The organism is Streptomyces sp. NPDC051051 (assembly GCF_040682975.1).
Classification (GTDB): domain Bacteria; phylum Actinomycetota; class Actinomycetes; order Streptomycetales; family Streptomycetaceae; genus Streptomyces.
In genome coordinates, this window is record NZ_JBFBCB010000001.1 from 1 (window position 1) to 56,035 (window position 56,035).

A 56,035-nucleotide genomic window follows, 5' to 3' on the forward strand; every position below is an offset into this window, starting at 1 on the left:
CGAGGAGACCTTCCAGGCCGGCAAGGGCCTCGTCGGCCTGGATGAGCACCAGGTCCGCCGCCACACCCCCTGGCTGCGCTGGGTGCGGGCCCGGCATGATCCCGACGAAACACCCTAGGGCAGCTCCGGCAGGTCCTCCGCGTACAGCAGGGTCAGGTCGTCCGTGCTCGGGTCCGGGAGGTGGGCGACGCGGCTCGCGTGGCGTTCCACCATCGCCTCGAAGGTCTGGCGGGCCGTGCGGCCGTTGCCGAAGGCGGCGCCCTTGGGGATCTCCGTGAAGTACTTCAGGAGCGCCTCCGGGGCGCCCGGCGCGAGCCGGTACTCGTGCTCCTCGGCCTGCTGCTCGACGATCCTCAGCAGTTCGTCGGGGCCGTAGTCGCCGAAGGTGATGGTCCGCGAGAAACGCGATGCCACACCGGGGTTGACCGACAGGAACCGCTCCATCTCGGCCGTGTACCCGGCGACGATCACCACCACGGCGTCCCGGTGGTCCTCCATCAGCTTCACGAGCGTGTCGATGGCCTCCTTGCCGAAATCACGCCCGGCGTCCTCCGGGGAGAGCGCGTACGCCTCGTCGATGAACAGCACACCGCCGCGCGCCCGTTCGAAGGCCTCCTGGGTGCGGATCGCGGTCGAGCCGATGTGCTCGCCGACCAGGTCGACGCGCGACACCTCGACCAGATGGCCCTTCTCCAGGACGTGCAGCGCGGCGAGGATCTCGCCGTAGAGACGCGCGACCGTCGTCTTGCCGGTGCCGGGGGAGCCGGTGAAGACCAGGTGCCGCTTGACCGAGGCCGCTTTCAGACCGGCCTGCTGCCGGCGCCGGCCCACCTCGATCATGTCGGTCAGCGCCCGCACCTCGCGCTTGACGCTCTCCAGACCCACCAGGGCGTCGAGTTCGCCCATCACGTCCGTGGAGGCCCGCACCTGCCGCTCCGGCTCGGCCACGACCGGTCGTGCCTCGGGCACGGTGGCACGCTGCTCGGGGAGCGCGCCGAGCAGCCCCGGCGAGGAGGGCGCCGCTTCCACGGCGGTCTCCCGCGTGCCCGGCGTGGGGACGCCGGCGCTCTCGTCGCTCGTGCAGTCCTCGACCACGGGACCGGAGCCGGCCGTGGCGTCCGGGCCGGCGTCCGCGAACTCGTACCCCCGTCGCGCGCAGCGCTCGGTCCGGCACTTGCGCAGCGCCGTACGGCAGCCGTCTATCACGTGGAAGCCGTAGCCGCCGCTGTTGGTGACCCGGCAGTTCAGGAAGCTGCCGCGACCGCCCGCCGACACGTAGAAGCCGGCCTCGGCGGGGGAGTCGACGGTGCAGCGCTCCACCGTGGGGTCGGCGCCCTTGGTGACGATCACGCCGGTCTGGGTGGCGTCCACGGTGCAGTTGTTGAGCGTGCCGCCGCTGCCGTGGTCGCGGAACCAGGCGCCGGTCGCCGCGTCCCGGATCCGGCAGTCGTCGAGCTGGGCGGTCGCCCCGTCGCTGACCGACACGGCCGTGTTGCGCACCTGGAAGAGGTCGCTGTCGACGACGTCCGCGCGCGAACCGCGGTCGAGGACGAACAGGGCGTCCGGTACGTCGTGCACCCGGCAGGAGTCGAGGACCACGGTGGCGCCGTCGCTGACCCAGACGGCCGGGTAGTCGCCGGTGCTGTCGAAGATCTCGCACTGGTTGGCGTCGACCCGGGTGCCCGGGTCCCACACCGACAGGCCGTTGCGCCCGAACTGACGCACCGTCGTGCGCGTCAGCGTCAGTACGGAGCGCGAGCGCAGATCGACCGCGTTCTCCGGGATGTCGTGGATCCGGCAGTCGGCCAGGGTCAGCACGGCGTCCGTGTCGAGCGTGACCCCGTCGGCGGTGGTGCGGTGCACATCGCAGTCGGTGAGGTGCGCGGTGGCACGGGCGGTGATCTGCACACCACTGCCCCGGACCTCGTAGACCTCGCAACCCACCGCCTCCAGGGCGGAGTTGTCGCCGGTCGCGCTCAGACCGGCCCCGGAGGTGTGGTGCACCCGGCAGCGCTCCAGCCGGGGATGACCGCCCCCGCGCACGGCGACGCCGGCCTGTCCTGCCGCGACGACCTCGCACTCCTCGAAGACACCGCCGCCGCCGTCGACCACGGCGATGCCGATGCCGGCCGGGTTGTCGACGGTGCACCGCCGGACCGTCGGACGCGCGCCGCCGCGCACCTCGACGCCGGCCGCGGACCGCGTGACGATCCGCAGGTCCAGCAGCTCGGGAGTGCCCTCCTCGACGAGCACCGCGGGCGCCGTCGCGTCCTGGCCCTCCACGTGCAGGTCCTGCACCACGGCCGAGGCCCGCACGGTCAACGGCACGCCGTCCACGGGCGCGATGCGGACGGAGCCGGGGGAGCCCTCGGGGCCGCGCAGGGTCACCGCACGCTGCACGACGAGGTTCTCCCGGTAGGTGCCGGGAGCGATGGTGAGCACGTCACCCTCGGCCGCGGCCTCCAGAGCGGCGGCGAGCGACGCGTACTCACCCGTGCGGCGCCGCCACCTCGATGTGCCGGTGTGCGTCACCTGGACCGTGCCCTGTGCCATGGCGTTGCTGTGCCCCCACCTCGGTCTTGCTGATCACTCGGTCGTTCGCGGGGTGCGCCGGCCGTGCCGCACCCCTGCGGCTCCCTCGCGCGCGGGTCGATGCCGAATGCTCGGCCGGTCCACCGTAGCGTGCGCGCGGGCGGTGGGTTGACCAGAGACGGAAGGCTGTCAGCTGCCGGCTCCGGTACGGCCCCAGTCCGGGCCCGCCCGGCTCCATGCCTGGTCCCAGCGGGCGTACCGGCGGCGGACCATGTGCCGGACGGCGAGTCTTCGGAGCCCCTCGACGACGCCCGCGGTGAGCAGGGCCGCGCCGAATCCGGCGAGGACGGCGTGGGTGGTCGCGGTGGCGGGGTCCAGAGGGCGGCCCACCGGACGGCCGTGCGTGTCGGTCCACAGCGGGAAGTGGTCGCCCCGGTGAAGGGACTTGAGGCCGGCGAGGACGGTGCCGTGGTGCGGGGTGCCGTCGGGAGCGGTCCAGTCGGCGACCACGCGGGCGCGGCCGTCTCGCCCGGAGAGGCTCTCGGGATCCGCCTCCGGCAGCGAGCCCCCGAGCTCGCGCACCACGGTTGCCGGGACCTGGTGGCGGGAGAGGCGTTGGTCGCGGACGGTGTGCTGCAGGGTGTCCTGCGCGACGGCGCCGACGAGGGAGCCGACGACGGGTGCCACGAACAGGATCAGGAGCAGGGCCGTCAGCGCCACCCAGGCCTCGACCAGATCCGTCGTACGGCGCAACGGATTGTGCCGCCAGCGCCGGATTCCACCGATCGCCCGCACCACCGCACCCCCTTCCCGCTCCGTGACAGTCCCCCGTGGAGCCGTTCACGCGCGGGTCCGGGCGAAGAGAGAGCCACATCACCCGCAGTCGGGACCTCTCATGAACGTCTCACGAAAAACACAACGGCCGGAGGGCGGGCCGAGGTTCCCAGGACTGCCGCACCCCGGTCCCCGCCCGGAGACACCGACCCGCGCCGCGCTCGTCAGCCCACGACGGTGACCGGGTCGCCCACCCGGACGGTGCCGCGGGAGAGGGGCACCAGATTCTGTCCGAAGACCAGCTTTCCGCCCAGCCGCCGATGCCGTCCCAGCGTGTGGAGGGGCTCCTTGCCGCGCTCCGCGGTGGTCTGGTCGTTCGTGGTCACCGCGCACCGGCCGCACGGTTTGGCGACCCGGAAAGCGACCTCGCCGATGGTCAGACGCGACCAGCCGTCCTCGGCCCACGGTTCCGTACCCGTCACGACCACGTTCGGCCGGAAGCGGTTCATCGGCAGCGGCCCCTCCGCGGCGTGCTCGCCCCCCGCGATCAGCGAGTTGAGGGCGTCGAGCGAGGCGACGGTGGTGACCAGCAGCGGATACCCGTCGGCGAACGCGACCGTCTCGCCGGGGAGCCCGTACTCGGGGTCGACGGCGCGGCGCTTCGCGGGGTCGTCCATGTGCACCAGACGCACGTCGGCGCCGAGATGGGCGCTGCACCAGGCGTGCGCGGCCTCGTCGGCGAGGACCCCCTCCACCTTGTCGCGGAAGATCTCCAACGGGACCGTTCCGATCGGCCGCGGCACGGAGACGGTCAGCGGCGCCAGACCGGGCGCGGACAGACGGACACCGCCGCCGGGCAGGAGCTCGGCGGCGGCTTGTGCGAGGCGCGGCTGCTGACGCTGGGTGACGACCTTTCCCCCGTGGTCGATCAGTGCCCAGCGTCGGTCTCCGGCCAGCCCCCAGGGCTCCACTTCGGCCTCCCGGGGCGCCTGGCCCCGGAACGCCTTGACCGGATGGACGTGGATCGACAGCAGCTCGGCATTCCCCATGGCCTCATCCTGCCAGGTGGCGGCGACTGTCCCCGGGGCGGCTCAGTAACCTCGGTACTGCTGGTTGTTGTACGGGTCCTGGTACTGGGGCGCGGCGGGCCGGGGAGCCGCGGAGCGCATCGCGTCGTACCCCGTGCCGGGTCCGGCGGGGCGCGGCGGCTGCTGCATCTGCGGGCCCGGATAGCCGCGCGGCGCGGTGGCCTGCGGCGGGATGTAGGCGGCCGGCGCCTGCTGCAGCGGAGCGGGCTGCTGCGCCTGCGGGTAGCCGTAGCCGTACGGGGACGGGGCCGCCGGGAGGGCGGGCAGTGCCGACGGCAACGCGGGCAGGCTGCTGCCCGTGTCGTAGGCGGCGGGGACCCGGATCGGGGCGATCTGCGGGGTGCCCCGCTCGGCCACGAGCGAGTCGTAGATCGGAGTGTCCGGGAAGGAGGCGGAGTAGTAGCCGCCGCCATAGGTGGAGCGGGGGGAGGTCATGGCACATAAGTTAAGCCCACGATGTGCTGGTTGGGGAGACCGATAAGAGGGTTGTTTTCCGTGTCGGCGATGACTTCGGATACCCAATGCGAGCGAACTTGGCAAAAAGGGGCGGCAATCGTGGTCCAGATCGTGTAAAAGCCGAGTTCCCGGTGGGTTACCGGCGGTTGGCCAGGGATCTTGTGGCCCTGCGGATGGGCGTTCCCGGTCCGGGCGAATAGGTTGACGAGCAGACGACCCGAAGGGTGCCGGAGCGTGCGGTCCGGCCGGCGAAAGTGAGGGGGGCGGACATGTCCATGCCGAAAGGATCGAATGTTCCGGTGCCGACGACGGCGCTGCGGATCGAGGTGGGCCGCCGGTCGGGACCGGGCGTCCCCGACGCGGACGCCTCGGCCCTGTTGCTGGTCGCCGGGAAGGTCCGTTCGGACGCCGACTTCGTCTTCTACAACCAGCCGGCCCACTCCTCCGGCGCGGTCCGGCACGAGGGCAAGCGGGACCTGGGCGGCAGGGTGACCGACACGCTGCTCGTCGACCTCGCGCGCGTGGAGCCCGCCATCGAGACCGTCGTCCTGGCCGCCTCGGCGGACGGCGGCACCTTCGGGCAGGTGCCCGACCTCGCCGTCGAGGTACGGGACGCGGCACGGAACACGGTGGTGGCCCGGTACGACGCCACCGGCGCGACCGTCGAGACGGCGTTCGTGCTCGGCGAGTTCTACCGCCGCCAGGGAGCCTGGAAGTTCCGCGCCGTCGGCCAGGGCTACGACAGCGGCCTGGAAGGCCTGGCCACGGACTACGGGATCACCGTCGACGAACCGCAGCACGCCGCGCCGCAGCCCACCGCACCGCGACCGGCCACCGCCCCGACGCCCCCGCCCGCGCCGCCGACCGCGCCGGCCTTCCCGGTCACCGTGCCCCCGCCCGTCCACGCCGCCCCGCCCCCGCCGCCGGCTCCGCCCGCCGCCCCGGTCCGCCTCACCAAGGTGACGCTCACCAAGGCCGCTCCGTCGGTGTCGCTGACCAAGCAGGGCGGCACCTCGGGCGTCATGCGGGTGAACCTCAACTGGGAGGTGCGCAAGCAGTTCTCCAAGTGGGGCAGCAAACGCGGCCGGGCGGTCGCGCTCCACAACGACCTCGACCTCGACCTGTGCGCGCTGTTCGAGCTGGCCGACGGACGCAAGGGGGTCGTACAGGCCCTCGGCAACGCCTTCGGCGCCCTGCACCAGCCGCCCTACATCCTCCTCGACGGTGACGACCGCACGGGCGCCGTGGCCTCCGGGGAGAACCTCACGATCAACCTCGACCACAAGGACGCCTTCCGGCGCGTCCTCGTCTTCGTGACCGTCTACGAGGGCGCCCGCTCCTTCGCCGACCTGCACGCCACGGTGACGTTGCAGCCTCAGTTCGGTGCCGCGATCGACTTCTCCCTGGACGAGTGCACCGTCCCCTCGACCGTGTGCGCGCTCGCGCTGATCACCCGAACCGGCGACGACCTCGTCGTCCAGCGCGAGGCCCGCTACCTGGTGCCCGAGCGCGGGGTGAGCCCGCAGCGGACCGTGGACCACGCCTACGGCTGGGGCATGAACTGGACGCCCGGTCGCAAATAGGCAGTGGGTGCGGGCTCAGCCCTCGTCGGCCACCGTGTCCGGACGGGCGTAGGTGCGGCCCTTCCAGGCCGCCCCCCGCCCCCGGTAGTGCTGAACCGCGGAATCCACCGTCATCAGGAGATAGAGGAGGGCGGTGAACGGCAGCAGCGGGGCGAGCCACAGCGGCTGACGGTAGTAGCGGAGCATCGGGAGATACGTCCTCGTCATCACCAGCCACGCGAGGCCGCCCGGTACCGCGGCGGCCGGGACGGCGAGGGCGAGCCCACCGAGCAGCGCGAGCGGCGGCACCAGGTAGACCAGGGCGAGGCCCAGCACCGTGCCGAGCAGCAGCAGCGGGTTGTGCCGCAGCTGCGCGTAGGCGCTGCGCGAGACCATCCGCCACAGGTCGTGCAGCCTCGGGTACGGGCGCACGCTGTCGACCCGGTCGGCCAGCCCCAGCCAGACGCGGCCCCCCGCCCCCTTCACCGCACGCGCAAGGGCCACGTCGTCGATGACGGCGTGCCGGATGGCCTCCGGGATCCGGGCCCGCCCGGCCGCCTCCGTGCGCAGCAGGACGCAGCCGCCCGCCGCGGCCGCCGTCCGCGTCCCGGGCCGGCCGATCCTGCGGAACGGGTACAGCTGCGCGAAGAAGTAGACGAACGCCGGCACGACCAGCCGCTCCCACACGCTCTCCACCCGCAGCCGTGCCATCTGGGAGACGAGGTCGAAGCCGCCGGTGCGCGCCGCGGCGACCAGCTCCCGCAGGCTGTCGGGCGCGTGCGCGATGTCGGCGTCCGTCAGGAGCAGGTACTCGGGTCCACGCGCGCGTGCCAGGGCGATGCCGTGCCGCACCGCCCACAGCTTCCCCGTCCAGCCGGGCGGTGGCTCGCCCGGCGAGCCCACGCTCAGCGTCAGCCCGCCGTGCCGCCGGGCCAGCTCGCGCGCCAGCTCCCCGGTGCCGTCGGAACTGCCGTCGTCGACGAGGAAGACCTCCGCCCGCCCCGGATAGTCCTGCGCGAGCAGCGACGGCAGACTAGCCGGGAGCACCGCCGCCTCGTCACGTGCGGGGACGACCACGCAGACCGACGGCCACTCCCCGGGCCCCCCGGGCTCCGCGCGCGGGGGCAGCCGGACGTCCGTGCGCCAGAAGAAGCCCTGGCAGAGCAGCAGCCACAGCCAGGCGGCGAGAGAAACGGCGGAGATCCACACGACGGCGCTCACGCGCGCAGTCTGCCCCACGGGGGCGGGCCCCGGGAGCACATCGTCTATCGTGGCCGGGTGAAGATCGCGCTCATGGACTCCGGAATCGGGCTGCTGGCGGCCACCGCCGCGGTACGGCGCCTGCGACCCGACGCGGATCTGGTGCTCTCCCTGGACCCCGACGGCATGCCCTGGGGCCCGCGCACACCCGAGGACCTCACCGCGCGCGCGGTCGCGGTCGCGGAGGCCGCCGCCGCCCACCGGCCCGACGCCCTGATCATCGGCTGCAACACGGCGACCGTGCACGCGCTGCCCACCCTGCGGGCCCGCCTCGAACCGGGCATCCCGGTGATCGGGACCGTGCCCGCGATCAAGCCCGCCGCGGCCGGTGGCGGCCCCGTCGCCATCTGGGCCACCCCCGCCACCACCGGCAGTCCCTACCAGCGCGGCCTCATCGACGACTTCGCCGACGGCGTCACGGTGACCGAGGTGCCCTGCTGGGGGCTGGCCGAGGCAGTGGAGCACGCCGACGAGACGGCGATCGACGCGGCGGTCGCCGCGGCCGCCGCGCTGACCCCCGACGAGGTGACCACCGTCGTCCTGGGCTGCACCCATTACGAACTGGTCGCCGAGCGCATCCGCGCCGCCGTCCAGGGCGCCGGCCGCCCGCCGCTGGTCCTGCACGGATCGGCCGGTGCCGTGGCCGCCCAGGCACTGCGCCGCATCGGCTCCCGCCCCGAGCCCGCGGCCCGGGCCCTCGGCGCGGTGACGGTTCTCCTCAGCGGCCGCGAGGGCGCGCTGCCGGTGCCCGCGCTCTCCTACGCGGAAGGCCGACTCCTCCAGGAGGCCAGCCCCGCCCGGTGACCGCGGCCCATGGGCGGACGCGCGCGGTCCGCCGATGGTCCGGCCGGCCCAGTCACCCTCCGCGACACGGTACCGGCGGAGCGAAACCTGAGTAACCTCGTCAATATGAGGGACCAGCCCCACGAGGAGACCGCCCGGCACCCCGATGTGTGGCACGGGCGGGCCACCAACCGGTTCCAGTGGCTGCTCGCGCTCGGCGGGGCGGCCTGCATGGCGCTCGGTATCGAACTGGCGGTCCAGTCCGCCTGGACGTCCTCCATCGCGCCGCTCGCCATGGCCGTGATCGGCTGCATCGCCGCGGGAATGCTGGTCCTCTTCGGCACCCTCGCCTTCGTCCACGTCGACCTGAAGCTCGACAAGGAGTCCCTCGAAGTGCGCTGCGGGCACATCGGCGTGCCGCGCCGCCGCATCCCGCTGTCCCACGTCGCCGGGGCCGACTTCGAGCCGCATGTCACTCCGCGCCACTGGGGCGGCTGGGGCTACCGCTGGCGCCCCGAGAAGGGCACCGCCGTCGTCGTACGGCGCGGGGAGGGCGTGGTCCTGCGGCTCTGGGACGGGCACACGTTCACGATCACCGTGGACGACGCGGAGTCCGCCGTACGGGTCATCCGGGCGCGCCTGCGGCAGGGTACGCCGGACGCGACGCACTGACTCAGACGGCCGGACGGCCGTCGCGGGAACGCAGGTCCCGTCCCGAACGGGCCGGGACCGCGCCCGACGCCGGCCCGACGGCGAGCGGGCGGGCCGTGGCCAGACCCGCCAGCAGACCCGCGCCGACCGAGACCGTGGTGAAGCTCAGCGCGTTGCCGACCGAGGCCACGGCCGCCACGCCCGTCAGCGCGGCACCCGCACTCAGCACGACCGGCGTCGGACGGGCCGCGTGCCACAGGGCGAACAGCACCCAGCCGAAGGCCGCGGCCAGCAGCAGCACCCCGACCACCCCCTGTTCCGCCGCCATCTGGAACGGTGCCGAGTGCGGTTTGCCGTCCGACAGGGTGGTCCGCGCCGCCGTCGCGCTCAGTTCGCCGAAGCGTCCCGGCCCCACCCCGAGGCCGGCGTCGTGCCGCGCCAGGTCGAGGGCGTCGCGCCACAGGTCGACCCGGCGGGGCGTGAGCGGGTCCTCCAGCGACGCGGCGAGCCCACCGGGCAGCGCGGCGCCGGCGGCCGCCCAGGTCAGGCCCGTGGCCGCGGCGGCGGCCAGTGCCAGCCCCGCCAGGCCGCGCCCCCGGTGGGGCATGCGCCCGGCGGCCAGGGAGCACAGCACGACGGCGGCGCAGCTCACCGTCGCGGTGGGCGAACCCAGCGCGGCTCCGGCCGCCGCCGTGCCGCAGGCCAGCAGACGCAGCACGAGCCGCAGTGCGGGCACGGGAGTCGCCCAGGCCGCGCAACAGGCGGCTCCCGCCGACAGGGTGAGCACCGCCGCGGTGGCACCGGCGTGGCCCAGCGGTGTGACGGTCTCGGGTACCGGGACGAGCCGTGGCAGGGCCGCCGCCAGGGCGAGCCCGGCCAGGGCCGCGGCGCAGGGCGCCGCGACGGGCAGCAGCACGCCGGATATCCGCCCCGCCGCGTAACCGGCGGCCACGGCCAGCACCGCGAGCAGGACGCCCTCGGGACGGCCGCCCTGCACGGCGGCGGTCACCAGGGACCAGGTGGCACAGCTCCCGAGGACCACCACGCCCACGGCGTCGGAAACGATGCGTCTTTCCCCGTCCGCGTCCTCGTCGTCCGCGGACGTCATCCCCCTCGACCCCACGCCCCACCCCCGTACCCGGCCGCCCCAGGACCGTGAAAACCTCCCCGGCCACCCCGCGCGACAGGAGCACTGCCTCACCGTAACGGCTACCGGGCGGTTTGGGCACGCGTCGTGCGGGCGGCACCCGCGGACCGTGCTGTCTGCCGAAAGACGACCCGCCGTACACTCCCGGAGTGACCGTCACCGCTACTTCCGTGGACCGGCCGGACCAGCTGGAGCCCCCGACCGCGCCGTCGCGCGGCGCACGGCTCCTGCGCCTGGTCCCGGCAGCCACCGCGGCGCTCTCCGGAGTGCTCCTGTACGTCAGCTTCCCGCCGCGCACCCTGTGGTGGCTGGCCCTGCCCGCCTTCGCCCTCCTCGGCCGGCTGCTGCGCGGCCGGGGCTGGAAGGCGGGATTCGGCCTCGGATACCTCTTCGGTCTCGGCTTCCTGCTGCCGCTGCTGGTGTGGACGGGCGTCGAGGTGGGCCCCGGCCCCTGGATCGCGCTGGTGCTCATCGAGGCGGTCTTCGTCGCGCTGGTCGGCGCGGGGGTCGCCGTGGTCTCGAAGCTGCCGGCCTGGCCGGTGTGGGCGGCGGCGATCTGGATCGCCGGAGAGGCGGCACGCGCGCGCGTGCCCTTCCGCGGCTTTCCGTGGGGCAAGATCGCGTTCGGCCAGGCGGACGGCGTCTTCCTGCCGGTGGCCGCGCTGGGCGGCACTCCGGTCCTCGGTTTCGCGGTCGTCCTGTGCGGTTTCGGCCTCTGTGAGGCCGTACGGACGGGTCTCGAGTGGCGCCGTACGCGCGAGGTGCGGCGGTCGGCCGCCGCCGTCGCCCTGATCAGCATGGCCGTCCCGGTCCTGGCCGCCGTGGCCGCCCGCCCGCTGGTCAGCGACGAGGCGGAGAACGGCACCGCGACGGTGGCGGTCATCCAGGGCAACGTGCCCCGTCTCGGACTGGACTTCAACTCCCAGCGCCGGGCCGTCCTCGACTACCACGCGCGCGAGACGGAGCGGCTGGCCGCCGAGGTCAGGGCCGGCAAGGTGGACCAGCCCGACTTCGTGCTGTGGCCCGAGAACTCCTCCGACATCGACCCCTTCGCCAACCCGGACGCCGCCGCCGTCATCGAGCAGGCGGCCGAGGCGATCGACGCGCCCGTCTCCGTCGGCGGCGTCGTCGAACGCGACGGCAAGCTGTACAACGAGCAGATCCTGTGGGACCCCGACAAGGGCGCCACCCAGACCTACGACAAGCGGCAGGTCCAGCCCTTCGGCGAGTACCTCCCGCTGCGCTCCCTCATCGGCGCCGTCAACGACGAGTGGACCTCGATGGTCCACCAGGACTTCAGCCGGGGCACCGAACCCGGCGTGTTCGACTTCGGCGACGCCCGGGTCGGCCTCGCCACCTGCTACGAGGCGGCCTTCGACTGGGCCGTGCGCGACACCGTCACCCACGGCGCGCAGCTCATCTCCGTGCCCAGCAACAACGCCACCTTCGACCGCAGCGAGATGACCTACCAGCAGCTCGCCATGTCACGCGTGCGTGCCGTCGAGCACAGCCGGACCGTCACCGTGCCGGTGACCAGCGGGGTCAGCGCGATCATCATGCCCGACGGCAGGATCAGTCAGAAGACCGGCATGTTCGTCGCGGACTCCCTGGTCCAGGAGGTCCCGCTGCGCTCCTCGGAGACCCCCGCGACGAAGCTCGGCATCCTGCCCGAGATCGCCCTCCTGCTCGTCGCCGCCGGCGGGCTCGGGTGGGCGATAGGGGCCGGGGTGCGCGGGCGGCGCGCCGGTGGCGTGTAACCGTACGCCCGGCGAGCGCGTCCCTCACGCGCGCGGTGTCGTCGGAGCGCCTCGTTAGGGTCGGGGCCATGCCTACTCCTGACTTCATCCGCGAGATCCGGGCCGTCGCGGGCCACCAGTTGCTGTGGCTGCCCGGAGTCACCGCCCTCGTCTTCGACGACGCGGGCCGCGTGCTGCTCGGCCGTCGCTCGGACACGGGCAAGTGGGCGGTGATCGGCGGCATCCCCGACCCCGGGGAGCAGCCCGCCGTCTGCGCCGTGCGGGAGGTCTTCGAGGAGACCGCGGTGCGGTGCGTGGTCGAACGGGTCCTCCTCGTCCAGGCGCTGGAGCCGGTCGCGTACGACAATGGCGACGTCTGCCAGTACATGGACATCACCTTCCGCTGCCGTGCCGTGGGCGGCGAGGCCCGCGTCAACGACGACGAGTCACTGGAGGTGGGGTGGTTCGCGGTGGACTCCCTGCCCGACCTGAACGAGTTCGCGCTGTTCCGGATCAAGCAGGCGCTGTCGGACGAGCCCACATGGTTCGACTCCATGAGTTCCAGCTGAAGTGTGGGGGCGGACCACATGGGGTGAGGCGGCGGCGCTGCCTAAGGTCACAGGCATGACCACGCCCCCCGCCGCTCCTGGTCCCTTCGCCCCCTCCCTCGACCTCCACGGTCGCACCGCCCTCGTCACCGGCGCCGCCGGCGGTATCGGCCGCGCATGCGTGCTGCGGCTGGCGGCCGCAGGGGCCAAGGTGCGCGCGGTCGACCGGGACGCCACGGGCCTGGAGACACTCGCCGAGAGCGCCGCGGGCCTGCCGGGCGTCGTCGAGCCGCACGTCCTGGACCTCACGGACCTCGACGCCGCCGAACTCGCGGCCGCCGGCACCGACGTCCTGGTCAACAACGCCGGCCTGCAACTGGTACGCCCCCTGGAGGAGTTCCCGCCGGACGTCTTCCACACGGTCCTCACGGTGATGCTGGAAGCACCGTTCCGGCTCATCCGCGGCGCCCTGCCCCACATGTACGGGCAGGGCTGGGGCCGCATCGTCAACGTCTCCTCCGTGCACGGACTGCGCGCCTCGCCCTACAAGTCGGCGTACGTGGCCGCCAAGCACGGGCTCGAGGGACTGTCCAAGACGGCCGCCCTCGAAGGCGCGCCGCACGGTGTCACCTCCAACTGCGTGAACCCCGCCTATGTGCGCACCCCGCTGGTCGAGAAGCAGCTCGCCGACCAGGCACAGGCGCACGACCTGCCGCAGGAGCGCGTCCTGGCCGAGGTGCTCCTGCGGGACAGCGCGCTCAAGCGGCTCATCGAACCGGAGGAGGTCGCCGACGCCGTCGCCTATCTGTGCGGCCCCGGGGCGTCCTTCGTGACCGGAACCTCTCTGGTCATGGACGGCGGCTGGACGGCGCACTGACCTGCCCGGTGAGCGGCGGGCCCGGAGTTTTCCACAGGCCTGACGGGCCGGCCCGGTCATGAGGAATCCTGTGAGCATGTCCCGCGATCACGTGGAGCCGGTCGAGCGCTCCGTCAGCGATGCCGAGGCGGCCGCGCACGGTGCCGAGGCGGGCCCCGGCGTGCCCGCTGCGGCGGGTGTGCCCGACGGTCCCGGCGATGCCGAGACGCCCTTCCTGGAGCTGCTCGCCCGCGGCGCGTCCGCCGAGGCCTATGACCGGCCGGTGCTGCTCGCGCGCGCCGAAGGACTGCCGCCCGAGCGGATCGCCGTGCTCGAACACGCCAAGCGGCTCGCCCTGCGGGTGCGCTCCGAACTGGAGGGCCGCCGTCGGCGGGAGGCCGAACTGTCGGCACTCTTCGAGACGGCCCACGACCTGGCCGGCCTGCGCGACGTGGACGCCGTCCTCCAGGCGATCGTGCAGCGGGCCCGCTCCCTCCTCGGCACCGACGTGGCCTACCTCAGCCTGAACGACCCGGTCAGGGGCGACACCTACATGCGGGTCACCGAGGGCTCGGTCGCCGCCCGCTTCCAGCAGTTGCGCCTCGGCATGGGGGAGGGCCTCGGCGGCCTGGTCGCCCAGACGGCCCGCCCGTACGTCACCGACGACTACTTCCGCGACGACCGCTTCCGGCACACCACGACCATCGACGCGGGCGTGAGCGACGAGGGCCTGGTCGCCATCCTCGGCGTCCCGCTGATGCTGGGGGCCAACGTCATCGGGGTGCTGTTCGCCGCCGACCGGCGCGCCCGGGTCTTCGAGCGCGAGCAGATCGCCCTGCTCGGCTCCTTCGCCGCCCTGGCCGCGGCCGCCATCGACGCCGCCAACCTGCTCACCGAGACCCGCTCGGCACTGGCGGGCCTGGAGCGCGCCCACGAGATCATCCAGGACCGCAGCGCCGTCATCGAGCGTGCCTCCGACGTCCACGACCGGCTCGCCGAACTGGTCCTGCGCGGCGGCGGGGTCCACGACGTGGCGGCGGCCGTCTCCCAGGTCCTGGCGGGCACGGTCGACTTCACCGAGGCCGGCGCGGCCCCGGCCGCAGCACTGGAGACGTCCCGTGCGGAAGGCCACGCCGTGCGGCACCAGGACGACTGGATCGCCGCCGTGACCGCGGGCGGCGAACTGCTCGGCGCCCTCGTCCTGCGCGGCCACCCCGGCCTCGACCCCGTCGACCAGCGCACGCTGGAGCGGGCCGCGATGGTCACCTCCCTGCTGCTGCTCGCCAGGCGCTCCGCCGCCGAGGCCGAACAACGCGTCCGCGGTGAGCTGCTGGACGACCTCCTCGACGCCCGCGACCGCGATCCGCGCGTGCTGCGCGAGCGTGCCTCCCGGCTGCGTGCAGACCTCGACGCCACCCATGTCGTCCTCGCCGCGCGGCTCGAGGCGGACGCGGCCGACGCCGACCAGGAGGCGGACGCGCGGCGGCGGCTGTGGTCCGCCGCCTCCCACCTCGCGGCGACCCGGCACGGCCTGGCCGCCGCCCGGGACGGCGGCACCGTCCTGCTGCTGCCGCTGGCACCGGGCGACACCGCCACGGAGCTGGCCCACCGCACCGCCCGCCATCTGGGCACCGCCGTCCACGAGGCGGTCACCGTGGGCGCCTCCGCGCCCGTCCAGGGCCCCGCCGCCCACCCCGACGCGGTGGTCGCCGCGTACGAGGAGGGCCGCCGGTGTGTCGAGGCACTGCGGCTGCTCGGCCGCTGCGGTGACGGGGCGGCCGCCGACGACTTCGGCTTCCTGGGACTGCTGCTCGCCGGCGCCCGGGACGTGGCGGGCTTCGTGGAGCGCACCATCGGCGAGGTCGTCGCCTACGACGAGCGACGCGGCACCGATCTGGTGCGCACCCTCGACGCGTACTTCGCGTGCGGCATGAGCCCGGCCCGCACCAAGGACGACCTCCACGTCCACGTCAACACCGTGGCCCAGCGCCTGGAGCGCGTCGCCCGCCTCCTGGGCGAGGACTGGCAGAGTCCCGCCCGTGCCCTGGAGATCCAACTCGCTCTGCGATTGCACCGGTTGGCGGCCCGAATACCGAACTGACCCCCGTACTCCCTCAGGAGGCACGGGGGTCGGGTCGGGCACGGACCCGGGATCAGAGGACGCGGGCGTCCTGTGTCCGGGCCGTCGTGTCCCGCACCTCGGGGGCGGCGTCCAGGGCGCCCAGGTCGCGGTGGCGGGTCTCCTTGGCCACGCCCACGGCGACGACCGTCAGCAGGGACGCGGCGATCACGTACAGGGCGATCGGGGTGGAGCTGTCGTAGTCGGCCAGCAGCGCGGTGGCGATGAGCGGGGCCGGGGCACCGGCCGCGACCGAGGCGAACTGGGCGCCGATGGAAGCACCGGAGTAGCGCATCCGGGTCGCGAACATCTCGGAGAAGAAGGCGGCCTGGGGTGCGTACATCGCGCCGTGCAGGACCAGTCCGACGGTCACGGCGAGGATGAGGTTGCCGAAGCCGCCCGTGTCGATGAGCGAGAAGAAGGGGAACATCCACAACCCGATGCCGACCGCGCCCAGCAGGTAGACGGGACGCCGGCCCACCCGGTCGGAGAGCGCGCCCCAGGCCGGGATCACCGCGAAGTGCACGGCGGAGGCGATGAGCACGGCGTTGAGGGCGGTCTGGCGGGAGACACCGGCCGAGGTCGTCGCGTACACGAGGATGAACGCGGTGATGACGTAGTAGGAGATGTTCTCCGCCATGCGCGCGCCCATCGCGACGAGCACCTCACGCCAGTGGTGCCGCAGCACGGCGACGAGCGGAAGCTTCTCGGCGGCTGCCGCCTCCGTCGCCTTCCGGGCCTCGGCGTGCGCCAACGCCTCCTTGAACACCGGCGATTCGTCGACAGAGAGACGAATCCACAGACCGACGATCACCAGCAGGCCGGAGAGCAGGAACGGTATCCGCCAGCCCCAGCTGCCGAAGGCGGCGTCCGACAGGACGGCGGTGAGGAAGGAGAGCACGCCGGTCGCGAGCAGTTGCCCCGCCGGCGCCCCGGTCTGCGGCCACGAGGCCCAGAACCCGCGCCGCCGCGCGTCCCCGTGCTCGGACACCAGCAGGACGGCCCCGCCCCACTCGCCGCCGAGCGCGAAGCCCTGCACCAGACGCAGCACGGTCAGCAGCACCGGAGCGGCGGTCCCGATGGTCGCGTGCGTGGGCAGCAGTCCGATCGCGAAGGTCGCCCCGCCCATCATCACCAGACTGAGCACCAGCAGCTTCTTGCGCCCGAGCCGGTCCCCGTAGTGCCCGAAGACCAGCGCCCCGAGCGGACGCGCCGCGAATCCCACCGCGTACGTCAGGAAGGACAGGAGCGTGCCGACGAGAGGATCGGAGCCCGGGAAGAACAGCTTGTTGAAGACGAGCGCGGCGGCGGAGCCGTACAGGAAGAAGTCGTACCACTCGATGGTGGTGCCGATGAGGGACGCGGCGACGATGCGCTTGAGGCTGGCGGGGGCTGGTGGAGCGGCTGCGGGCGACGACATCGGCACCACTTCCTGGGGTGTGACGGGGACGTTTGCGTATCGCCACACCGTAGGAATCCGCAGGTCAGGCGCACATGTGGTGGGGCAACATAGTTCGAGGGTCAGCTATGCGTGCGGCCACCATGCCGACTCGCGGAAAGGCGGTTCAGGGGAGCGATGGTGGCCGAAACGAGTGCCGTCCGAGACGCGTAGTTCAGGGTGATTTGACGGTGCGGTGCTGACTCCCGTGCTGGTTCGGTGCTGACTAAAAGCCCACGTCATCACCCGTCCTCGCCTGTCCCGTGCTGATTTGGTGCTGACTACGCTCCGTTGAACTCGGGCATCTGGGATTGATCGACTCGGAGTCGTTGCATGGCAGGTGACCGGACTGAGAGACCGAGTCCGGCCTTGCCGCTCAGCCGCCGTCGGCACGGGCAAGGCGCTGTGTCTGGGCGCGGTGCATCCTGGTCCCAGGAGGTTCTTCGTCTGCTGGTGGTACACGGCTCAGATGCAGCTTGACCAGCTAAAACAGCTCCGATCGCCACAAGCTGCGGACGGCTGGTCCGGGTATGGTCCGGATCTTGGTTCGAAGGTTCGTGGTGATGAGCGCTGCTCGCATGTTGCGCTTGTACGAAGATGACGGCCTCGGCACTGCTTCGAGAGGCGACGAGGGGCCGCAGAAGACTGTCCTGACCGGGCTGCACCAAGGCTGGATCCGGCGCTGGCGGAGGCCAGCGGCGGTTTCTTCGGCCTAGGGTCTGTTGCGAAAGTGGATCTTGTTCGTTGATGATCATGTCCTGTGGGACGTGGGGATCTGACGAACAGCGAGTGGGCCCGGCTTGAGCCGTTGCTGCCGCGGGGCATCAAGCCGGGTCGGCCGCAGGTGTGGACGCGGCGGCAGCTCATAGACGGCATACGGTGGCGGACCCGGACCGGGGCTCCCTGGCGTGACGTGCCGGAACGCTATGGGCCGTGGGACCGGGTCTATGACCTGTTCCGGCGCTGGCAGCGGGACGGCAGCTGGGCGAGGATTCTCACCCAGCTGCAGGCCGAGGCGGACGCCGAGGGCTTGATCACCTGGGACGTGAACGTCGACTCCACCGTCTGCCGGGCCCACCAGCACGCCGCCGGAGCGGCGAAAAGGGGGACCTCCAGAAGGAACCGCCCGGCGGCGTCTTCGTCGGGCCGGCCGATCACGGCCTCGGACGTTCCCGCGGCGGGCTGACCAGCAAAATCCATCTCGCGGTCGAGCAGGGGCAGAAGCCCTTGTCGGTGGTGATCACGGCCGGGCAGCGGGGCGATTCCCCGCAGTTCGAAGCGATCCTGGAAGCGATCCGGGTTCCCCGGCCGGGGGTCGGCAGGCCGCGCAAGCGGCCGGACCGGGTACGGGCCGACAAGGCGTACGACTCCCGCAGCAACCGCTCCTACCTGCGCAGACGCGGAATCAAGGCAACGATCCCGGTCCCGGCGGACCGGGTCCGCAACCGGCTCAAGCTCGGATCGCGTGGCGGGCGGCCGCCGACGTTCGACAAGGACGACTACAAGCAGCGGCACGCGGTCGAGTGCGGGATCAACCGCCTCAAGCGCCACCGGGCCGTCGCCACGAGGTACGACAAACTCGCCGTCCGCTACGAAGCGACCGTGCTGGTCGCAGCCATCAACGAGTGGCTGTGACCAGCACTTTCACAACACGCCCTAGCCCTACAACCGTGGGCGCTGTCCTCGCAGGACCGCGACGACACCGCGTTGAGAATTCGTCCCGTGGGGCTCGGTTGGCCGAGGCGTCGCGACGGCGGGTTGATCAGTGCCTACCAGTGAGCTTCTTCAGCGTTGCCGCTCCAGGGTGCGGATGGCCTTGGCGATTGACGTCATGCGGTTTGGGCTGCATCGGGATCTGCGGAAGATCCGCCAGGACTTCAGGCGGGCGACGCCGCGTTCGACCGATGCCCGTGCCGCGGCCAGGCTCGGTTGACGGTCTTCTCGGTGAGGGTGAGTTCCTGCAAGGGCTTGCGTTTGATGCCCGTGGTCAGCCAGGGGCCGCCGCCCTGGTAGGCGAGATCGGCCAGGATGGGGACGCCCCGGCGCTCGCAGATGCGGATGATCCGATGGGTGCGGGCGGCGGTCAGATCGTGAGATCGGCCCGGCAGTGCGGGTGAGAGCCACAGCAGCCGGCCGTCCGGATCGGTGACCAACTGCACGTTCACTCCGTGCCGGCGGTGCTTGTGGGAGTAGTCCGCGCGTGAGTCGCCGACCTGGTCGCACTCGGCGAGTGTGCCGTCCAGCAGGACGAAGTCGGGATCGGCCTCGCGCAAGACCTTCAGCAGACCCGGCGCGCGCTGGGCGAGCAGGTGGACGACCGCGCTGGTGTAGGCATGGGCGGTGGACTCGCTGATCCCGAACCCGGCAGCGATCTTCGCCAGGGTGGTGTGTTCGCGCAGATACACCAGTGTCACCATCGCGCGCTGTGACGGGCGGAGCTTGCAGCGGCGGCCGTCCTCACGGGTGACGATGAGCATGGTGACCCACTCCACGAGCGCATGCGGCAGGTCGAGTGCGGCAGGATGGATGACCAACGAGGCCCCCGAGCAGCGTGATGGAGACGTCAGACATCTCGATCAACAGCTCGGGGGTCTCGCTCGTTGCGGCCTGCAGGCAGTCACCCGACCGGTGGCCAACTCGAAGAAGCTCAGTGCCTCCCGACCCTGTGACGCCCCCGGGTCATGGTCGCAGAACCACGGTTCGACGGGGCGGCGCCGGCGCACTATGGCTGTGAGTGCGCTTCCGCTGCTTTTCGCCATTCGTCGGCAGAGCTCTGTTTGGCGTGACCGGGGCTGTTTCCGCAGGTGAGATACGGGCGGTCACGCGCCGCGTGAGGGCTGGCGGAAAGGGCCATGATGAACCGCTTGGGAGCTGAGAAGGGCATTCGCCCAGCTGAGCTGCCTCGGGCTCGCTGCCCCGTGATTGGCCTGACGGCGTGGGCCCTCCTGGCCTGATGGCGACTCGACCGGGGCGTGGCGCCGTGATGACCCATCAGTTGCTGTCAGTGCCCACTGCTACACCCTTTTGTTGGGATGAGCCGCGTTCCGCGGCCCACCGACGGGAGGGGGAAACATGTCGAAGGTGCCGGACGGGTTCCACCGGGTACGCGGACACATCCGTCGCAATCCGAAGCCCAGGAGCGCCAAGCGCATGAGCGGTTGGATGATTGCCGGCTTACTGGCCGGCGTGTGGCTGTGGGGGCAGGTGTTCGGGTTCAGTGAGTCCACCGCCACTACACCGCCGACGGATCCGAAGCCGGCGGCCGGCGCGACGGCCGTCCGCTGATGCGACGGATACGTCTGCGGCGCCCTCGCGGTGCCGAGGAACTGGTCGCAGCGGCTGTAGTCGCCCTGGCTGTGCTCGTCCTGGTGGCGCGGACGGCGGCCACGGCGGTCGGCGCACTGAAGGCGGCCTGGCCTGCCCTGCTGGCTTTCGCCCTGCTCACGGGAGCCGTCGCGGCGTGGCGGATCAGGCAGGCGACCACGATGCGGCGTCGGGAGAAGGAGCGGCTGGCGACTCTGCAGATCACGCTCGCGGAGTTCGACACCATGGACGACCGTCGCTTCGAGTACGCCCTACGGGATCTGCTGGTCCGCGACGGCTGGCCGGCGCGCAGAGTGGGTGGCGGCGGCGACCAGGCCGCCGACGTCATTGGTGACCATCCGCAGCGCGGCCGGATCGTGGTGCAGGCCAAGCACACCCGCGTCGGCGGCAAGGTGGGCTCAGCTGTGATGTACGCGGTGAAGGGGACGGCCGGGCCGGTCCACAAAGCCGATCACGCTGTCGTCGTCACCAACGGAGCCTTCACCCGCGATGCCATGGCGTGGGGCGACCGGCACGGCGTCCACTGGGTCGACCGGGAAAAGCTACGGCGCTGGGCCGAGGACGGTGCCGCTCTGCACGAGCTCCTCGGACTGTCCGCGCGCTCCCGCCCGAGCCGATCCAGGCATGCGGCATGACTGGCAAAGATCGTGATCGCTGTCCAAGACGTCTGGAGGTGTGGTGTTCGACGAGGACGGGTCGCTCGACCCGCTGCTGAAGTTCCTGCTGTATGCGGTCATCGCGCTGGCCGTCGGCAAGATGCTCTGGGAGTGGCTCACCGAGGATGTCGGCCAGTGGATCACCGTAGATTTGTGGGGGCTGATAGCCGATCACCCGTGGTGGACCGGGCTCTTCGTGGTCGGCGGGCTGCCCATGCTGCTCCTGCTCGGCAGAATCCTGTCGTTCCTGTTCGGCGCCAACACCTACGCCAACGCGGACGACACGTTCGCGGCTCCTTCTGGCGATGCGATCGAAGCGGACGCGCTGACCTTCAAGACGAAGCAGCTTTCGTCGATGAGCGCGACGGGTTTCGAGCAGGCGTGCACTGATCTCCTGGCCCGTGACGGATTCCGGCGTCCCAAGCGGGTCGGAGGCGCCGGTGACCTCGGCGTGGACATCACTGCCCGCGATGACGAAGACCGCCGCCTGATCGTGCAGTGCAAGCAGTATCAGAGCCCAGTCGGGTCAGGCCACGCGCAGATCTCCAGGGGGAGGTAGGTGATGTCACCGACGTACTTCGTGTTCGTCTCACGTGCGGTGAAGTCGCGGCCGATCAGGTCCGTGGCCTTCGCCGCCGCCGGGTCCGGAGTCGTGGTGCGGTGCTTTCGCCGCAGCCTCAGGCCGGCCAGATCGATGCTCCGCATCACGCGTGCGACCCGCTTGTGGTTGACGCGTTCGTCGTCCTCGCGGAGCTCGGCGGTGATCCTGGGGACGCCGTAGGTGCCGTCCGACTCGCGGGGCACCGCCCGTATCCGTGCGGCGAGAGCGGCGTCGGCCGCCTGCCGGGCGGTCCGGTCGGCGGCGGTGCGGCGCCAGTAGGAGAAGCTGGAGCGGGCGATGCCCAGGATGGTGCACAGCCGCTTCACGCCGTAGCGGCGCTGGTGGTCGGCGACGAACTGGAAGCGGTTCACCAGCGCGTCTCCCCGGCGAAATACTTCGCAGCTTTCCGTAGGATCTCGCGCTCTTCCTCCAGCTCGCGGATCTTCTTGCGCAGGGCGGTGTTCTCCGCCTCCAGCGCAGTGGGCGGCTCGACGGACGCCTCGGCCCGGCGGCCCCGCGGCCGACTCGCACCAGCCGCCCTGACCCAGTTCCGCAACGTCTCCGGGTTGATCCCCAAGTCAGCGGCGACCGACCTGATCGTCGCTTCGGGCCGCGACGCGTACAGCGCGACCGCGTCCGCCTTGAACTGCGGCGGATAGTTCTTCATGACCACGAGATGTCCGTTCTCAGATCCTCAGGATCCAGTGTCTCGTGTGTCCAAGATCCGGGGTCAAGGCCCTTCCCATGGGGGGCCGGCAAGGTGGCAGTTGAGCCAAGACATCGCAGGTCTGCCTACCGCACGGTCCTGGCGTAGCCACCTGCGCTCATGCCGAACTCCCGTCGGAAGTGCCGGTTGAGCTGGCTCTGGTCACAGTAACCAAGCTCGGCGGCGGTCTCTGCCACGGATCGTCCCGCTGCCAGCATGGACTTGGCGCGTGCCAAGCGCAACAGGGTCCGGTAATGGTGCGGTGGAACCCCGTAAGCCTGTCGGAAACTCCTGATCAAGTGGCGTTTGCTGCAACCGGCGACTGCCGCGAGGTCGTCGAGCTTGATGTTGGAGTTCAGTTGGCTGTGGAGCATCTCCCGTACTTGACGAAGCGCTCGAGGACGAAGTGTCGGACTCGCTGCGCCGGGAGCATCCGCATGCCTGGCGAGCAGGACGGTCAGCAAGCGGATCAGCGACGACTCGAGATCCAACTCGTCCTCGCCGTGCGCCAAACCCCTGTGCAGCGCAGCAATGCCGTTGAAGAGGCTGCGGTCTGGATAGGTCACCTCATGAAAGCGCGGCCGGTTTGTGCCGACTGGCATGAGATCGGCGTCAAGGAACATCAGTTGCACAATGGCCTGGCCGTCAGCGGCGGCTTTGTCCTGATCGAGGCAGCTCACGACCTCATGGGGCTCGATCACCGTCACCGCGCCAGGAACAGGGGGACCCTGGGTTCGCCCGAGGTACTGAAAAGGGGGTGCAGAGCCGCCATGCGTGATCTTGACGGTGTACCCACTGTTCACAACGGTCGGGAAGTCACCATCGGCAACGCGCACAACCAGGCTCTCGACTCCGAACCGTGCTCTTCTGTGACGCCCATCGATTGCGGACTCAGTCATGTCACTTTCGCCCTAGTTCGGTTTGTCCAGTTGATCTTACAGTTCACGGTAAGACAAGGGCATCCGTCGAGCTAGGGAGGCATGACAGTCGATGGTTGAGCCAGTCGCCCTCCCCCTGCCGTCAGACCGCGGGACGAACACCTGACGAGATCTGTGCACCGCTGCGGAGATCACCGTCCACACCGATCCAGGTGCCGGGCGGCCGTTCCTGGCCCATCAGGCTCGCGGCCACGACCGCCAGTTCCATGCCTACCGCCAGTTACGACAGGCGCTATGTCAACACCGATCTCGAAAGGGCTCCGATGAGCAAGCCGTACAGCGACGCCGCCAACATCCCGGTCAACGCGTCGCAACCCGTCCTCACCTACCATCCGGTCACTCTCGACGTTCCCGGCCGGCCCGTGCCGCTGGAGGTCAAGGTGTCGATCCCCGCGACCGGCACCGACCTGCCGCTCATCCTCCTGTCCCACGGGCACGGGCTGGCGAACTTCCTGTCCTCCTACAACGGCTACGGGCCGCTGGCGAACTTCTTCGCCGCCCACGGGTTCGCGGTCATCCAGCCGACCCACCTGGACTCGACGGCCCTCGGTCTGCGCGACACCGACCTCAAGGACGCGCCCCTGTTCTGGCGTGACCGCGCCACCGACATGCACAACATCCTCGACCGCCTCGACGACATCGAGGCCGCCGTCCCCGGTCTTGCCGAACGGCGGATCGACAGGGACCGTGTCGGTGCCGTAGGACACTCCCTGGGCGGCAACACCGTCTCCCTCCTCCTCGGAGCCCAGATGCTGGACCCGGACGACGACCGGCCGAAGGACCTCTCCGACTCTCGTGTCAAGGCGGGAGTGCTCATCGGAGCTCCGGGCATCGGCAACGACGAGCACTTCGCCGAGTGGGCCAAGACGAACTACCCGGTGCTGTATTACACCGACTTCGAGCAGATGACAGGCACCAGCCTGATCATCGTGGGCGATCAGGACCTCAACCCCAACTTCTCCAATCGGCTCAGTTACCGCGCTGACGCTTACTCGGCCAGCCCCGGCGGCAACAAAACCATGGTGACCATGTACGGCGCTGGTCACATCTTCGGTGGCATATCCGGATACGACGCGGCAGAGACGGACGACGAAAATCCCGAGCGCGTGGCGACTCTGCGGGCTCTCGTGTGGGCCTACTTGCGCAGCCAGCTCTACTCGGCCGACCCGTCCTGGAAGAACGCGGTGAACGCCCTGGAGAACGGTGAAGACCCGATGGCCAAGGTCGAAACGAGGTAGTTCCGCGAGGTGGGCGGCGGTGCGACGGCCGCCGCCCACCGCACTTCATCGCACCGAGACCTTCCACCCCAGCACGGATCGCACAGGAGCAACCGTCATGTGGACCACGTTCGCTGCAACCGTCGGCGGAAGCGCCGCCAGCCTCACCGGCCTCACCTTCATCGTTGTCGCCTTCCGCTTCGACGTCGTCGCCACCTCCCAGGAATACCGCAACCGCGCCGCGCAAACCGTCTCCCTGTTCCTGACAACCACAGTCACCGCATCGCTGGTCACCCTGCCGCAACCGACCTGGGCGCTCGGGGTCGAACTGTTGGTCGCAGCAGCAAGCGCAAGTCTGCTCTCGGTGCTCGACCACGCAGCCCGCCGTGGCACGTCCCAGCATGCGCGGCCCGTCCTCGTCGTCGCGCTCGTCGTGTTCGCGGCAGGTATCGCCGCCGCCGGACTGTTCGCGACCGTCGGCTCCACCGACGGAATGGGCTTCTACGCCGCGAGTTCGCTGCTCGGTCTCATGTGGGGCGTCTACGGGACGTGGGTCTTCCTCACCCAGGCGGGCACAGATCAGATCAACGCGGTAGCAAACGTGCATGACCAGCCCGGCACCGCGTCGGCCGCCTGACCGGCCCCGCACAGTGAGGCGGTGCGGGACTGTGACGGAGTGCGGGTCTGTACGGTGAATGGTGTAACTCCCAGGCGGAAAGAGCCAGTTAAGTGTGGTGTCTCGGGACCTTGGTTACACGAAGTCCTCGAAGGTGAGCTGCTGCGGGATGTCCGAGAGTGGTTCGGGCGGCTGGTCAAAGACGATCCGGTAGTCGCTCCCGGCGGTCCGGCTGATGGGCGGTCGGCCGCCGAGCGCGGCGTGCGGCCGCTCGTGGTTGTAGTAGTTCACGAACTCCACGAGTGCGACGCGTCGTTCACGCTCGGTCGTGTAGTCGCGGACGTACGCCCACTCGCGGGAGAGCGTCCCGTCGTACCTCTCCACCTTCCCGTCCGTGCGCGGCGTGTACGGCCTGGTCCGCTTGTGCTTCGTACCGGTCGCGGCGAGCGCGTCAGCCCAGGTCGTAGACCGGTAGCACGCACCGTTGTCGGTGAGGCAGCGGCGGATCGGTGTGATGCCGTGGGCGGCGAAGAAGGCAACGGCACGGTGCCAGAAGGCGACCGCGGTGACGGCCTTCTCATCGTCCAGGGCCTCGGTGTAGGCGAGCCGGGAGTGGTCGTCGAGCGCCGAATGCAGGTACGTGTATCCGACCTCGCCGGTGCCGGGACCGGTGCGTTTGGAAGCGCGGGCGGACTCGGTGTCGACGCCGTGCATCCGCCAGCCGCCGCCGGTCGGGATACGTCCGAGTTTCTTGACGTCGACGTGGACCAGGTCGCCGAGCTGGTCGTGTTCGTAGCGGATGACCTCCCGCAGATGCTCGCCGGTCGGTGGATCGAGGTCCCGGAGCCGGTTGAGTCCTCGCCTCACCAGGATGCGGTGGGCGGTCACCGGCGCGAGTGTGACGCCGTGCAGCCGCTGTAGGTCGGCGGCGAGCCGGGCCGGCCCGCGCTTGGTCCGCCGCCGCAGCGCCTCCACCAGGTCGGCGATGTCCTCGGGGGTGCGGGCGGGGCCGGCAGCGGGGCGGGAGGAGTGGTCGAGCAGGCGTTCTCGCCGTGCGCCCGCCAGCGGGCGTACCACTTGGCCAGGCAACGGCGCGAGATCCCAGCTTCCGCAGCGACGTGCGCGATCGGACGTCCGGCGTCGATCCGCAGGCACAAGCGCAGACGTCCTTCGGGGGTCAGTGGTGCGTTCCGGTGCCCCCTGCTGGTGGCGCTCCTGGACTCGGCGGCCGCGTTCACCGGGAACCCTGGGATCTCAGGGCTCCCGCGTGAGCGGCTGTGCGTGGCGTCAGCGTGCGAACTTTTCGATAGCCGCCGGGGTGACGGGGGTGAAGAAGTTGACGAGGTTGCCGTCGGGGTCACGGAACAGCAGCGACCGGTTGCCCCAGGGCATCGTGGTGGGCTCGGTGACGAAGTCGATGACGAAGCCGGTCAGGTTCTGGTGAACGCGGTCCACGTCGTCGACGAGGAACTCGGTGATCACGCTGTGGTTGTCCGCCGGGCGGGCAGAGCCCGGGGCGAACAGTGGGACGGTGCGGGTGCCGGCGATCGCGAGGGTGGCGCCCGGGGTCTTGAGCTCGGCGAAGTCCTCGGTGGCCCACGTCGCCCGCACTCCTGTGGCTCGCTCGTAGAACTCGACGAGACGCGCTATGTCGCTGGTGATGATGCGGATCGAGACGAAGTCCATGGGGATCTCCTTGGCTGTGTGGAGGCGTGCACGTCGCAGGCTAGGAGAAATAGTGGACAGAATCGGTCCTGTATTCGCGTTAGGTTGTGCACATGCCTCGACCCACTGGCCGCGTGCTGACACTCCTGGAGCTGCTGCAGTCGGGCGGCACCCGGACGGTGGCCGAACTCGCCGACCGGCTCGGCGTCGAAGGGCGCACCGTGCGGCGGTATGTGGACCAGTTGATCGACCTCGACGTGCCCGTGGAATCGGTGCGCGGCCGCTACGGCGGGTACCGGCTCGCTCCCGGGTACCGCTTGCCTCCGCTCATGCTCAGCGACGACGAGGCGCTGGCCGTGCTGCTCGGCCTGGTCGCCGGCCGCCGGGCAGGACTGACGACGACGCAGCACACGGCAAGCGAGACGGCATCGGCCAAGATCCGGAGGGTGCTGCCCAAGCACATCGCCCGCCGGCTCGACACACTCCTGGAATCCCTCGCCTTCACGGACCAGCCCGGAGAGTTCGACACCCCGGACGCCGGGGTCCTGCTCACCATCGCCGATGCGGTGCGCCACCGCCGACCGGTCTCGATCCGCTACACCGACCGCGACGAACGGCGCAGCGAACGCACGCTGCACGCGTACGGGATCGTCGCCCACGCGGACCGGTGGTACGTCACGGGCAAGGACGCCCGGATCGGCGAGGACCGAACCTTCCGGCTCGATCGCATCGCAGAAGCGCGGACCCTGCCCGGCTCATTCGAAGCGTCGGCGGGCCCCGATCCGGCACAGCGCGTGTTGTCAGGCTTCGCCACGGCTGACTACAGGCATGAGGTGACCTTGCGGATCCACGGGACGGTCGAGCAGATCCGTGCCCACCTTCCCGCCAGCGTCGCGAGCCTGGAGGAGCACGAGCCCGCGGTAGGCGAGGACCGGGCAACCGAGCGCTGGCTACGCGTCGAGCTGCGGGCGGAGCGGCTCGACTGGGTGCCTCCGGTACTCGCCTCACTCGACCGGCCGTTCGTCATCGAGCGCCCCGATGAACTTCGCGACCTCGTCATCGAGCTCGCCGATCGCCTCGCGTCCTACGCCCGCCAAGCCTGACAGCGAGGAACCAATGTCATGAGATGGCACAGTTGAGGCTGGTGAATCTCCCGGGGAGGAACATCATGAAGCAGAATGCGCGTTCGAGTGAGCCGGCGGCCGAGGCCGTTGAGCCAGAGCTGGACCGGGCTCTCGTGGGTGGGCTGGTGGCCCAGGCGAAGGTCGACGGGATCCGGATGACCGGTGAAGGCGGCCTGCTGGCGCAGTTGACGAAGCTCGTGGTCGAGGGAGCTCTGGAGGGTGAGCTCACCGATCACCTTGGGCGGGAGAGCGGGGAGCGGGCCGACGAGGGCCGCAGCGGGAACTACCGCAACGGGCATGGCGCGAAGACGGCGCCGACCGAGGCTGCGGCGGTCGAGCGGTTCGCCGAATTCCGGAAGGAATGGGGGCTGAAGTATCCCGCGGCCATCCGGCTGTGGGAGAACGCGTGGGCCGAGTTCGTGCCCTTCCTGTCCTTCGGCATGGAGATCCGGAAGATCATCTGCACGACCAACGCCATCGAGAGCGTGAACGCACGCATCCGCAAGGCCGCCCGGGCACGAGGGCACTTCCCAACGACCAGGCCGCCCTCAAATGTGTCTACCTCGCCGTGATGAGCCTTGACCCGAAGGGTACCGGCACCAAGGCGTGGACACGGAGGTGGAAGCCCGCCCTCAACGCCTTCGACATCGCGTTCGACGGCCGGCTCACCGCCGGCATGACCAACCACTGAAATCCAACAATCGAGTTACACCACTCGCTGGACAAACCCGCTGTTGGTGACACTGAGCAACCGTGTTCGGAGGCCGTTGGGGGGCCGTGGAGCGCGCTACGACGCAGGTCGGCCGGCACCGAGTCGGCATGCCACGGACCCCGTGCTGGTTCCGTGCTGACCTCGAAGGCCGGAATCATGGAAAACCGCAGGTCCTAGCCCCGATCGGATGAGTTGTCGTACCACTCGATGGTGGTGCCGATGAGGGACGCGGCGACGATGCGCTTGAGGCTGTTCGGGGCTGGTGGAGCGGCTGCGGGCGACGACATCGGCACCACTTCCTGACGTTCGGCGGGGACGTTTGCGTGTTGCCACACCGTAGAAAGACGCAGGTCAGGCGCACATGTGGTCGGGCAACATAGTTCGAGGCTCACCTATGCGTGCGGCCACCATGTCGGCTCGCGGACAGGCGGTTCAAGGGCTCGACGACAGGCCAAACGAGCGTCGTCCGAGACGCGCGGTTTGCGGTGATATGGCGATGCGGTGCTGATTCCCGTGCCGGTTCGGTGCTGACTGAAAGCCCACGTCATCACCCCGCTTCACCCGTCCCGTGCTGACTTGGTGCTGACTATGCTCCGTTGAACTCGGACATCTGGGGCTGATGGGCGCGGAGCCGTGGGGCAGCGGGTGACCGGTCCGAGAGGCCGAGCCCGGTCTCTCGGCTCAACCTCTGCAGACACAGGTAAGGGGGCTGCGGCTGGGGGCGGTGCGCTGCCGGTGGATTTTTCGTCTGCTGGTGGTGCATCTTGCATGGCGCGGTGACCTGGAAAACGGAGGATGGATCTGCGGCGGGTGGAATATCGGTCTGCTTATGTCCGGATATTGGTGCTGATCGGGGCGGTGGGCGTGCGGCCCGGAGGCAGGTTCCGCACTGAGGTCTCCCGGATGACCGGTGTGTGCCCGCGGTCGGGGCGCGGGCCCGATTCTTGGCGGCGGACCCGCTTCTGTCACCCCGGTACGGGGACCGGCAAGGAAGCGCAGTCCAGAAGGCGGCGCCGGCGCCCTGCGGCTGTAAGTGCGCTTCCGCTGCTTTTCGCCATTCATCGGCAGAGCGCCGCCCTGGCGTGACCGGCGCTGTTCCTACAGCTGAGAGGCGGCCGATCGCGTACCTCGTATGGGCCGGCGGGGAGGCTGTGGTCAGCCGTCTGGCAGTTGAGCAGGGCGTTCGCCCTGCTGAGCCGCCTCAAGCTCGTCGGCTCCTGACCGGCTCGGAAGCGTGTGCCCTCCTGGCCGGATGGCGACTTGACCGGGAGCAGTCCCGTGATCATCCGTCAGTTGCTGTCAGTGCCCGCTGCTACACCCTTTGTCGGGATGAGCCGTGCTCCGCGGCCCACCGACGGGAGGGGAGAGCATGACGAAAGTGCCGGACGGGTTCCATCGGGTGCGTGGGCACATCCGTCGCAATCCGAAGTCCAGGGGTGCCAAGCGCATGAGCGGTTGGATGATTGCCGGCTTACTGGCCGGCGTGTGGCTGTGGGGGCAGGTTTTCGGGTTCAGTGAATCCAACGCCACTACACCGCCGACGGATCCGAAGCCGACGGCCGGCGCAACGGCCGACCGCTGATGGGACGGTCACGTCTGAGGCGTCCTCGCGGTGTCGCCGAACTGATCGCAGCTGCTGTAGTGGCTCTGGCCGTGCTCGTCCTGGTGGCGCGGACGGTGGCCACGGCGGTCGGCGTGCTGAAGCCGGCCTGGCTGGCATTGCCGGCTTTCGCCCTGCTCACGGGGATCTTCGCGGTATGCCGGATCATGCGGGCGACCACGATGCGGCGTCGGGAGAGGGAGCGGCTGGCCACTCTGCGGATCACGCTCGCGGAGTTCGACGCCATGGACGACCGTCGCTTCGAGTACGCCCTGCGGGATCTGCTGGTCCGCGACGGCTGGCCGGCCCGCAGGGTGGGGGGCGGCGGCGACCAGGCCGCCGACGTCATCGGTGACCATCCGCAGCGCGGCCGGATCGTGGTGCAGGCCAAGCACACCCGCGTCGGCGGGAAGGTGGGCTCATCGGTGATGTACGCGGTGAAGGGGACGGCCGGGCCGGTCCACAAAGCCGATCACGCCGTCGTCGTCACCAACGGGGCCCTCACTCGTGATGCCATGGTCTGGGGTGACCGGCACGGCGTCCACTGGATCGACCGGGAGAAGCTACGGCGCTGGGCCGAGGACGGTGCCGCTCTGCACGAGCTCCTCGGCCTGTCCGCGCGCTCCCGCCCGAGCCGGTTCAGACGTGCGGCCTGACCGGCGGAGTGCCTGACGCTGTCCGACCTCTTGCCGGCGTCGCTGCTCTTGATCAGCCCCTTGTCGCCGGGGCCCTTACCGCCGGTGCTGCGGTGCCCGCTGGCGAGGAAAGTCTTGTCCCCGACCACGGTGAAGCCCATGAAGTCGTCCTTGCTGCCGCCCACGAGTGTGGGTCGGCCTTGGGCGTCAGAGGTGTAGACGCCTTCGTGTGTGGCGACGTGCAGGCGTCGGTCGGACGGATCCAGACCGAGTCCGTGCATGTGGCTCACGGTGACGCCGGATCCGGAGTCGGCCGCGGAGGCGTCCGCACCGTCGCCGCTGCCGGAGCAGACGGTCAGGGCGGGGCTGAGAGCGGCCGCTGTGGCTGCCGCGGCGGCAAGGCGCTGGTTCATGGCTCCTCGGAGGAAGGGCGTGGGCGCACCGGGGGGATCGACCGGGCGTGCCCTCGCTGCGTGGACGAGAAGTCGCAGATCCAGGCCCTGGACCGCTCGCAGCCGGGGCTGCCGATGACGCCGGGCGTCCCGCAGCGGGTCACCCACGACTACGTGCGTGCCGACACCACGACGCTGTTCGCCGCGCTGGAGGTGGCCACCGGCAAGGTGATCGGTTCCCTGCACCGCCGGCATCGCGCCGAGGAGTTCAAGAAATCCCTGATCAAGCTCGACCGGGAGGTCCCGCGGGGCCTGGATCGCCGCATGGAACACCGATCCCAAGCCCTACGTGTGGACCGAGACCGCGGACGAGATCCTCGAACGTCTCGCCAGCTGTCTGAACAGAATTCCCGACTCAGAAGACTGGAGACGCGAGCGGTGGCGCCCGGCGCCCTGGAACCGCGAGAGGCAGCTCATCGGACCGGTGTGAAAGCGGACGCCCCTGCCGCCGGCCGGTGAATCCCTCCCGTTCCGGACGAAAGGATGACGCCGTGCAGCTCGGGCTGTTTCTCGCGGCTGACGAGGCGGCCGTGCACGGAGTACAGGGCGATCCGGTCGGAGAACCAGAACCGCGCGACGAGCAGGGCGGCGGCGATGACGACCACCAGGACGACGGACTCGAGCAGCACGATCAGCGCGGCGGCGAACGCCACGTACACCGGCCCGAGCAGGAACATCGTGACCGACATGCGGGCGGTCGGCTGCCGGTCGGGCTCGAAGCGGCCGCGCATCGTCATCACCCCGGGATCAGGCCCTCGTCGGAGAGCAGTTCGCGCACCTGCGTGAGGCTGGTGTCCGCGTCGGGCAGCACCAGATCGGACGGTGTGATCCTTTCGTCCGGCAGTGGTGTGCCGAGGCTGCGTACGGCGTCCAGCAGGGCCGACAGCGCCGCGGTGAACGCGGTCTCGTCGCCCCCGTCGGCGGCGGACTGCAGCGCCGTGTCCAGCTCGTTGAGCCGGTCCAGGTGCTCTTCGGTGATCTCGTACTGGCCCTCGCCGAGAATCCGCATGATCATGACGTCGCCTCCTGGTCCGGCGGTGCCTGCCTGGCCCCGCCGCCCTCCACGGCCGGCGGGGTGGAAGCCGCCGGGAGCCGAGCCTTCATCATGGCCAGTTCCCGTTCCACGTCGCCGCCTGCGGTGACGCGCTCGAGTTCGGCCTGGATGTCGTCACGGCCGGTCGGCAGGGTGGCGTCCTCCAGCACGCCGGAGGCGATCAGCTCGTCCAGTGCTCCGGCGCGGGCCTGCAGCTGCTCGGTCTTGTCCTGGGCACGTTGCATGGCCAGACCCACATCGCCCATCTCCTCACCGATGCCGGTGACGGCCTCGGTGATACGGGTCTGTGCCTCGGCCGCGGTGTAAGTGGCCTTGATCGTCTCCTTGCGGGTGCGGAAGTTGTCGACCTTCGCCTGCAGCCGCTGCGAGGCGAGGGTGAGCTTCTCCTCCTGGTCCTGCAGTGACGCCTGCTGGGTCTGCAGGTCGGTGATCTGGGAGGCCACGGCGGTGCGCCGGGTCAGGGCTTCGCGGGCGAGGTCCTCGCGCCCGGCCGCGAGCGCCTGCTGGGCCTGTCCCTCCAGCTTGCCGCCGGACTGCTGCAACTGGCTGATCTGCAGGTCGACGCGTTTGCGGCTGGTGGCCACATCGGCCACGCCGCGCCGCACCTTCTGCAACATCTGGAGCTGCTGCTCGTAGGAGTGGTCCAGGACTTCGCGGGGGTCCTCGGCCTTGTCCAGGGCCTTGTTCGCCTTGATCCGGAACAGGGCGGCGATGCGGTGAGCGATGCTGCTCATTACGGCCGCCTCCTCTCGACGGGATGAGGGATCAGCCAGGCCACTCGGCGGACACCTTCAGGCTCCGGCCCCATGGTCCGGGCCGCAACCGCGATCCCCGGTGTTCCCCGCCGTCCTCGCCCGGCGGTACCCGGCGGGGCAGGGGCCGGGGTCCCCACTCGGGGCCGGTCGGGTCCTGCACCGGGCCCGCATCCCAGGAGCAGGTTCGACGAAGCCGGCCGGTACCGCTGTGGCCGAGGTTCCCGCTCGGCGGCCGGCAGCCTGTTCGGGCCCGTGTCGTGCAGAACCCCGACGTCGCCGGCCTGCTCTTCCGCCCCCATGCACTCACGCACGGCAGCGTGCGTTGCACGAGAGGTGGCACCGGCGCAGGCTGCTTGATGACGAGGGGAGTCCTTCGATGACCCAGCACCCGCCCACCGCAGAGGTCGATCGGCCGGTCGTCGGCTCGTACCCGACCTGCACCGGCGCCCAGCGCGCGGTCGATTTCCTGTCCGACAGCAGATTCCCGGTGGAACACACCGCGATCATCGGTTCGGACCTCCGCATGGTCGAGACCGTCCTCGGTCGCCTCACACGCGGCCGGGCCGCCCTGGCGGGGACGGGCACCGGCGCCTGGTTCGGACTGCTGGTCGGGCTGCTGCTGTCGGTGTTCGCAGCCGGTGATCACCACATCCTGGTCCTGATGCTGAGCGGACTGGCCTACGGAGCCGTCTTCGGCGCGGTCTTCGGGTTCGCCGGTCACGCCCTCGGCGGCGGCCACCGCGACTTCTCTTCCCGCAGCCAGATCGTGGCCGCCCGTTACGACGTGGTCGCCGACGCCGACGCCGACGCCGACGCCGAGGTCGCCGAGGAGGCCAAGAACCTGCTGATCACACTCGCCTGGCGCGAAGAGTGACCTGCTCTCGGCCTTGCCACCTGGGCAGCGCTGCGGACGTCCCTGTCCCTCGCAGGGGCCCCTCCACCTGTCGGCCCGGCTCCACGTGCTCGACGGCGATGCCCTGAAGTCGTCCCGGTCTCACTCGCTGAAGGAGGAGTGACCGTGCAGCACCATGCGGATCACCACGATCACGAAACGTCCGGGCGCGAAGATCCCGGTAAGGGGCGGACCACGGCGGTTCTGGATGTCCGCGGTCTGGCCTGGGTGTCTCAGCAGAGCACCGTCAGCGCTGTGCTGGGGCGACGGCCCGGCGTACTACAGGTGGAAGTCAACCCGGTCGCGCAATCGGCGACGGTGGCCTTTGATCCGATGCGTACGTCACTGGCCGAGTTGCGCCGCTGGGTGACCGAATGCGGCTACCACTGCGCGGGCCAGTCCGTACCGTCCCACGTCTGTGATCCGATGACCGAACCGGACCCTGCCGTCGAAGCCACCGAGGGCCGTCATGCGATTCCTGAGGGCCGTGCCGCGCGGGTGGCGGCTCCAAGCGCACCCGCGGAGCACGCCCACCACGCCGAGCACGCGGCGGCCGAGGCTCCCGCCGAAGCCGAGGAGATGCCAGCCCCCCACGAGTTGACGGGGCACGGCGGCCACGAGGCCATGTCGATGGCGGCGATGGTGGCCGACATGCGCAACCGCTTCCTCGTGGCGCTGCTGTTCTCGATCCCCATCGTCATCTGGTCGCCGATCGGCGAGGACGTCTTCGGCCTGGACGTCCCCGTACCCTTCGGGCTGCGCCAGGATGTCTGGGCGCTGCTGCTGAGCCTGCCGGTGATCCTCTACTCGTGCTCGATCTTCTTCGACGGCGCGGTGCGGGCCCTGCGTGCCCGCACCCTGGACATGATGGTGCTGGTCGCGGTCGCCGTCGGCTCCGGATGGACGTACTCGCTGATCATCACGCTCACCGGGGGCGGCGACGTCTTCTACGAGGCGGCCACCGTGCTGGCCTCGTTCGTGCTGCTCGGCCACTGGTTCGAGATGCGGGCCCGGGGCGGTGCCAACGACGCCATCCGCACCCTGCTCGACCTGGCACCGCCCAAGGCACTCGTCGTGCGGGGCGGTGAGCCGGTGGAGATGCCCACCGCCGAGGTCGTGGTCGGTGATCTGCTGCTGGTCCGGCCCGGAGCCAAGATCGCCGTCGACGGGATCGTGGAGGAGGGGGAGAGCGAGGTCGACGAGTCGATGGTCACCGGGGAGAGCCTGCCCGTGCACAAAGCCCCCGGCTCGCAGGTCGTCGGCGCTACCATCAACGCCAACGGCACGCTCCGCGTGCGCGCCACCAAGGTCGGCTCCGACACCGCGCTGGCCCAGATCGTCAAGCTCGTCCAGGAAGCGCAGAACTCCAAGGCGCCGGGCCAGCGGCTCGCCGACCGGGCCGCGTTCTGGCTGGTCTCCGTCGCCCTGATCGGCGGCGCCGCGACGCTGGCCGTCTGGCTGCTGGCCACCGACCGCTCGCCGGGCACCGCGATGCTGTTCGCCATCACCGTCGTCGTCATCACCTGCCCGGACGCCCTGGGTCTGGCCACCCCCACGGCCGTCATGGTCGGCACGGGACTGGGAGCCCGGCGCGGGGTGCTGTTCAAGAACGCCGTCGCCCTGGAGGCATCGGCGGGGATCCAGACCGTGGTCATGGACAAGACCGGCACCCTGACCAAGGGCGAGCCGGAGGTGACCGACCTGATCACCGTCCCGGGAACGGACGAGGACCAACTGCTGCGGCTGGTCACGGCGGTGGAGCGCGAGTCCGAGCACCCCTTGGCCGAAGCCGTCGTACGGTACGCCGAGAGCCGGGCCGTGACGGCAGTGAGCGCGCGGCACTTCGAGAACGTCCCCGGCCACGGTGCGACCGCGGTCGTCGACGGCCACCGGGTCGCGGTCGGCAACCGCGGACTGGCGGTGCACGAAGGCGTCGACCTCGGCCGACTGGCCGCCCCGCGCGAGGCGCTGGCCGCCACCGGCCGTACCGTCGTCATCGCCGCCGTCGACGGACAAGCGGCAGGCCTGATCGGCATCGCCGACGCGCCCCGGGAGACCTCGGCCGCCGCCGTATCCGAACTGCACGCGCTCGGCGTCGAAGTGGTCATGCTCACCGGCGACAACCAGGCCACCGCCGAGCGGATCGCGGACCGTCTGGGCATCGACACCGTCATCGCCGAGGTCCTGCCAGGGGACAAGGCGGCCAAGGTGGCCGAACTGCAGCGCGGCGGCCGCAAGGTCGCCATGGTCGGCGACGGCGTCAACGACGCACCCGCCCTCGCCCGGGCCGACCTCGGCATCGCCATCGGCGCCGGCACCGACGTGGCCATCGAGACCGCGGACCTCGTCCTGATGCGCTCCGACCCCCTCGACGTGCCCACCGCGCTGCGCATCGGCCGCGGCACCCTGCGCAAGATGCGGCAGAACCTCGGCTGGGCCATCGGCTACAACGCCATCGCGCTGCCCATCGCTGCGGGTGTCTTCGAGCCCGCCCTCGGTCTGGTGCTGCGGCCGGAGATCGCCGCGCTGTCCATGTCCGGGTCCAGCATCATCGTCGCCGTCAACGCCCTCGCGCTCAAACGCCTCCGCCTGTCCGCCGCGGCACCGCCGCCCGCCGGCCCCCCCGGCGCGGCGGCTGTTCCCGCCACCGGCGAGAGCACTGGGCCCGACATCGGCCGCCGTGCCGCCTGACTTCCAGAGCCACAGGCCATGAACGGCCTGCCCGTCGCACCGAACGGCGCGCACGAGTCCGAAGACGAACAGCAACCAAGGAGACGACCAGGGCGACGACATCCGCAGGTCCCGTCGACGGCATGGCAGTCGAGGAAGGCTCTGCCAGGATTTTCGTGATGCGGTGACGGAGTGTCATGCGAGGAGGACTCGTCTGCACAGGCGTGGGAGCGAGGCCCGTCCGTACGTCTGTCGCTTGAGCATCCTGATCCGGTTGACGTGACCTTCGACGGGACCGCTGCTCCAGGGCAGGGTGGGGCCGGCCAGGACAGCGTCCCGGTCTCGTTCGAGCCCGTCGGCGAAGGCGTGCGGCTGGGGTGGACCATCGGTACGGACCGTGGAGATCCGGGAGAAGGGTCGGTGCCGGTGCGGTCGCAGATCACGCGGGCGAAGGCACGGACGTGGTTTCGGAGCGCGGCCGCCTGCGGACAGGGGTCGAGAACGATGCCGAGCCCCAGCCCGCCGGCCTCGGCGAGCAGGTGTGCCGGCGGCACAGCAGCACATTCCGCAGGCTCCCCGTGCAGCCTGCCCACCCGGTATCACCCGACAGGCCGCGGGGGTTCAGATGGTGGCCTGGGGTTGTTCCGGGATGAGGAAGGAGACCCGGACCTGCTCGGCGTGGGGGACGAGCAGGTCGTGCAGTTCGCCGGCGGCGGTCTCGAGGAGGTGTCCGTCGCGGCCGGCGTGGAGGGTTTCGAGGACGAAGGCGACGTGGGTGGAGTCTTCGGTGACGCGGGTGCGGTGGGCGTCGCGGTGGTTCCAGTGGCGGGTGAGGACGTCGGTGGTGTCGGTGTAGATGATCTCGCCGGCCCTGGGGTGCTCGGTGGTGTCGGGTTCGCCGAGGGGGGTGAAGGTCTCGGTGCCGTCGGCGTGGCGGATCTCGATGTCGCCGGTGACGTGGCCGAGGTCGAAGGCGCCGGCGGGCAGGGCGTGGCGGACGGAGACCGTGTTGTAGGAGTCGACGGCCGGGTTGATGCGGGGCAGGGTGCCCTTCTTCGCGAGTCGGCGGCCGAGGGCGTCGACGCTGGGCCGGATGCGGCGGGGGTTGGTGCCGAAGGAGCGGTAGGCGGTGTGCCATGCCTCGATGCGGGGGTCGCTCTCGTCGGCGGGCTCCCAGGTGCCGTCGGCGAGCTGCTGTTCCAGGTGCTCCAGGGCGGCGGTGGTGGCGGGCCAGGGTTCGTGGCCGCGCAGGCCGGTGGCGGTGACGGCGGCGATGAGGGTGTCGGGGAAGGCGTCGGCGACGGCGGGGTCGATACGGAGGATGGTCATCGAGGGGAGTCCGTTCCAGGGTGGTGCGGGCGTGGGGGAGAGGGCGTGGTCAGGGTTTCCAGGTGCCGATGCGCTCCAGGCGGCGCAGCTGCTGGTTCGCGGTGGGCCCGTCCAGACCGGTGCCGCGTTCGGTGAGGCGGCGGGCGGTGTCGGTGCGCTGTTCGACGGGTTTGTGGTCGTCGTACTTGAACTTCGCCCGTACCTCGGTGACGGCCAGACGCAGGCCGCGGATGCCGGGCAGCATCCGTCCGTAAGGGGGCCGGTCGACCTCGATGGGGGCGTGGTCGCCGTCGGGCTGGAAGTGGGTCATCTGGCGGCGCAGCAGCTCGGCCTTGGCCTCGGGGTCGTCGACGATCGTGGCCTGGCAGGTGAACTGGACGGCCGCGTAGTAGCTGGTGGGGACGCCGTCGGTGGGCGGGGTGCCGGGCCCCGCGCGCCAGGGCCCGGGGACGAAGGCGTAGGCGCCGGTGACGGTGAAGGTGACGTTGGGGTCGACCTCGATCGTCTTCCAGACGGGGTGGGGACGGGCGAGGTGGATCAGCAGGTCGGCGTTGTCGACGGTGAAGTGGGTGGGCACGACGATCGGCGCCTGTCCGAGGAGGCCGTTGACGCTGAGCAGGCCGAAGTCGTGGCCGTCGGCGATCCAGGTCCGCCACTCGGCGTCGTCGAGGGCGGCGTCCCAGGGCTGGATGAACATGCGGGGGTCCTTCCGGCGGGTGCGGGGGGTCAGGTGAGGGCGAGGAGGCTCACGGCGACGGCGGCGGTGCCCAGGCCGATCAGCTGCCCGCGGTGGACGCGCTCGGCGAGGACGCTGCGGGCGAGCAGGACGGTGCCGGCCGGGTACAGGGCGGTGATCACGGCGACGACGGCCAGGTCGCCGCTGCGGGCGGCGAGCAGGAACAGCAGGTTGGCCACCGAGTCCAGCACGCCGGCCGTCGCGGACATCGCGTACGCGGGCTTCTCCGGGCCGAGCCTGCGGTGCACCAGTCCGGCCGCGGCCAGTGTGACCGCGCAGGACACGGCGCGGCCGATGATCAGCGGGCCGACGCCGCTGTCGGAGGGTGCCTGGTGCAGGAAGATCAGCTGCAGGGCGATGGCGGCCCCGGCTCCGAAGGCCGGCAGCAGTGCGGTGCGCGACGGGCGCGCGCTGCCGGCACCGTGTCCGGCGCTGACCAGCACCACCGCCGCCAGCGCCAGCGGCAGGCCGATCAGCCCGGCCGGGCCCAGGTGCTCGCCCTGCAGCAGGCCCACCCCGACCGGCAGCATGGCCGAGACCAGCGCGGTGACCGGGGAGAGGACGTTCATCGGGCCGATCGCCAGCGTGCGGTAGAGCAGGGCGAACGCGGCGGCCGACGCGACGCCGGACGCCGCACCCCAGGCGAGGGTGGCGGGGGCGAAGGAGGCGCCGAGGAAGGGCCACAGCAGCAGCTCGACGGTGAGCGAGGCCGGGGCGGCGATCATCACGGTGCGCAGGACATGGGCCTTGCGGGCGCCGAGGCCGCCGAGGAAGTCGGCGCATCCGTAGGCCAGGGAGCTGCCCAGGGCCAGCAGCAGAGCGATCACGGGTACATCCCTTACTATCAATGGAACGACTACACCGTACAGCGCACCGACCGGAAGCCGTCAACCGAACGACCGCACGGTGCAGTGCAGTGATCCACCTGTTGGGAGGAGTGAAGCGATGGCCGAGACCGAGGCGGCACTGCGGACGCTCGCGCACAACGTCCGCGCGGCCCGCACCCGTGCCGGACTGTCCCTGGACGAGCTCGGCCGCCGCGCCAAGGTCAGCAAGGGCGCCCTGGTCGGGCTGGAGAAGGCCCAGGGCAACCCGAACTTCGCCACCCTGGTCCGCCTCGCCGACACCCTGGGTGTCCCGGTGTCCGCGCTGATGGAGGGACCGGTCGAAGGCCGGGTCCGGGTCGTGTCCGCCGACGCCGTCATGCCCTTGTGGGCCGGGGAGGAAGGCGGCGAGGCGCGGCTCATGCTGACCACCTCGGGACCGGCGCCGGTCGAGGTCTGGCGCTGGAGACTCGAACCGGGCGAGGAGTACCCCAGCCATCCGCATCAGGCCGGCGTCGTGGAGACCGTCAGCGTCACCGTCGGACGGATGGTGCTCGTCGTCGACGGCGCCGAGCATGCCGTCGAGGCCGGGCAGACCGCCACCTTCGACGCCGACACCCCCCACACCTACCGCGGCGCGGGCACCGGGACCTGCCACCTGATCATGACCGTTCACATCCCGCCCGGCCCTGGCTCCGCGAACTGACCTGCGCGGCAGGGCGGCATTCGCGCCCGGGTTCTGTCTCTTCGGTCGGTCCCGGGTCCGGATGAGGGCGCAGACGAGGTGGAATCCACCGACACGGTCCAGGCGATGTCGTCGTCGAGGTCCGCACCACCTGTCCCACACGATCCGAAGCCCCGGACCGCTTCCGCGGACCGTTCGACGGTCTGCGGAAGCTTCAGTGAACACGGGCATGGACCTCTCGATGCCGGGCAGTCGCAGGCCTGTCGGACGTTGCCCGGAGGTGAGCCGTGACGTGGGGTGCCATGGACACAGCCAGTTCCCCGTGGTGCGGCCGGCGGCTCTGTGGACGGGCTTCGAGGGGAGAGGTATCACCATGATCCTTCCGGCGGAGAAGGACCTGCGCGCTGTGCTGGCCCGGTTCTCTCAGGCGCGCATCGAACACGACGTGCGCCCCACCGGCCGCACCAGCAGGGCTCTGGAGGACTCCGCGTACACGCTGTGCGTGATGACCGGAGCCCGCACCGTCGAGCAGGCCCTGCTCGCGGCGGACGCACTGCTCGAGCAGTACGGGGCGAGCTGTGCGAGTGTCTCCCGAGAGGACGAGACACTGGCCGCGTAGGGCTGAGTACATCTGTGCCGCTGCTGGTCGGCGGAACGGCACTGCTGAGCCTCTGGGCTCGCCAGAGGTTCCTGCCGAGCGCGAACACCAGAAACGACGGCTGAGGCCTCATACGGCTGCCCTCCCCGTCGGAGGCCGGGCACCAGCCGGGGGCCGCAGGCACGCGAGACGCAGATCGGCATGGTGCTGGTGGGGGACGCGTTCGTCGCCGTGTCCACCACCCACGACGGCGTGCGGGGCTACAACGGCACCACCCCTCGTCGAGCACCTGGACACCAGCCTGCGCCGCATCGCGATCGGAGTCGGCCTCGGCGTCGCACTCGGGGTGTTGTTCGGGCTGCTCATGGGCACCGTGAGCTGGTTGCGCTCGCTGTTCGAGCCCTGGATCACCTTCCTGCGGACGCTGCCGCCGCTGGCGTACTTCTCGCTGCTCATCATCTGGCCGGGCATCAATGAGGAGCCGAAGGTCGCTTTGCCGGCGGTGGCGGCGTTCCCGCCCGTGGCGGTCTCCACCACCACCGCGGTCGCCGCCGTGCCCAAGAGCCTGATCGAGATTCAACTCATGTTGAATGATCAGTGGAACAGGCACTGGAAGGGGGGCACCCCGTGACGTGGAACTCGTTCCCGCCGGCATCGAGGAACTCGCCGGGTTCCCAGTCGGGTCGGGTGACCTCCAGCCGAAGCCTGTTCCGCGCCTCCTTCGGCGCCGCGGGTGACCCCATCACCAGCGAGACCGTGCTGGTGGCCCCCCGGCGCAGCCGGACACCCCAGTCGTGGGATTCGACCGCGTGCCAGTCCGCCTGGGACTGCCAGAAGGCCCACTGTGCGTGACGATCTTCCTCCGCGACGTCGAGGCAGATCGCGACGAGGCCGGAGTCGGCCAGCACGCCGGGGTGACCGGGACGCAGTACGCAGAACTCGTTGCCCTCCGGATCGGCCAGCACGTCCCAGGGGACGTCCCCCTGACCGATGTCGACCGGCGTCGCACCGAGGGTGAGCAAACGCGCCACCTCGGCCTTCCAGTCCGGCCCGCCGGCCAGGTCGAGGTGGAGCCGGTTCTTGTGCGCCGTCTTCGGCTTCGCGGTCGGCACGAACCGCAGTTGTAGGCCACCTGCCCGGCCCCGCGTCGCCTCCAACCAGAAGCGCTCCACACGCGCGACATCCAGTGCGTCGATCACGATCCCAGTCAGCATCACATTCCCCCAATCCCTGAAACCGTCGCCTGCTCGTTGTGGCCGCCGCGTCGGTGCCAGTGCTGGATCCCAGGCCGTGAGCACGCGTCCCGGACACCCTGCCGACCAAGATCGCCGAGCACAGGACCAGCAGCTCGACTCATTCTGAAACGATCAGTAAGGGCGTGCAGATCATCGACTCGTAGCTTTCCGCTCGGTGGGGCGTTGGTCTGAGATGAACGGGTCAGAAAGACAACAGGCTGTACTGGCAGCCAAGTTCGAGGCGATTCTGCCGCACCTCGACGAGCGGCAGCGTCGCTTGTCGACAGGGGCGGAGGCCCAGTCCCTCGGCCACGGCGGGATCCGAGCAGTCGCCCGTGCCGCCGGTGTCCGTGAGGCCACTGTGTCTGTCGGAGTGCGGGAACTCGACTCCGCAGAGGTGCCGTTGGGACGCATCCGTCGGCCCGGCGCCGGCCGCAAACGACCGCACCTTCGCCCACGAGTGGATTCGCGACGTCACCCTCACGCGCAGCGGTGATGTCGCAGATCTGCCAGCCTTCGCTCCGATCCGCCTGTTGGACTGATCACGCAACAGCACGCTCATCACAGGACGGAATCCATGGCTTCATCCACCACCGCCACGACGTACGACTCCGGCGGAGCCGCTTCACCGCACCGGTCCCCGGTGATCGGATGGCTGGCCGTCGTTGCGGTGATGCTGGGCATCTTCTCGATCGTCACCACGGAAATCCTCCCGATCGGACTTCTCACCAAGATCGGCGCCAGCTTCACCATCTCCGACGGCATGGCCGGACTGATGATGACCATGCCCGGCTTCCTCGCGGCGATCGCCGCACCGGTCGTCACCGCGGCGACCGCGCGGATCGACCGCCGCCTGAGGCTGTGCGTGTTCACGGTCCTGCTCGCCGGAGCGAACTTCCTGGCGGCAGCGGCGCCCGATTACTGGCTCGTCCTGGTCTCCCGCGTCATCGTCGGCATCGTGATCGGCGGCTTCTGGTCCATCGGCGCCTCACTGGCCGAACGCCTGGTACCCGCCGAATCCGTCGGGCGTGCAACAGCGGTGATCTTCTCCGCCGTGCCACTGGGCTCCGTACTCGGCGTCCCCGCCGGCACGTTCATCGGCGACCTGGCCGGATGGCGCGCCGCGTTCATCGCCATGGGCGGCCTCACCGTCGCCGTGCTGATCATGCTGCTGCTCGTCATGCCGCCGCTGCCGCCCCGCCAGAGGACCCGCCTGACCGTACTGCGCGGCATGCTCAACAGCGTCGCCACCCGCTTCGCGCTGCTCCTGACCGTGTCGGTCGTCCTGGCGCACTTCGGAACCTACACCTACGTCACCCCGTTCCTCGAACAGGTCACGGACGTCAGCTCCGGGCTCGTCACCGTATTCCTGCTCGTCTACGGCGCGGCAGGCATCCTCGGCAACTTCCTGGGCGGCTCCCTGGTGGCCCGCCACCCGCGGGCCACCTTCGGCACCGCCGCCGGCATGATCGCAGCCGCCACGCTGCTCCTGCCCGTGCTGGGCCAGTGGAAAGCCGGAGCCATCGCTCTCCTCGTCGTCTGGGGCGTGGGATACGGGGCGGTCCCCGTCTCCTCCCAGACCTGGTTCACCAAGGCGGCCCCCGCCACCCCTGAAGCCGCTTCCGTCATGTTCACCGCCTCCTTCCAGGCCACGATCTCCCTCGGAGCCCTGGTCGGCGGACTCGTCGTCGACGGCAGCTCACCCTCGACGGTCATGCTCCTGGGCGGCATGACAGCCGCACTCATGATCGTGGTCGTGTGGGCTCACTACGCCCGACGCCTGACATGGCCGGACAACACCTGAGCCGTACGCCCTCCTTGAACCCCCTGGCAAGCCCCGGACCCCACCGAACGGTGCACGGTCCGGGCGGCCGATCGCAGATCTCCGGTCCCCGACACACCATGGAGAGGACGACGCACATGTGCGGAACCGCCGGATGGGGGGACGACGCCAGCGGCTTATGGACCGACCGTCACGCCGCCATCGGCCACCGCCTGCTCGGCGCGCTGACGAGCCTGAGCACGGCGATCGGTCCGACGGCCGGACTGGCCGCGCCTGCCGAGGCGGCTGTCACGACGCCGGTCGCCGTGACGAAGTACAGCCACACCAGCGAGAGCGGGGACTGGGTCGGCCAGGGCGGCAGCGTGGCCCACACCCCGAAGACGGCGACGATCACCGTCGAAGGGGCCGCCGAGACGCTGACCGTCCGGATCGAGAACGACGCCGACTGGTGGACCGTCGAGCTCGAGGCGCCCGCGGGGGAGAAGCTCCACCCCGGCATCTACCGCGACGCCGAACGTGCCGGCTTCACCACCGGCCGAGCCCCCGGCCTGGACGTCGGTGGCCAGTCGCGCGGCTGCAACAGGGTCTACGGCCGGTTCGCGGTCAACCAGATCGAGGCGGACGCGTCCGGTGCGATCACCGTGCTGGACGCCACGTACACACAGCGCTGCGAGTCCGCCGACGCGCCCGCGCTGAAGGGCGTGGTCAAGCACCGCGCGTACCCGCTGTCCTTCTCCTACGCCAGTGAGCCCGGTGATTACGTCGGCCAGGGCCGCACCGGCACCCACACCGGTGCCACCAGCCTCTTCTCCCTCCGCCCCTGGGGAATCGGAGGCCTGTCCCACGAGGCTTCCGGCAAGAGGGAGAAGTGGTGGGCACTTCTGGTACCGCCCGTGGGCGAGTCCTTCGAGGCGGGCCGCACCTATACGGCCGAGCGCGGCAACGGTCCCGGTACGGCCGGACTCGACGTCTCCGGCTTCGGCGGCTGCAACGCCGGCAACGGTGAGCTGACCATCACCAAGCTGGCCCGCGGCACCGACGGCGAGGTCACGGCGCTGGCGGCCACGTTCGTCCAGCACTGTGAGGGCGCCGAGCCAGCTCTACGAGGGACGATCCACTACTACGCCTGACGAGCTCGTGCACGGCCGCCGTCGAGGGCCGGGCCCCGCCCTTGCCGTAGTCCTTGACGCAGGCCGGGCGGGTGCCCGGTACGCGGCCCGCAGCGAGCCGCGCGGTAGCGGCCCGCTTTCCCCGCCGCCGTCCTTCCCCGGGCACCGCAGCCGACGACCACCCGGAGCGGCGCCCCGGCGTCGCCGTTCACCGCGCCGGACTTCGGGCCGGCACTCCGGCCGGGGAGGGGAACGGCTCTTCCGTCGGCTGCCGCGGCGCAGCCGATCAGCGGCCGTCGCCCGGGCGGTGGACACTGAGGTCGCCGTAGGCCGACAGGTCGCCGGCCAGGTCGCCGGGTTCGTGCCGCAGAACGGCGTCCAGGAAGGCGAGAGTGGGGGCGGCGACGACGCGCGGGCTCTCGGTGCGGCCCAGGGACCCGACCAGGGAGGGCACAGGCGGCAGGTACAGGGGGCCGTCCATGAAGGTGAGGTGTGCGGCGCCGGGGATGGTGAGCCGGTAGCTCGTCGCGGTGTTGAGGGTGAGGGCCTCGGTGAGGCGGGGCAGGTAACGCGGGTCGGTTTCCGGGGTGATGGCCTGGGTGAGCGCGAGCGTCGGCCGGTGGAGGGAGGGGGAGGCGGGGCCGTGGGGGTAGCCGTCCAGATCGATGACGGCGTCGAACCGGTGGTCCCGCCGTGCGGCCTGCAGGGCGGCGGCACCACCCATGGAGTGGCCGGTCACCGCGACCCGGCCGGTGTCCAGGCGTCCGGTCAGCGGGTCGGCGATCCCACCTCGGTCCAGACGGCCCAGTTGAGTGAGGACGAAGCTGAGGTCGGCGGCCCGGACAGCCGTCCAGCCCGCCGCCAGCTTGTCGTCCTTGCCCCGGTCGCCGGTGGAAGCGAGCTCGGTGTCGATCGTCCGGCCGTCGGCCAGGACGACGGCGGCGGAGTCGTACGGGTGGTCGAGGGCGGCGACCACATAGCCGTGGCTGGCCAGTTCCTCCGCCCAGGCGGTGTTCTGGGTGCGCACTCCGCCCGACCCGGGAGAGAACAGCACCACCGGGAACCGTCCGCCCCCGCCGGCCACCGGGGCGTCGAAGACCGAACGGGTGTGGGCACGCGGGACGCCGTCGACCAGGAAACCGGGCAGGCCGACCTCGCGGGCGAGGGCGTCGGACACGGTGCGCGCCTCGTGCTCCGTGCGTCCGAGGTACCGGGCCCGCTGCGCGCCTGCGGGACCCTGCCGCGCGGGGTACCAGAGCTGGACCACGACCGTGCGCCGGTCGTGCGCATCGGCGGTGAAGCTCTCGGGACGGCGTGGGTCGGTCCACTGCACCACGCGGGTGCCGACCGCGAAGTCGCCCGACGGCTCGGGGAACACGGGTACGGGGAAGGCCCAGGCGGCCACCGGGCCCGTGGCGATCAGGCCGACGCAGGCAGCCGATCCCGGCAACGCCAGCCACCACCGGGCCCGCCAGGCCGGCCGGCCGCTACGGCGTCGCAGCAACGGAGAGACGGCGAACGGCAGCGCGAGAACAGCGCCTGCCAGCACCGGCAGCATCTGCCAGCGGATCCCCGCCACGCTCAGCACGATCGCGGACGGCACGAAAACGACCCCCGCCGCGATCGTGACGCGTGGGCGGGCGGCGGGCGGAAGCCAGCGCGCCCCCACCACCGCGCCGGCACCCAGCAGGGCAAGGAATTCCAGGGGGGACATGTACAGCCCCGTGATGATCTCGGTCACCCGGCCATCCTCGGCGCAGGGCACGCGCTGCCACATCGATCCCCGGGCGCCATCGTGTGCGACCTGAGTCGCATCCCGGTACGCCGCCTGTGCGACCTGAGTCGCATCCCGGTACGCCGCCTGTGCGACCGGGGTCGCGATCCAGCACGCCAGTTCGGTCTCGACGCGGTGTCGGCGATGACTCCACGAGCCCCCGGACGGCTCGGCTCTCGCGCGTGCCCCGTCTGGTCGCCGCGACGGCGAGGCGGCGGCCGTCCGCTCCGAGTCGTCGGGGCCCGGGGAGTTCGTCCTCTGCGGCCCGGCCGGTCCTACCTGCTTCCCGGCCCGTCGTCTGCCGTTCGGCCGTCGTCCGCGGTGCGGTCGGCCTCCACGCGCAGGCGGATCACCGCGTACGTCTCGCCGTCCCCGGGCGGCCGCGTCCAGGAGCGGGTGGTGAACGTGTGCAGCCGCCCGTTGACGATCGCATGGCGCGGCAGACGGACGCCGAACTCCCCGGCCACCGCCTCCAGCAGCGACCGTTCCGCCTCGGCGCCGTCCTCCCGGTCACCGAAGAACCGGCTCGGGTCCAGTGCCTGCGGTAGCCGCCCACGTGACCGGACCTCTCCGTCCGCGTACGTGAAGGCGTATTGCTCGGCGCCGCCTCGCGCCACCGAAAGGTGGAAGAACGGTTCCCCGTGCCATGTCCTCAGGCCGCTCCACACCACCACCGCGCGGGTGTCCGAGCCGGCGGACGCGGACGCGGCCGGGGAGACGAACCGCCGTCGGTCGAACGGGGCGGGATCGCCGTCGAAGGCGAAGCTCCAACCGGCTCCGGCCCGGCCGACCGCCACGAGGGCCCTGTCGTCGTAGGACGAGAACTCCCTCTGGTCGTGCAACAACCTGCGGCGCGCCTCCCAGAGGGTCAGGGGTTCGTTCAGCACGGTGCCGTCCCCGTCCCCGTCCCCGTCCCCGTCCGCAAGACGTTCGGGCAACTCCTCCGGGGCCGCTCCCTCCACCAGGACGAACCGGTAGGACGTGCGGTTGTTGCCCGGATCCGGCTCCGCGAGCCACGCCAGGTCACCCGGGTCGAGCCCGGCCGTCGGCCTCGGTGCCCCGCCCGTCTGCCCGCCCCGTGGCGTGGACAGCAGCTCGCGGCCCCGCTCCGGGGTCAGCAGCGGCCCGAGCACGGGATCGGCCACCCATCCCAGGGGCGCCAGGTGGTCCGGTCCCAGCGGTTCCCACAGCGGCAGAGCGTCGATCAGCGTCCGCCACGCCTCGTCGGTGTCTCCCCACCGGGCCAGCTCCCGTGCCCGCTCGACCGCCTTGCCGAACGGTCCGGCCGCCGTGTACCGGTACGTGCCGCCGCGCACCTGCTCCAGCGTCGCGTAGGCCAGTGACACCAGGTCCTCGTCGGCGCCCCGCAGGTGGAACGTCAGCGTGGAGTCGTCCCGGTACGAGTGCGCCGCGTGCTCGGCGACCAGGGGTGGCAGCAGCTCGGGCGCGTACCGCGGGTCCGTCACCAGGCCGTCGAAGTACACCATGTAGGTCTCTCCGAGCAGGCGGCGTATCTGGTCGCCCAGTCCGGCGGCCCGCGGTCTGCCGTAGCCCTTGGCCTCGTCCAGCTCCTTCCCGGCCCGTTCCCAGTCGCCGCGCAGCGCCGCCGACCGGGCCTGCGCCACCTGGGCGTCCAGCTTCCGCGTCGTGTCGTTGGCGAACTCCGGCTCCCCGTCGCTCCGGTGCGTTCGCAGACTGTGGAACTGCCGGTACATGTCGCGCATGAACGCGAGGAAGTCGGCGTGCCGCTCGGGTGGCGCGGCCCGCCAGCTCGCCCACGTGTACACGGCCCACTCACCGTTCTCGTCCACGTCCTCGGGGTCCATCAGGACGTGGGTGATGTCGGACTCCACGTCGAGCTGCAGCCCGCGCCGCCAGATGTCCGCCTCCCGCCGCTCCTCGGGCCCGGCGTCCTCGTCCAGGTGCTCCTCGAACATGTCCGCGAGTCCCGACTCGTTGCCGTGCCAGCGCACGTCCTCGGTCCCCGCCAGCAGCCACACGAATCCGCCCGCGTGCCGCCATCCGTCGCTGACCTTGAGGAACTCCCGGTACGACGGGGGCATCCGGCGGCCGAGGCGCTCCTCAGCGGCCGCGATCCGCTCCTCGGACGCGGGTGGGAATCCCAGCCACCGCGCTCGTCGCGCATCCTCGTCCTCCTCGTTCCGCGTCTCGCCGTCCGGCAGGGAATCCGCCCACTCCCCGCTCCAGTTGAGCAGGAAGGATCGCCAGTCGAATGCCGTGGTGTCCGTCATGCGCCCGATGCTGCCACCCACCACTGACAGCGCCCCGCCGCCGGCCGGAGGAAGGCCGTCGACGAGGCCGTCGGCGAGGCGGTTCACCTCGTCCCAGGCCGCTGACCGGGCCGCGCGGGCGGAGGCCCGGTCACTCCGCTGGACGCACGACCCGACCCGTCCGCCCGGTGGGCGCTGTCGGGCGGGTGCCGGACATCCAGCAGGATGGTCGTATGGACGCTTCCAGAACCGGTGCGGGCACCGGCAGCGAGACGAACCGAGTGCGTCTTGCGGCGGCCGTGTCCGCGGCGTTGGTGGTCGGCGCGGGACTGGGGCTCAGGGCCGTGGCGGCGGGAGACGTGGCCAAGTACGGCGGGGACGCCCTGTACACGCTGCTGCTGGTCGCCCTCGTCGTCCTCGTGGCACCGCGGGTGACGGCGCGGAAAGCCGGCGTCGTCGCGCTGGCCGTCAGCTGGGGGGTCGAGTTCCTCCAGCTCAGCGGGCTTCCGGCGGAGCTCTCCCGGCACAGCGCCGCCGCCCGCCTGGTCCTCGGTTCGACCTTCAACGCACCGGACCTGTTCTGGTACGCGGTCGGCGCGCTGGTCGGACGGCTCGTCCTGGCCGCCGTACCGCGGCCTGCGTGCCGGCCCTGAGCGGCCGGCGCCGTCCGGACCGAGAGGCAGCACGGTCGCGCCGGCCCCGGAACGGCGGGGCCGGCGCGCCGGGGCCGTCACGTCGCCCCCGTCCGGGCCTCTCGGACCGGGCGGCCGCTCCGCGATGCCCCGAGGGGGACCGGCGTCAGCCCTGGCCGGCCGTGCCGCTCCCGCTCTTCAGCGAGGACAGGACCTGTGCCGTCAGCTTCTTCGCGCTCGCGGCCCCGTTGTCGGCACCGTCGGTGGACAGCACGCTGACGACGGCCGTGCCCGCGCGGGCGGCGATCAGCGTGGTGCCGCTCTCCCACGCGTCGTCGGTGAGGGTGATGGTGTACGCCTCGTCCCCGAGCCCGGGTGTGGCGGCACCGGTCACCGTCACCGTGCTGTGGGTGTCGGAGTCCGGGTAGGTCGGGCAGGCGGCGACGACGTCCGCCAGGCCCTTCAGCACGTCCGAGGCGGTGGTGTCGCGGTAGACGTCGATCTCCTGGTCGAGTTCGGCGGACGTGTTCTGGTTGAGGTAGGAGTTCTGGGCGAACGAGACGCCTTCCACACCGGTGAGGCTGATCCAGCTCGTGGCCCCCAGGTCGGCGCAGCGCGGCTCGGCGGCGTCGTGGGTGGCCGGTGCCTGGTAGGTGTCCCCGGTGTCGCGGGCGAGGCTCGGGTCGGCGGCGAAGCCGGAGGGGAAGTACGAGGCGGGGGCCAGTGTCTCCTTCAGCTGCGCCCCCGTCAGGAGACCGGCGTTGGGGTCCTTGGCCTGCGACGGTGACGCGGCCGCGGGGGACGCGCCGGTGGAGTCCGCGGACTCGGCGGAGCACGCGACCAGGGCCACGGGAAGTGCCGCGACGGCGAGCATCTTGGCGGCAGGGGACGGGAGACGCATGGAAGTCCTCGAAACTGAAGTGCATGTGCGCCGGGTCCGGGTGGGGGCTGGGGGCGGGCGCGCCACGGAAGCGCGTGTGGTCCCCGGAGCCGGGTCGGCGGGGACGGAAGATCACCGAGCCCGGAGTGACCTTAGAAGGGTGTAGGCCACAGATTGATCACCGGTTGCTCAAAGCGGAGTCAAAGCTTCCGCTCTCCCCCGAGGTTTTGCCGGGTCTTGGGAAGGTCTTGAGGGCGCGGGCCATCGGATGGTCGACTTCGGGGTGCTCACCCCGTCCTCCCCGAGCTGAGCCGTTCGTCCTCCGCGAGCGTCGTCGGCGGCCCTCTTCGAGGCGAGCCGCTCATGCTCCGCTCAGGCCGGCGACGGCACGCGCAGCAGCGCCGCCGGACCCGGTGTGCCGCCCAGGCGGGTGGTGAACGCGATCCCCGCGGCGTACTCGTCCCCCGCGCACCGCCCCTTGAGGCGTCCGACGGCGAAGTCGCCACCGACGCCGTCGGACGGGCGGTCGTCGTTCCGGTCGAACCAGACGGTACGGCCCGTGCGGCCCGGGGCGACGCTGGCGGGCGCGCACGGTGCCGCCGACACCCGGTTGTCCCGGCGGCTGTGGCCGATGGGGAACTCGCCCGCGGGGCAGTGGAGTTTGGTGTAGCCGCTCGCCCAGTCGCCCCCCCCCGCGGGCACATGGCGTCCGTCGGTGACGACCGTCCGGGCGTCGGCGGCGGCCCGCAGGTCGCCCGTCGTCACGTCGGTGCACAGGGCACGCCCGCCGATGTGGCCGAGGCCGATCAGACGCAGACCGTCGGGACGGACGGCCTTGCGGGCCCCCGGGTCCCAGTCGCCGCCCGCCCGCTTCCGCAGCGACTGCACGGCGTCGCCGTGGTCGGTGGTGAGCATGCGCCAGGCGGGCACCGGTGCGACGGTTCCCGTGCGGCTCGCGGCGGTCATGAGGTGGTTCCAGGCGGCGGCGCGCCAGCGTTCGTTGCCGTCGACGCCGCGGCACCAACGGGACGTGTTGGTGTGGTTGTTGAGGACGACCGCGAACCCGTCCCGGGTTGAGGGCTGCCACGACGGCGTCGAAGACCTGGAGCGGTGTCCTGCCGCGCAGGTGCGGATTCGCCGTGACGGCGGAGTCCGGGACGGGCGCGGTGGCGCGGATCATCGCGTTGGAGAACGGCAGCCGGACGCTGGTGGTGCCGAGCGCGTGGAAGTCGGCGAGCAGGGCGGACAGCGGGGCGCGGTCCAGGCCGAGGGAGATGTCGTGGGAGTCCTGCCCGGCGTGATGGTCGGTTTATGGCGGAACACCGGTCGGGTCGACCCTGATGTCGGCCACGTCGTAGCCGCAGTCGCAGTCGCAGTCGCAGTTCCGGGCGGGGCGGGCGGCCAACTCCCGTCGGCGGTGGAGTTTGCCCCTACTTCCCCAGGAAATAAGCCAGTTGGGCCTCGTGCCGGGAGCCGCTGGAAGATGTCGGCGGGCCGAGTCGACGCTCCGCGGACGACCGGACCAGGAAGGGCCGCGCTCCGGATCGCCCCGGGAAGGGAGGAGCGTCGTGCCGCAGTCCGACGACGAGTGCCCGGCCGTCCCCGAGGGACGGTTCCCGCCCGACGATCTCCGACCCGCGCGGCCTCGCCGGCGCCGCCGTACCGGGGCCCGGTGGACGCTGGCGTCCGGGGTCACCGCCCTGGTCACCGGCGTCGCCCTGGCCGAGGGCCTGCTCATCGCCACGGGCCTGGTCCTGGCCGGTATCGGCGTGCAACTGTTCGACGCGCCGGACGCGCCGGACGCGCCGGCCGGGCGCCCCGGTCGGCCTTCCGGCTGAGAGTGCTCCCGCGCACGGGGGCCGTGCGCCGTCGTGCGAGGACGGGGAGCGCGACTGCGGCGTCGTCCCGGCGGCAGGACGCCGAAGGAGCCGGGCGTCGGGGACGCCGTGGACGCCGGGGGTGTCACCCCGCCGTCCACCCCGGCACCGTCCCCGCCGCGCGGAACGGTGCCGCTCCGTCGGGCACCGCACCGTCCTCGCGCTCCCGTCAGTCCACCGGCCAGGTGTGCGCCGGGGCGTTGAGATGCATGTAGTCGATGTACTGCCGCGTCATGCGCCGCAACGCCTCGTCGCGGCCGACACCGGGGGAGGCGGCCAGGTGATGGAACATCTCCTTCTGCCAGACCGCGCCGTTACGGGCCGTGACGCACCGCTGCTCGATGACGCCGAGCAGAGGCTCCCGCCAGGCCGTGTCCATCCCGGTCAGCTCCAGGCCCCGGTGCGCCAGCGGCAGCAGCCGACGCAGGACCAGCTCGGGCACCGGCACCTCGCCCATCCCCGGCCAGTACAGGGCCGCCTCGATGCCGTGCCGGGCCGCCGTGTGCAGGTTCTCCTCGGCGGCCGCGAAGGACATCCGGGACCACACGGGCCGTTCCTCCTCCACCAGGGCGCGGGTCAGGCCGTAGTAGAAGGCGCCGTTGGCCAGGGTGTCGGCGACGGTCGGGCCGGCGGGCAGTACCCGGTTCTCCACCCTGACGTGCGGGGTGCCGTCGGCGACCGCGTAGACCGGGCGGTTCCAGCGGTAGATGGTGCCGTTGTGCAGGGTCAGCTCGGCCAGCTCGGGGACGTCACCGCGCTCCAGCGTCTCCGTCGGGTCCTGCTCGTCGCACAGCGGCAGGAGCGCGGGGAAATAGCGCAGGTTCTCCTCGAACAGGTCGAAGACGCTGGTGATCCACCGCTCCCCGAACCACACCCGGGGCCGTACCCCCTGCTCCTTGATCTCCTGCGGACGGGTGTCGGTGGCCTGCTCGAACAGGGGGATCCGGGTTTCGTGCCACAGCTCCCTGCCGAACAGGAACGGCGCGTTGGCGGCCAGCGCTATCTGCACGCCGGCGATGGCCTGCGCCGCGTTCCAGTACGCGGGGAACTCCTCCGGGGGGACCTGGAGGTGGAACTGGGTGCTGGTGCACGCGGCCTCCGGGGTGATCGTGTCCGCGTACGTGCGCAGCCGGTCGACGCCGTCCACCTCGATGCGCAGGTCCTCGCCCCGCGCCGCGAACACCTGGTCGTTGAGCAGCCGGTAGCGGGGGTTCTCCGACAGCGCGGACTCGCCGATGTGCTCCTGGCGCAGCGTCGGCAGGATACCGACCATGATCAACTGCGCGCCGACCGACCTGGCCCGCTCGTCGGCGTGGTTCAGCGCGGCGCGGATCTCGGACTCCCACGCGTCGGGGCCGCCCTCCGTCAGACGGCGCGGCGGCACGTTGATCTCCAGGTTGAACCGGCCCAGCTCGGTGTCCCAGGCCGGGTCCGCGATCGCCTCCAGCACGTCGCTGTTGCGCATCGCCGGCTCGGCCGCGTCGTCGACCAGGTTCAGCTCGATCTCCAGCCCGACCCGGGGCCGCTCGGACGCGAACCGGTCCTCGCGCAGCATCTGGGCGAACGCGTCGAGGCACTCCTGCATCTTGATCCGGTACCGGCGCCGGTCCTCGCGCGTGAAGACCATCGCCGGGACGTCCCGTCCCATGGGGCCTCCCGGTGTCCGGGTCTGTCCTCGGACAGCTCTCCCGTCCAGCGTCGCACCACCGGGCGCCCCCGACCACGTGAGCCGGGGGCCGGCTCCGGTGTCAGCCCCAGCCGAAACGGCGGTCCACGACCGCCGTGAACTCCTCCAGGCTGAGCACCGCGTCCCCGTTCTGGTCGGCCGCGTCGAACAGGGCGGAGGAGGCCTCGGCGTCCCCCAGCGCCCAGAACGGCAGATCCCCGGCGGCGGCCAGGGTGGGACCTTTCCTGTGCAGCGCGGTGATCACCTCCTCGCGGGTCAGCGTCCCGTCGGCGTCGAGGTCGAGTGCCTCGAACAGCTTGCGTGCCTTGTCGCTCATGATGCTTCCCCGTTCACGATGTCTGCCGGTCCCCGGTCCCCGGTTCCCGGGATTTCCGGGGTTTCCGGTCCCCGGTCACCGTCCCTCGGTCGCCGGCGGGCGGGAAGGCCCCGGCCCGCTCCCGGACGGCAGCGCCCGCGCTCCCGTCCGGGTCCCCCGCCGCCGGCACCGCCGCCGGCACCGCGGCCGGTCACGGCTTGCGGGCGAGGCCTCCGTGCTCGGCGATGATCTCCGGGGCGGTCGCGGAGGGGTCCGGACGCCAGAGGGGCACGGAGACCACGCCGGGCTCGATCAGCTCCAGCCCGTCGAAGAACGAGGTGATCTCCTCGACGGTCCGCAGGTTGTACGGGACGGCGCCGCTGGCGTTGTAGGCCTCCTGGGCCGCCTCGAAGACCGGGTCGACGCCCCGGGAGCCGTCGTTGATCGAGAGGTGGCTGCCCGACGGCAGGGCCCCCATGAGCCGGGTCACCAGCTCGCGCCCCCGGTCGTAGTCGGCCACGTGACCGAGGATGTTGCTCAGGATGAGGGCGGTGGGCCGGCTGAGGTCCAGCGTCTCGGCCGCCGCCGCCAGGATGCGGTCCGGGTCGAGGACGTCGGCGTCGATGTAGGCGGTCGCGCCCTCGGGGGTGGAGTAGAGCAGGGCGCGGGCGTGCGCCAGGACCATCGGGTCGTTGTCGACGTAGACGATCCGGGACTCGGGGGCGATCCGCTGGGCGACCTCGTGGGTGTTCTCGGCGGTCGGCAGGCCGGTGCCGATGTCCAGGAACTGCCGGATCCCCGCCTCGGACACCAGGTACGTGATGTTGCGGCGCAGGAAGGCCCGACTGCTGCGGGCGATGGTGACGATGCCCGGGAAGACGGCGGTGTAGGCGTCGCCGGCCTCCTCGTCCACGGGATAGTTGTCCTTCCCGCCGAGCCAGTAGTTCCAGATCCGGGCCGAGTGCGGCACCGAGGTGTCGATCTTCTGGTGCACCGACGATCCGGGCGTCGTCGCTGAGTCGCTCATGGGTGGCGTCCGTCTTTCAGCCGAGGCGTGCAGGTTCCACCGCACAACGTACGTCCCAACGGCCACGGCGTGCACACCAGTTCACCTCTTCGAACGACCCGGCTCATCAGGTCGGTCGTCCCGGACCCTTGACTCGTGACCCGCCGGTGGCGATCCTCGTCGCATCTCTTGCGCGGTCATGACAATTTCGTGGGGGTCGTGGGCGTCCCCGGATCCCCGGCGCCCGCCGGCTCGTCACCGCGCGCTCCCGCCGACCCAGGGACGTGGGCAGTGACCAGTACCGGCCGCCCGTACCGCAGACACCGGCGGATCACCGTCGTGTCGTTGCTCCTGCTCGTGCTCTCCATGACCTTCGGCCCGACGCCGAGTTCGGCGGCCGGGGCCGACTGGTGGAACCCGACCGCCCGGCCCGCCCCCGACTCCGGGATCGACGTCACCGGGGAACCGTTCACCGGCACGAATGCCCGGGGGGAGGTGCGCGGCTTCGTCGACGCGCACGACCACCTGTTCGCCAACGAGGCCTTCGGCGGACGCCTCATCTGCGGCAAGGTCTTCTCCGAGGCGGGCGTCGCCGACGCGCTCAAAGACTGTCCCGAGCACTACCCCGACGGCTCCCTCGCGATCTTCGACTACATCACCCGGGGCGGCGACGGCAAGCACGACCCGGTCGGCTGGCCCACTTTCGAGGACTGGCCGGCGCACGACTCGCTGACCCACCAGCAGAACTACTACGCCTGGGTGGAGCGCGCCTGGCGCGGCGGCCAGC

48 protein-coding genes and 9 pseudogenes (1 of these 57 cut by a window edge) are annotated in these 56,035 nt (G+C 71.2%); 30 read left to right on the top strand and 27 right to left on the bottom strand.

Features of this window, described 5'->3' with window-relative positions; genetic code table 11:
- Positions 1-114: 114 nt before the first annotated feature.
- The 4 genes from AB0N31_RS00005 to AB0N31_RS00020 form a co-directional block, all read right to left on the bottom strand.
- Positions 115-2,553 (bottom strand): right-handed parallel beta-helix repeat-containing protein, encoded by a 2,439-nt coding sequence (locus AB0N31_RS00005; RefSeq protein WP_366055985.1) that lies wholly within the window; start codon positions 2,551-2,553, stop codon positions 115-117.
- A 168-nt stretch (positions 2,554-2,721) separates the two neighbouring features.
- Positions 2,722-3,327, bottom strand: coding sequence for a hypothetical protein (locus tag AB0N31_RS00010; RefSeq protein ID WP_366056291.1), 606 nt, complete (start codon positions 3,325-3,327; stop codon positions 2,722-2,724).
- A 203-nt stretch (positions 3,328-3,530) separates the two neighbouring features.
- The gene (locus AB0N31_RS00015) at positions 3,531-4,355 is read right to left on the bottom strand and encodes an MOSC N-terminal beta barrel domain-containing protein (protein WP_366055986.1); all 825 of its coding nucleotides are present in this window, start codon (positions 4,353-4,355) and stop codon (positions 3,531-3,533) included.
- Between the two features lie 42 nt (positions 4,356-4,397).
- A complete protein-coding gene (locus AB0N31_RS00020) occupies positions 4,398-4,829 on the bottom strand; it encodes a DUF6643 family protein (protein WP_366055988.1) in 432 nt (143 codons plus the stop codon).
- A 296-nt stretch (positions 4,830-5,125) separates the two neighbouring features.
- Between AB0N31_RS00020 and AB0N31_RS00025 the strand changes: the two genes are divergently transcribed.
- A complete protein-coding gene (locus AB0N31_RS00025) occupies positions 5,126-6,433 on the top strand; it encodes a TerD family protein (protein WP_366056292.1) in 1,308 nt (435 codons plus the stop codon).
- A gap of 15 nt (positions 6,434-6,448) precedes the next feature.
- Here AB0N31_RS00025 and AB0N31_RS00030 read toward each other — a convergent pair whose 3' ends face one another.
- Positions 6,449-7,651: a glycosyltransferase gene (locus tag AB0N31_RS00030; protein WP_366055989.1), complete on the bottom strand. Its 1,203-nt coding sequence runs from the start codon at positions 7,649-7,651 to the stop codon at positions 6,449-6,451.
- A 39-nt stretch (positions 7,652-7,690) separates the two neighbouring features.
- On the opposite strand from AB0N31_RS00030, the gene AB0N31_RS00035 reads away from it, so the two are divergent.
- Both AB0N31_RS00035 and AB0N31_RS00040 read left to right on the top strand, forming a co-directional pair.
- The gene (locus AB0N31_RS00035; RefSeq protein ID WP_366055990.1) at positions 7,691-8,476 is read left to right on the top strand and encodes an aspartate/glutamate racemase family protein; all 786 of its coding nucleotides are present in this window, start codon (positions 7,691-7,693) and stop codon (positions 8,474-8,476) included.
- A gap of 105 nt (positions 8,477-8,581) precedes the next feature.
- Positions 8,582-9,127, top strand: coding sequence for a hypothetical protein (locus tag AB0N31_RS00040; protein ID WP_366055991.1), 546 nt, complete (start codon positions 8,582-8,584; stop codon positions 9,125-9,127).
- 1 nt (position 9,128) lies between these two features.
- Here AB0N31_RS00040 and AB0N31_RS00045 read toward each other — a convergent pair whose 3' ends face one another.
- Complete coding sequence (locus AB0N31_RS00045) at positions 9,129-10,214, bottom strand: O-antigen ligase family protein (RefSeq protein WP_366055992.1); 1,086 nt, start codon at positions 10,212-10,214, stop codon at positions 9,129-9,131.
- A gap of 188 nt (positions 10,215-10,402) precedes the next feature.
- On the opposite strand from AB0N31_RS00045, the gene lnt reads away from it, so the two are divergent.
- From lnt to AB0N31_RS00065, 4 genes are all read left to right on the top strand, one after another.
- A complete protein-coding gene (gene lnt / locus AB0N31_RS00050) occupies positions 10,403-12,010 on the top strand; it encodes an apolipoprotein N-acyltransferase (protein WP_366055994.1) in 1,608 nt (535 codons plus the stop codon).
- 68 nt (positions 12,011-12,078) lie between these two features.
- Positions 12,079-12,558 (top strand): NUDIX domain-containing protein, encoded by a 480-nt coding sequence (locus tag AB0N31_RS00055; RefSeq protein WP_366055996.1) that lies wholly within the window; start codon positions 12,079-12,081, stop codon positions 12,556-12,558.
- A 55-nt stretch (positions 12,559-12,613) separates the two neighbouring features.
- The gene (locus AB0N31_RS00060) at positions 12,614-13,414 is read left to right on the top strand and encodes a 3-hydroxybutyrate dehydrogenase (RefSeq protein WP_366055997.1); all 801 of its coding nucleotides are present in this window, start codon (positions 12,614-12,616) and stop codon (positions 13,412-13,414) included.
- A gap of 76 nt (positions 13,415-13,490) precedes the next feature.
- Positions 13,491-15,494 carry a GAF domain-containing protein gene (locus AB0N31_RS00065; protein WP_366055998.1) on the top strand — a complete coding sequence of 668 codons (2,004 nt, stop codon included), beginning with the start codon at positions 13,491-13,493 and terminating at the stop codon, positions 15,492-15,494.
- 52 nt (positions 15,495-15,546) lie between these two features.
- Here the strand turns inward: AB0N31_RS00065 and AB0N31_RS00070 are convergent, their stop codons facing one another.
- Positions 15,547-16,932, bottom strand: coding sequence for an MFS transporter (locus tag AB0N31_RS00070; RefSeq protein ID WP_366055999.1), 1,386 nt, complete (start codon positions 16,930-16,932; stop codon positions 15,547-15,549).
- A 778-nt stretch (positions 16,933-17,710) separates the two neighbouring features.
- Here AB0N31_RS00070 and AB0N31_RS00075 point away from each other — a divergent pair.
- Positions 17,711-18,585 (top strand): IS5 family transposase gene (locus tag AB0N31_RS00075; RefSeq protein WP_366056000.1). Its coding sequence is split into 2 segments (ribosomal slippage): positions 17,711-18,104 and positions 18,104-18,585, totalling 876 coding nucleotides; the frame shifts between segments, so codons are not numbered across the junction.
- Between the two features lie 150 nt (positions 18,586-18,735).
- On the opposite strand, the pseudogene AB0N31_RS00080 reads toward AB0N31_RS00075, so the two are convergent.
- Positions 18,736-19,484: pseudogene (locus tag AB0N31_RS00080) on the bottom strand (transposase family protein).
- A gap of 538 nt (positions 19,485-20,022) precedes the next feature.
- On the opposite strand from AB0N31_RS00080, the gene AB0N31_RS00085 reads away from it, so the two are divergent.
- Genes AB0N31_RS00085 through AB0N31_RS00095 form a run of 3 tightly spaced genes read left to right on the top strand, consistent with a single transcriptional unit; the run spans position 20,023 to position 21,489 of the window.
- Positions 20,023-20,235, top strand: a complete 213-nt coding sequence (locus tag AB0N31_RS00085) for a hypothetical protein (protein ID WP_366056001.1) — start codon at positions 20,023-20,025, stop codon at positions 20,233-20,235.
- Positions 20,235-20,909 carry a restriction endonuclease gene (locus AB0N31_RS00090; RefSeq protein ID WP_366056002.1) on the top strand — a complete coding sequence of 225 codons (675 nt, stop codon included), beginning with the start codon at positions 20,235-20,237 and terminating at the stop codon, positions 20,907-20,909. The genes AB0N31_RS00085 and AB0N31_RS00090 overlap by 1 nt, the downstream gene beginning before the upstream one ends.
- 43 nt (positions 20,910-20,952) lie before the next feature.
- Positions 20,953-21,489 carry a restriction endonuclease gene (locus AB0N31_RS00095; protein WP_366056003.1) on the top strand — a complete coding sequence of 179 codons (537 nt, stop codon included), beginning with the start codon at positions 20,953-20,955 and terminating at the stop codon, positions 21,487-21,489.
- Here AB0N31_RS00095 and AB0N31_RS00100 read toward each other — a convergent pair.
- From AB0N31_RS00100 to AB0N31_RS00110, 3 genes are all read right to left on the bottom strand, one after another.
- Positions 21,441-21,902, bottom strand: a complete 462-nt coding sequence (locus AB0N31_RS00100; protein ID WP_366056004.1) for an IS3 family transposase — start codon at positions 21,900-21,902, stop codon at positions 21,441-21,443. The two genes, AB0N31_RS00095 and AB0N31_RS00100, sit on opposite strands and share 49 nt — an antisense overlap.
- Positions 21,899-22,198 carry a transposase gene (locus AB0N31_RS00105; protein ID WP_366056005.1) on the bottom strand — a complete coding sequence of 100 codons (300 nt, stop codon included), beginning with the start codon at positions 22,196-22,198 and terminating at the stop codon, positions 21,899-21,901. Before AB0N31_RS00105 ends, AB0N31_RS00100 begins: the two co-directional genes overlap by 4 nt.
- A 125-nt stretch (positions 22,199-22,323) precedes the next feature.
- Positions 22,324-23,136 carry an AraC family transcriptional regulator gene (locus AB0N31_RS00110; protein ID WP_366056006.1) on the bottom strand — a complete coding sequence of 271 codons (813 nt, stop codon included), beginning with the start codon at positions 23,134-23,136 and terminating at the stop codon, positions 22,324-22,326.
- Positions 23,137-23,438: 302 nt separating this feature from the next.
- Between AB0N31_RS00110 and AB0N31_RS00115 the strand changes: the two genes are divergently transcribed.
- Together AB0N31_RS00115 and AB0N31_RS00120 are read left to right on the top strand one after the other, a co-directional pair.
- Complete coding sequence (locus tag AB0N31_RS00115) at positions 23,439-24,413, top strand: alpha/beta fold hydrolase (protein ID WP_225656270.1); 975 nt, start codon at positions 23,439-23,441, stop codon at positions 24,411-24,413.
- Positions 24,414-24,510: 97 nt separating this feature from the next.
- Positions 24,511-25,029 carry a hypothetical protein gene (locus AB0N31_RS00120; protein ID WP_366056007.1) on the top strand — a complete coding sequence of 173 codons (519 nt, stop codon included), beginning with the start codon at positions 24,511-24,513 and terminating at the stop codon, positions 25,027-25,029.
- A gap of 114 nt (positions 25,030-25,143) precedes the next feature.
- Here AB0N31_RS00120 and AB0N31_RS00125 read toward each other — a convergent pair.
- Positions 25,144-26,246 (bottom strand): annotated as a pseudogene (locus AB0N31_RS00125) (IS481 family transposase).
- 49 nt (positions 26,247-26,295) lie between these two features.
- Positions 26,296-26,694: a VOC family protein gene (locus tag AB0N31_RS00130; protein WP_366056009.1), complete on the bottom strand. Its 399-nt coding sequence runs from the start codon at positions 26,692-26,694 to the stop codon at positions 26,296-26,298.
- Positions 26,695-26,786: 92 nt separating this feature from the next.
- Between AB0N31_RS00130 and AB0N31_RS00135 the strand changes: the two genes are divergently transcribed.
- The 6 genes and pseudogenes from AB0N31_RS00135 to AB0N31_RS00160 all read left to right on the top strand — a co-directional run.
- Entirely contained in the window at positions 26,787-27,776 is a 990-nt protein-coding gene (locus AB0N31_RS00135) for a YafY family protein (protein WP_366056010.1), read from the top strand.
- A 176-nt stretch (positions 27,777-27,952) separates the two neighbouring features.
- Positions 27,953-28,060, top strand: a pseudogene (locus AB0N31_RS00140) (hypothetical protein); the annotation flags it as partial.
- A gap of 93 nt (positions 28,061-28,153) precedes the next feature.
- Positions 28,154-28,488 (top strand): annotated as a pseudogene (locus AB0N31_RS00145) (transposase); the annotation flags it as partial.
- Between the two features lie 1,390 nt (positions 28,489-29,878).
- On the top strand, positions 29,879-30,091 hold the full coding sequence (locus AB0N31_RS00150) for a hypothetical protein (RefSeq protein WP_366056011.1): 213 nt from the start codon (positions 29,879-29,881) through the stop codon (positions 30,089-30,091).
- The gene (locus AB0N31_RS00155; protein WP_366056013.1) at positions 30,091-30,765 is read left to right on the top strand and encodes a restriction endonuclease; all 675 of its coding nucleotides are present in this window, start codon (positions 30,091-30,093) and stop codon (positions 30,763-30,765) included. The genes AB0N31_RS00150 and AB0N31_RS00155 overlap by 1 nt, the downstream gene beginning before the upstream one ends.
- A 431-nt stretch (positions 30,766-31,196) precedes the next feature.
- A pseudogene (locus tag AB0N31_RS00160) lies at positions 31,197-31,442 on the top strand (IS630 family transposase); the annotation flags it as partial.
- A 236-nt stretch (positions 31,443-31,678) separates the two neighbouring features.
- Here the strand turns inward: AB0N31_RS00160 and AB0N31_RS00165 are convergent.
- The 3 genes and pseudogenes from AB0N31_RS00165 to AB0N31_RS00175 all read right to left on the bottom strand — a co-directional run.
- Positions 31,679-31,927 (bottom strand): annotated as a pseudogene (locus tag AB0N31_RS00165) (zinc metalloprotease HtpX); the annotation flags it as partial.
- Between the two features lie 5 nt (positions 31,928-31,932).
- Positions 31,933-32,211 carry a hypothetical protein gene (locus AB0N31_RS00170; protein ID WP_366056014.1) on the bottom strand — a complete coding sequence of 93 codons (279 nt, stop codon included), beginning with the start codon at positions 32,209-32,211 and terminating at the stop codon, positions 31,933-31,935.
- Positions 32,208-32,984 carry a PspA/IM30 family protein gene (locus tag AB0N31_RS00175; RefSeq protein ID WP_366056015.1) on the bottom strand — a complete coding sequence of 259 codons (777 nt, stop codon included), beginning with the start codon at positions 32,982-32,984 and terminating at the stop codon, positions 32,208-32,210. Before AB0N31_RS00175 ends, AB0N31_RS00170 begins: the two co-directional genes overlap by 4 nt.
- 397 nt (positions 32,985-33,381) lie before the next feature.
- On the opposite strand from AB0N31_RS00175, the gene AB0N31_RS00180 reads away from it, so the two are divergent.
- A complete protein-coding gene (locus AB0N31_RS00180) occupies positions 33,382-33,879 on the top strand; it encodes a general stress protein (protein WP_366056016.1) in 498 nt (165 codons plus the stop codon).
- Positions 33,880-34,023: 144 nt separating this feature from the next.
- The gene (locus AB0N31_RS00185; protein ID WP_366056017.1) at positions 34,024-36,588 is read left to right on the top strand and encodes a heavy metal translocating P-type ATPase; all 2,565 of its coding nucleotides are present in this window, start codon (positions 34,024-34,026) and stop codon (positions 36,586-36,588) included.
- 600 nt (positions 36,589-37,188) lie between these two features.
- On the opposite strand, the gene AB0N31_RS00190 is transcribed toward AB0N31_RS00185, so the two are convergent.
- From AB0N31_RS00190 to AB0N31_RS00200, 3 genes are read right to left on the bottom strand one after another with little or no spacing between them, the layout of a single operon-like run.
- Positions 37,189-37,896, bottom strand: coding sequence for a phenylalanine--tRNA ligase beta subunit-related protein (locus tag AB0N31_RS00190; protein WP_366056018.1), 708 nt, complete (start codon positions 37,894-37,896; stop codon positions 37,189-37,191).
- Between the two features lie 49 nt (positions 37,897-37,945).
- Complete coding sequence (locus AB0N31_RS00195; RefSeq protein ID WP_366056019.1) at positions 37,946-38,593, bottom strand: FMN-binding negative transcriptional regulator; 648 nt, start codon at positions 38,591-38,593, stop codon at positions 37,946-37,948.
- Between the two features lie 29 nt (positions 38,594-38,622).
- Entirely contained in the window at positions 38,623-39,459 is an 837-nt protein-coding gene (locus AB0N31_RS00200) for a DMT family transporter (RefSeq protein WP_366056020.1), read from the bottom strand.
- Positions 39,460-39,577: 118 nt separating this feature from the next.
- On the opposite strand from AB0N31_RS00200, the gene AB0N31_RS00205 reads away from it, so the two are divergent.
- The 3 genes and pseudogenes from AB0N31_RS00205 to AB0N31_RS00215 form a co-directional block, all read left to right on the top strand.
- Positions 39,578-40,162 carry an XRE family transcriptional regulator gene (locus AB0N31_RS00205; protein ID WP_366056021.1) on the top strand — a complete coding sequence of 195 codons (585 nt, stop codon included), beginning with the start codon at positions 39,578-39,580 and terminating at the stop codon, positions 40,160-40,162.
- A gap of 352 nt (positions 40,163-40,514) precedes the next feature.
- Positions 40,515-40,760, top strand: a complete 246-nt coding sequence (locus AB0N31_RS00210) for a DUF5133 domain-containing protein (RefSeq protein WP_366056022.1) — start codon at positions 40,515-40,517, stop codon at positions 40,758-40,760.
- Between the two features lie 180 nt (positions 40,761-40,940).
- A pseudogene (locus AB0N31_RS00215) lies at positions 40,941-41,313 on the top strand (ABC transporter permease subunit); the annotation flags it as partial.
- Between the two features lie 7 nt (positions 41,314-41,320).
- Here the strand turns inward: AB0N31_RS00215 and AB0N31_RS00220 are convergent.
- Entirely contained in the window at positions 41,321-41,953 is a 633-nt protein-coding gene (locus tag AB0N31_RS00220; protein WP_366056293.1) for a VOC family protein, read from the bottom strand.
- 214 nt (positions 41,954-42,167) lie between these two features.
- Between AB0N31_RS00220 and AB0N31_RS00225 the strand changes: the two are divergent.
- The 3 genes and pseudogenes from AB0N31_RS00225 to AB0N31_RS00235 form a co-directional block, all read left to right on the top strand.
- Positions 42,168-42,416, top strand: a pseudogene (locus AB0N31_RS00225) (ISAzo13 family transposase); the annotation flags it as partial.
- A gap of 135 nt (positions 42,417-42,551) precedes the next feature.
- Complete coding sequence (locus AB0N31_RS00230) at positions 42,552-43,778, top strand: MFS transporter (RefSeq protein ID WP_366056023.1); 1,227 nt, start codon at positions 42,552-42,554, stop codon at positions 43,776-43,778.
- 116 nt (positions 43,779-43,894) lie between these two features.
- A complete protein-coding gene (locus AB0N31_RS00235; RefSeq protein WP_366056024.1) occupies positions 43,895-44,887 on the top strand; it encodes a hypothetical protein in 993 nt (330 codons plus the stop codon).
- Between the two features lie 265 nt (positions 44,888-45,152).
- Here AB0N31_RS00235 and AB0N31_RS00240 read toward each other — a convergent pair whose 3' ends face one another.
- The gene (locus AB0N31_RS00240; RefSeq protein WP_366056025.1) at positions 45,153-46,643 is read right to left on the bottom strand and encodes a hypothetical protein; all 1,491 of its coding nucleotides are present in this window, start codon (positions 46,641-46,643) and stop codon (positions 45,153-45,155) included.
- 272 nt (positions 46,644-46,915) lie between these two features.
- On the bottom strand, positions 46,916-48,892 hold the full coding sequence (locus AB0N31_RS00245) for an SMI1/KNR4 family protein (RefSeq protein WP_366056026.1): 1,977 nt from the start codon (positions 48,890-48,892) through the stop codon (positions 46,916-46,918).
- Between the two features lie 212 nt (positions 48,893-49,104).
- Here AB0N31_RS00245 and AB0N31_RS00250 point away from each other — a divergent pair, with 212 nt between their 5' ends.
- Complete coding sequence (locus AB0N31_RS00250; RefSeq protein WP_366056027.1) at positions 49,105-49,524, top strand: DUF2809 domain-containing protein; 420 nt, start codon at positions 49,105-49,107, stop codon at positions 49,522-49,524.
- Between the two features lie 145 nt (positions 49,525-49,669).
- Here AB0N31_RS00250 and AB0N31_RS00255 read toward each other — a convergent pair whose 3' ends face one another.
- Together AB0N31_RS00255 and AB0N31_RS00260 are read right to left on the bottom strand one after the other, a co-directional pair.
- A complete protein-coding gene (locus AB0N31_RS00255) occupies positions 49,670-50,404 on the bottom strand; it encodes a hypothetical protein (protein WP_366056028.1) in 735 nt (244 codons plus the stop codon).
- A 351-nt stretch (positions 50,405-50,755) separates the two neighbouring features.
- Positions 50,756-51,689 (bottom strand): annotated as a pseudogene (locus tag AB0N31_RS00260) (hypothetical protein); the annotation flags it as partial.
- A gap of 262 nt (positions 51,690-51,951) precedes the next feature.
- On the opposite strand from AB0N31_RS00260, the gene AB0N31_RS00265 reads away from it, so the two are divergent.
- Positions 51,952-52,221, top strand: coding sequence for a hypothetical protein (locus tag AB0N31_RS00265; RefSeq protein ID WP_366056029.1), 270 nt, complete (start codon positions 51,952-51,954; stop codon positions 52,219-52,221).
- Positions 52,222-52,429: 208 nt separating this feature from the next.
- On the opposite strand, the gene AB0N31_RS00270 is transcribed toward AB0N31_RS00265, so the two are convergent.
- From AB0N31_RS00270 to AB0N31_RS00280, 3 genes are all read right to left on the bottom strand, one after another.
- Complete coding sequence (locus AB0N31_RS00270) at positions 52,430-53,908, bottom strand: glutamate-cysteine ligase family protein (RefSeq protein WP_366056030.1); 1,479 nt, start codon at positions 53,906-53,908, stop codon at positions 52,430-52,432.
- 100 nt (positions 53,909-54,008) lie between these two features.
- On the bottom strand, positions 54,009-54,263 hold the full coding sequence (locus AB0N31_RS00275) for an EF-hand domain-containing protein (RefSeq protein WP_366056031.1): 255 nt from the start codon (positions 54,261-54,263) through the stop codon (positions 54,009-54,011).
- 190 nt (positions 54,264-54,453) lie between these two features.
- The gene (locus tag AB0N31_RS00280; protein WP_366056032.1) at positions 54,454-55,269 is read right to left on the bottom strand and encodes an SAM-dependent methyltransferase; all 816 of its coding nucleotides are present in this window, start codon (positions 55,267-55,269) and stop codon (positions 54,454-54,456) included.
- Positions 55,270-55,539: 270 nt separating this feature from the next.
- Here AB0N31_RS00280 and AB0N31_RS00285 point away from each other — a divergent pair, with 270 nt between their 5' ends.
- A protein-coding gene (locus AB0N31_RS00285; protein ID WP_366056033.1) for a discoidin domain-containing protein crosses the window boundary here: on the top strand, positions 55,540-56,035 show its beginning. The gene runs 1,565 nt beyond the window's last position; 496 of the gene's 2,061 nt are visible here — the first part of the coding sequence; it begins with the start codon at positions 55,540-55,542; its stop codon lies beyond the right edge, outside the window.

Coding starts and splice junctions, on each gene's coding strand:
- AB0N31_RS00205 (WP_366056021.1), top strand. CDS start 39,578: ATGGCCGAGACCGAGGCGGCACTGCGGACGCTCGCGCACAACGTCCGC.
- AB0N31_RS00020 (WP_366055988.1), bottom strand. CDS start 4,829: ATGACCTCCCCCCGCTCCACCTATGGCGGCGGCTACTACTCCGCCTCC.
- AB0N31_RS00130 (WP_366056009.1), bottom strand. CDS start 26,694: ATGGACTTCGTCTCGATCCGCATCATCACCAGCGACATAGCGCGTCTC.
- AB0N31_RS00105 (WP_366056005.1), bottom strand. CDS start 22,198: ATGAAGAACTATCCGCCGCAGTTCAAGGCGGACGCGGTCGCGCTGTAC.
- AB0N31_RS00220 (WP_366056293.1), bottom strand. CDS start 41,953: ATGCTGACTGGGATCGTGATCGACGCACTGGATGTCGCGCGTGTGGAG.
- AB0N31_RS00055 (WP_366055996.1), top strand. CDS start 12,079: ATGCCTACTCCTGACTTCATCCGCGAGATCCGGGCCGTCGCGGGCCAC.
- AB0N31_RS00250 (WP_366056027.1), top strand. CDS start 49,105: ATGGACGCTTCCAGAACCGGTGCGGGCACCGGCAGCGAGACGAACCGA.
- AB0N31_RS00230 (WP_366056023.1), top strand. CDS start 42,552: ATGGCTTCATCCACCACCGCCACGACGTACGACTCCGGCGGAGCCGCT.
- AB0N31_RS00070 (WP_366055999.1), bottom strand. CDS start 16,932: ATGTCGTCGCCCGCAGCCGCTCCACCAGCCCCCGCCAGCCTCAAGCGC.
- AB0N31_RS00060 (WP_366055997.1), top strand. CDS start 12,614: ATGACCACGCCCCCCGCCGCTCCTGGTCCCTTCGCCCCCTCCCTCGAC.
- AB0N31_RS00110 (WP_366056006.1), bottom strand. CDS start 23,136: ATGACTGAGTCCGCAATCGATGGGCGTCACAGAAGAGCACGGTTCGGA.
- AB0N31_RS00170 (WP_366056014.1), bottom strand. CDS start 32,211: ATGATCATGCGGATTCTCGGCGAGGGCCAGTACGAGATCACCGAAGAG.
- AB0N31_RS00190 (WP_366056018.1), bottom strand. CDS start 37,896: ATGACCATCCTCCGTATCGACCCCGCCGTCGCCGACGCCTTCCCCGAC.
- AB0N31_RS00175 (WP_366056015.1), bottom strand. CDS start 32,984: ATGAGCAGCATCGCTCACCGCATCGCCGCCCTGTTCCGGATCAAGGCG.
- AB0N31_RS00120 (WP_366056007.1), top strand. CDS start 24,511: ATGTGGACCACGTTCGCTGCAACCGTCGGCGGAAGCGCCGCCAGCCTC.
- AB0N31_RS00195 (WP_366056019.1), bottom strand. CDS start 38,593: ATGTTCATCCAGCCCTGGGACGCCGCCCTCGACGACGCCGAGTGGCGG.
- AB0N31_RS00040 (WP_366055991.1), top strand. CDS start 8,582: ATGAGGGACCAGCCCCACGAGGAGACCGCCCGGCACCCCGATGTGTGG.
- AB0N31_RS00180 (WP_366056016.1), top strand. CDS start 33,382: ATGACCCAGCACCCGCCCACCGCAGAGGTCGATCGGCCGGTCGTCGGC.
- AB0N31_RS00270 (WP_366056030.1), bottom strand. CDS start 53,908: ATGGGACGGGACGTCCCGGCGATGGTCTTCACGCGCGAGGACCGGCGC.
- AB0N31_RS00115 (WP_225656270.1), top strand. CDS start 23,439: ATGAGCAAGCCGTACAGCGACGCCGCCAACATCCCGGTCAACGCGTCG.
- AB0N31_RS00005 (WP_366055985.1), bottom strand. CDS start 2,553: ATGGCACAGGGCACGGTCCAGGTGACGCACACCGGCACATCGAGGTGG.
- AB0N31_RS00235 (WP_366056024.1), top strand. CDS start 43,895: ATGTGCGGAACCGCCGGATGGGGGGACGACGCCAGCGGCTTATGGACC.
- AB0N31_RS00255 (WP_366056028.1), bottom strand. CDS start 50,404: ATGCGTCTCCCGTCCCCTGCCGCCAAGATGCTCGCCGTCGCGGCACTT.
- AB0N31_RS00065 (WP_366055998.1), top strand. CDS start 13,491: ATGTCCCGCGATCACGTGGAGCCGGTCGAGCGCTCCGTCAGCGATGCC.
- AB0N31_RS00045 (WP_366055992.1), bottom strand. CDS start 10,214: ATGACGTCCGCGGACGACGAGGACGCGGACGGGGAAAGACGCATCGTT.
- AB0N31_RS00135 (WP_366056010.1), top strand. CDS start 26,787: ATGCCTCGACCCACTGGCCGCGTGCTGACACTCCTGGAGCTGCTGCAG.
- AB0N31_RS00090 (WP_366056002.1), top strand. CDS start 20,235: ATGCGACGGATACGTCTGCGGCGCCCTCGCGGTGCCGAGGAACTGGTC.
- AB0N31_RS00245 (WP_366056026.1), bottom strand. CDS start 48,892: ATGACGGACACCACGGCATTCGACTGGCGATCCTTCCTGCTCAACTGG.
- AB0N31_RS00275 (WP_366056031.1), bottom strand. CDS start 54,263: ATGAGCGACAAGGCACGCAAGCTGTTCGAGGCACTCGACCTCGACGCC.
- AB0N31_RS00150 (WP_366056011.1), top strand. CDS start 29,879: ATGACGAAAGTGCCGGACGGGTTCCATCGGGTGCGTGGGCACATCCGT.
- AB0N31_RS00155 (WP_366056013.1), top strand. CDS start 30,091: ATGGGACGGTCACGTCTGAGGCGTCCTCGCGGTGTCGCCGAACTGATC.
- AB0N31_RS00085 (WP_366056001.1), top strand. CDS start 20,023: ATGTCGAAGGTGCCGGACGGGTTCCACCGGGTACGCGGACACATCCGT.
- AB0N31_RS00280 (WP_366056032.1), bottom strand. CDS start 55,269: ATGAGCGACTCAGCGACGACGCCCGGATCGTCGGTGCACCAGAAGATC.
- AB0N31_RS00210 (WP_366056022.1), top strand. CDS start 40,515: ATGATCCTTCCGGCGGAGAAGGACCTGCGCGCTGTGCTGGCCCGGTTC.
- AB0N31_RS00240 (WP_366056025.1), bottom strand. CDS start 46,643: ATGTGGCAGCGCGTGCCCTGCGCCGAGGATGGCCGGGTGACCGAGATC.
- AB0N31_RS00015 (WP_366055986.1), bottom strand. CDS start 4,355: ATGGGGAATGCCGAGCTGCTGTCGATCCACGTCCATCCGGTCAAGGCG.
- AB0N31_RS00025 (WP_366056292.1), top strand. CDS start 5,126: ATGCCGAAAGGATCGAATGTTCCGGTGCCGACGACGGCGCTGCGGATC.